The organism is Paraburkholderia sediminicola (genome assembly GCF_046026855.1).
GTDB lineage: Bacteria > Pseudomonadota > Gammaproteobacteria > Burkholderiales > Burkholderiaceae > Paraburkholderia > Paraburkholderia sediminicola_A.
In genome coordinates this window covers 57,182-106,771 of sequence record NZ_JAQQET010000033.1, presented here as the reverse complement: position 1 = coordinate 106,771, position 49,590 = coordinate 57,182, and the positions used below count along the sequence as shown (strand labels likewise).

Genomic DNA, 49,590 nt, shown 5'->3' with positions numbered 1-49,590 from the left:
TTGACAGCGGGTCCGAGATGGCGGCCCCGCCGTTTCATGCAGAACGATCAGGGATACAGCCCGCGCAGTTCGCGCGCTTCGAGAATCCGCTTACACGCGACGATAAACGCCGCGGTCCGCACGGACACCTTCTGTTCGCTCGACACTTGCCACACTGCGGCAAATGCTTCGCGCATTACGCGCTCGAGACGCTGGTTGATCTCGTCTTCGGTCCAGAAGAAGCTCGAGAAATCCTGCACCCACTCGAAGTACGAGACGGTCACGCCACCGGCGTTGGCCACCACGTCCGGAATCACGAGGATACCGCGGTCATGCAGAATATCGTCCGCCGCCGTGGTGGTCGGGCCGTTGGCGCCTTCCACGACGATCTTCGTCTTGATCTTGCCTGCATTCTTTTCGGTGATCTGGTTTTCCAGCGCGGCCGGAATCAGGATGTCCGATTCGACCGTCCAGAATTCTTCGTTCGTGACTGCATCGGCTTCAGGGAAACCGCCCACACCGCCGGTCTTCGCGACATGCTCGAGCAGCGCGTTGGCGTCGATACCGGTCGACTTGTACAGCGAACCGGTGTGATCCTGCACCGCGACCACTTTCGCGCCCGCTTCCTGGAACAGACGTGCAGCGATACCGCCCACGTTACCGAAGCCTTGAACAGCAATACGCGCGCCTTCGATGTCAAAGCCGATGCGGCGTGCCGCTTCGCTGCCGACCACGAACACGCCACGGCCCGTCGCTTCACGACGGCCCAGCGAACCGCCGAGCGTGATCGGCTTGCCGGTCACGACGCCCGTAGCCGTTTGGCCCTGGTTCATCGAGTACGTGTCCATCATCCACGCCATGATCTGCTCGTTCGTGTTCACGTCCGGCGCGGGGATGTCGGTATTCGGTCCAATAATGATGCCGATTTCGCTGGTGTAGCGGCGTGTCATGCGCTCCAGCTCACCACGCGACAGCGTACGCGGGTCGACACGAATACCGCCCTTCGCGCCGCCGTACGGCACGTTCACAGCAGCGTTCTTCACCGACATCCACGCGGACAGCGCCATCACTTCCGACAACGTCACGTCCTGGTGATAACGCACGCCGCCCTTACCCGGACCACGCGACACGTTGTGCTGCACGCGATAGCCTTCGAAGTGCGCGACCGTGCCGTTATCGAGTTCGATAGGCACATCGACGATCAGAATGCGCTTCGGGCGCTTGAGGGTTTCGAGCCAGCGGGACAGGGAGCCGAGGTACGGCGCGACGCGGTCGACCTGACGCAGGTAGTTGCCCCAGGGCCCGAGGTCTTCGCTATTGAGGTAGGAGGGAACCGAATGCAACGATGATGCGGATTGTGCGACTTGCTGCTGGGAAGACATGAACGCTCCGGCGTTGATCGAATAGCAGCATTGTCGAAAAACGCCGTTTTGAAATCCAATGCCGTTTCCTTATCCGATTATGTTTTTTTTGCATAACCATCAAGAAGCTGCAAATTCGCGTCGTAGGTAAGCAGGTTTCAGGCAGCGTCCGCGCCCTGCGCCAGTTCCTCCGACACCACGTCCCACAACTGCCGCACGAGTATCTGCCGCGCATCGTCGCTCTTTGCCGCAAGCTTGTCGCGATAGAGACGGATCTCCATGGTCAGCGTAAGCTGCCCTTCGGGCGTGCCGCGGGTTGCACGATCGAGACGGATCAGCTTGCCGTCGGCGACCGCGTCTTCCACCGCGCTGTACGGCAGGAAGGCGATCCCATGGCCGGCCAGCGCCATCGCCTTGAGCCCTTCGGCCATGTCGGTCTCGTAGAGGCGGTCGAGATACAGGCGTTCCGGGGCATTGGCGAGAATCACTTCGGTCATGCGCCCCAGGTACGCGTTCGGCGTGTAGGTCAGATAGGGCGTGGGTGCCTCGGCCGTGCCCGGCAGCGTATGCCGGGGCCGCCCGGCGCGGCCCGGCGCCGAGAACGGACTGATCGGCTCGTTGCCGAGCGTGAGCATGTCGTAGCGCGCCGGATCGAGCGCGATGGGATGGCTCGGATGGTGATACCCCATCATCAGATCGCAACCGCCTTCCACCAGCGCCAAAGCCGCATCGTGCACGTTCAAAGCCCGCAGCCGGGTGTGGATCGGGCCCATCTGCGCTTCGATGCGCTGCAGCCAGCGCGGGAAGTACGTGAGCGACAGTGTATGTGGCACCGCGAACTCGATGGTCGCCTGCGGTGTCGCCGTGTGCCCGCGCAGCAGAGCACGCGCCTCGTGGAACTGCGACAGCATCGCGAGCGCCTGCTCGTAGAACACCTGGCCTGCCGCCGTCAGCCGCGTCGGATAAACCGAACGGTCGATCAGTTCGGTGCCGAGCCAAGCCTCCAGCGCCTGAATTCGCCGCGAAAACGCCGGCTGCGTGACGTGACGCAATTCGGCCGAGCGGCTGAAACTACGCGTTTCCGCGAGCGAAACGAAGTCTTCGAGCCATTTCAGTTCCATGCGGAGCCTGTCGCCAGCGGGAGGGTAGAAGTCAGCATTCTAGCGGCGCGGCTGCCGTACGGGATTGCCGCGCGGATTACCACCCGCGTGGCCACCTGCTTTGCGGTGCCGGTCGAACGCGCCCGATGGGCGGACTTCATATGCCGGCCCGGTTCCTGACCAGATCGCGGCCCACTTCGGGTCAAAAGGCGCACAGTGGTAAAATTCGCGGTTCCCTCCGTTCCCGAACTGGTCACTGCGCGCTGATTGAGCGCTCAATGCCCCAATTCACCCCAACTCGCGCCCCCATCATGTCCGACACCCGCCCCGACACCCTGTTCGCGCTGAACGCGCTCTCCCCGCTCGACGGCCGCTACGCCTCGAAAACCGAAGCTCTGCGCGACTGGCTCTCGGAAGCCGCTTTCATGCGCAATCGCGTGACGGTTGAAATCCATTGGCTGATCGCACTGTCGCAAGCCGGTTTCGCGGAAGTGCCGCGCTTTTCCGAAGCCGCCGAACAATTCCTGCTGCAACTGGCCGAGCGCTTCACCGCGCACGACGCCGCGCGCATCAAGGAAATCGAGCGTGTGACGAATCACGACGTGAAAGCGGTCGAGTACTGGCTGAAGGAGTCGGTCAAGGGTCAGGAGGAACTGGAACGCGCGAGCGAGTTCATTCACTTCGCCTGCACGTCGGAAGACATCAACAACACGTCGCACGGCCTGATGCTCGCCGGCGCACGTGAACACGTGATCTTGCCGGCACTGCGCTCGGTGCATCAGCGCCTCGTTGCGCTGGCTCACGCGCAAGCCGAACAGCCGATGCTGTCGCGCACGCACGGCCAGCCGGCCAGCCCCACCACGCTCGGCAAGGAAATCGCCAACGTCGCCGCGCGTCTGGAACGCGCAATCGATCGTGTCGCGAAGGTCGAGCTGCTGGGCAAGATGAACGGCGCGGTCGGCAACTTCAATGCGCACCTGTCTGCGTATCCGGAATTCGACTGGGAAGCATTTTCGCGTGAAGTGGTCGAGCAACGTCTGAAGCTCACGTTCAATCCGTACACGATCCAGATCGAACCGCACGACTACATGGCTGAACTGTTCGACGCCGTGTCGCGCGCGAACATCATCCTGCTGGATCTGGACCGCGACGTGTGGGGCTACATCTCGGTCGGTTACTTCAAGCAGCGCACCAAGGCCGGTGAGATCGGTTCGTCGACGATGCCGCACAAGGTTAATCCGATCGACTTCGAAAATTCGGAAGGCAATCTCGGTCTGGCAAACGCAACCCTGCGCCACCTGGCCGACAAGCTGCCGATTTCGCGCTGGCAGCGCGACCTGACCGACTCGACCGTGCTGCGCAATATCGGCGTCGCGTTCGGCTACTCGCTGCTCGCATACGACTCGCTGATCCGCGGCCTCGACAAGCTCGAAGTGAACGCGCAGCGTCTGAACGAAGACCTCGACAACTGCTGGGAAGTGCTGGCCGAGCCGGTGCAAACAGTGATGCGCCGTTACGGCATCGAGAACCCGTATGAGCAGTTGAAGGAACTGACACGCGGCAAGGGCATTACGCGCGAAGCACTGCAAACGTTCGTGAGCGGCCTGGCGATTCCGCAAGATGCGAAGGATCGTTTGCTTGCCATGACACCGGGTTCGTATATCGGTAAGGCTGTCGAACTGGCGAAGCGGATCGCTTAAGCTTCAATCATTGCCTCGTTTCTTGAGGCACAAAAAAGCCGCTTCGAACGTTCCGAAGCGGCTTTTTTTATCCTGCGACCTGCGTGGCTAAGCGAGCCTGAAACCTCAGCGCACCGCCATCTGCTTCAACACTTCGTCGACGATTTCTTCCGGCGACAATTCGATGCTTACCGTGATCGCTTCGTCCAGACCCGGCTCTTCGAGCGTATCGAGCTGGCTTTGCAGCAGCGACGGGTCGAAGAAGTGACCGGTACGCGTGGTCAGCCGCTCGCGCAGCACCTCAAACGAACCCTTCAGATAGACGAAGCACACGCCCTTATCACCGTTGCTACCGCCGCGCAGAACATCGCGGTACGAACGCTTCAGCGACGAGCACGTGAACACCGCCTTCTCGCCCGCCCTCTGCTTCTCTTCGATCGCCACACGGATGGTTTGCAACCACGGCCAACGATCTTCGTCGGTGAGCGGAATGCCTTTGTGCATTTTCTCTTTGTTGGCGGCGCTGTGAAACGCGTCGCCGTCGGTAAATGCGCAGTGCAGGCGTTCCGCCAGCATTTCGCCAATCCTCGTTTTGCCGGCGCCCGACACGCCCATTGCGATCAAAATCATCAAAAACTCCTTACACGACCGTCGCGAGCGCGAAAGTCAAACCCAAGCCCATCAGCGAAATGATGGTTTCGAGGAGTGACCATGTCTTGAAGGTCTGCCCCACCGTCATACCGAAGTATTCCTTGACCAGCCAGAAACCGCCGTCGTTCACATGCGAGAAAATCAGGGAACCCGAGCCGGTGGCGAGCACCAGCAATTCCGGCGTGACCTGCACCCCGCTAGCCGAGGCAATCGGCGCGACGATACCGCAGGCGGTGGTCATTGCGACCGTCGCCGAACCCGTGGCCAGACGAATCAGCGCGGCCACGAGCCAGCCGAACAACAGCGGCGACAGGTGCATGGCCGTTGCCACACCGACGATTTCCTTCGAGATACCGCTGTCCATCAGCACGCGCCCGAAACCGCCGCCCGCACCCACGATCAGCGTGATGCCCGCGATCGGCGCCAGACAGTCGCCGCAGAACTTCTGGATCTGTTCACGATTAAAGCCGCGGCTCGCGCCGAAGGTCCAGAAACTGACCAGCACGGCGATCAACAGTGCGACGTCAGAGTTGCCGACGAAACGGAGTAGATCGTTCGGCAGGGTCTTCGGCGTAAATACGAGGTCGGCCCAACTGCCGATCAGCATCAGAATCACCGGCAGCAGAATCGTGAACAGCGTGATACCGAAGCTCGGCAGTTCGCGTTTTTCCTTTTTCTCGTCAGCGGCGCCGAGGAACTGCGCTGCGAGCGGATTGTTCTGCGGCAGCTTGATGTAACGGCTGATCAACAGCGCGAACAGCGGACCGGCAACGATCGCCGTCGGCACACCCACGATCAGCCCGTAAGCAATCGTCTTGCCGATGTCGGCGTGATACGCCTGCACCGCGAGCATCGCGGCCGGGTGCGGCGGAATCAAACCGTGCACGACAGACAGACCCGCGATCATCGGCAAGCCGATCAGCAACAGCGACTTGTTAGTGCGTTTGGCGACGTTGAATGCGATCGGAATCAGCAGCACGAAACCGACTTCAAAAAACACCGGCAAGCCGACGATGATCGCCACAACCATCATGGCCCAGTGAATGTGCTTCTCGCCGAACTTGTCGATCAGCGTGGTGGCGATGCGCTCCGCGCCGCCCGATTCGGCCATCATCTTGCCGAGCATGGTGCCAAGGCCGACCACGATCGCAATGTGGCCGAGCGTATTGCCGTTGCCGGTTTCGAACGATTTGACGATCGTGCCGATCGGCATGCCGGATACGAGACCCAGCAGCAGCGAAACGATGATCAGGACGAGGAACGGATAAACCTTGTAGCGAGTGATCAGCAGGATCAGAAGTGCGATGGCGATCACCGCGAAGACCAGCAGCGTGCTGCCGTGGACAGCTTCCATGAAGCTCCTCCTTTGCGTTATTGATGTCGGTGCGAAACACGGCTGGCACCTTGTCTCATGGCGACCTGAAGCGGTGCCAAAAAACCCGGCAAGCCGCGCGGACGCTGAATTTTACTGTTTGTTGTCTTTAAAAGCGCGCGAATCCGGCGCGCATATCGCCAAAGAGCCTCGCCGCGACAACCTGACAGGCTGTATCGACGAGGCTCCTTGGCGTAGGACCTTGCTAACGGACTAAAATGCGGGCCGCTTCAACTCAATGAGCAGGCGCGGCCAACTGGCTGGCAGCACGCGCCAGACGCGTGACTTCGTCCCAGTTTTGCGCGGCGAGCGCGGCTTTCGGCGTCAACCACGAGCCGCCCACGCACACCACGTTCGGTAGCGACAGGAAATGCGTTGCCGTTTCAGCCGTGATGCCGCCTGTCGGGCAGAACTTCAGCGTCGGGAACGGGCCATGGAAAGCTTGCAGCATCGGCACGCCGCCGGCCTGTTGCGCCGGGAAAAACTTTACGATCTCGTAGCCGAGTTCCAGTGCGGTGATGATGTCGGTCGGCGTCATGACGCCCGGCAGCAGCGGCAAGCCCGCATCTTGCGCGGCCTTGTGCATGTCCCGCGTCAGGCCCGGTGACACGCCGAACTGAGCGCCCGCCTTCTTCGCCTGAGCGCAATGCTCTGGTTTCGTGATCGTGCCGACGCCCACCACGATGTCTTCGGCCAACTGACTCGCGCGTTCGATCGCTTCCAGACCGGCGGCCGTGCGCAGCGTGATTTCCAGCACCTTCACGCCACCCGCGTGCAGTGCGCGCGACACGTGTTCCCCCTGCTCGACCGAGTCGAACGCGAGCACCGGAATCACCGGGCCGAGGCGCACGATATCGCTTACTGTTTTCGCTGTCATAGTCAGACTCCTTGTTTCTGCAGCGTTTAGCTGGCTTGAGTGGTGCTTGTGTGTTCTTCTGCGTGCGCTTTGACCCGCTTACCGTGTTGCGCCGCGTGCTCGCCCACCATCGGACCGAACACCGAGGCGCCTTGCTCCGCCGGCGCTGCTGCCGCACGGAACACGCCGAACAGTTCACGGCCGAAGCCGACTTCGTTTTCCGCCTGATGCTGCGGCAAAGCTTCCGGCCGCGCCGCCCATTCGGCCGCATCGATTTCGATGTCGAGCACGCCTGCGTCCGCATCGATCACCAGCATGTCACCGGAGCGAACCTTGCCGATCGGGCCTTGCAGCAAGGCTTCCGGCGACAGGTGAATCACCGCCGGCACCTTGCCCGACGCGCCCGACATGCGACCGTCGGTGACCAGTGCAACGTGGAAACCTTGATCCTGCAACACACCGAGCAACGGCGTCAAACGATGCAGCTCGGGCATGCCGTTTGCGCGCGCGCCCTGGAAGCGCACGACGGCAATGAAATCGCGCTTCAGTTCGCCGTTGTCGAACGCGGCCTGCACCGCTTCCTGCGAATCGAACACGATGGCCGGTGCCTTCACCTTGCGATGCTGCGCCGCCACCGCGGAAATCTTGATCACGCCGCGGCCGAGCTTGCCTTGCATCAGACGCAAGCCGCCATCCGGCTGGAACGGTTCCTTGATGCCGCGCAACACCGCCGTGTCTTCGCTCTTTTCCGCGCCCGGCACCCATTGCAGCTTGCCGTCGATCAGCTTGGGCTCTTCCGTGTAGTGCTTGAGGCCCTTGCCGGCGACCGTGTTCACGTCTTCATGCAGCAAGCCGCCTTCCAGCAGATTGCGGACCAGGAATGCGACGCCGCCTGCAGCGTGGAAGTGGTTTACGTCGGCCTTACCGTTCGGGTAAATCTTGGCGAGCAGCGGCACGGCTTGCGACAGCGTGTCGAAGTCGTCCCAGTCAATCACGATGCCCGCCGCGCGCGCAATTGCGACCAGGTGCAGCGTGTGATTGGTCGAGCCGCCCGTCGCCAGCAACGCGACGATGCCGTTGACAATCGCCTTCTCGTCGACCACATGACCGATCGGCGTGTAATTGCCGCGGTCCACCGTCAGATCGAGCACGCGGTGCGCGGCCTGGGCAGTCAGCGCGTCGCGCAGCGGCGTATGCGGATGCACGAACGCGGAACTCGGCAGATGCAGCCCCATGACTTCCATGAGCATCTGGTTGCTGTTCGCGGTGCCATAGAACGTGCAGGTGCCTTGACTGTGGTACGCGGCGGCTTCCGCTTCGAGCAGCGCGTCGCGGCCGCACTGGCCGGTGGCGAACAGCTGGCGCGTCTTGGCTTTGTCGTCGTTCGACAGACCGCTGCCCATCGGGCCGGCCGGTACGAAAATCGTCGGCAGATGGCCGAATTGCAGCGCGCCGATCAACAGGCCCGGCACGATCTTGTCGCAAATACCAAGGCACAGCGCGGCGTCGAACATGTTGTGCGTCAGCGCGACCGCCGTGCTCATCGCGATCACTTCGCGCGAGAACAACGACAGTTCCATGCCCGCGTTGCCTTGCGTGACGCCGTCGCACATGGCAGGCACGCCGCCCGCGAATTGCGCGACACCGCCGTTTTCACGCGCGGCCTCTTTGATGATATCGGGGTAGTTTTTGTACGGCGCGTGCGCGGACAGCATTTCGTTGTACGAGGACACGATGCCGATGTTCGGCTGACGAATCTGCTTGATGGCGAACTTGTCGTTGCCTTCGAGCCCGGCAAAACCATGAGCCAGATTGGCACAGGAGAGCGCGCCGCGCGCCGGGAATTTACCTTGAGCCTGGTGGATGCGGGCCAGATACGCCTCGCGTGTGGGCTTGCTGCGCTCGACCACGCGTTGCGTGACCTTCAACAATTGCGAATGCGGGGAAACCATCGGAGCTCCTTCGTCGCTGGCGTGAGGCGTGCGCGCACTATGCCAGGTAGGTATCGCGGGGATGTCGGATCAGTCGACGTCGCAATTTTAGTAGAAAAACTACACGATCGCAATAACGACTCCTGCTGCATCGCGGCATCTCTTAACAGCCGCTTTGCCTTGCTGGCTATGCTTTGGCGACATTGATTCCAAAACCTAGGGATTACACCTAGCCACCGATATGTAGTTTTTGTAGCTTATTCAGCAATCAGATATAGTCCACACATTCTTCAGCATAGTGCGAGTTTTCCGATGATGCTGTCCCAGGTGGAAGAGATGCGCGAGCAGTTGCGGCCGTCCGAGCGCAAGCTGGCCGATTACGTAATCGAGGCGCCACGCGAGGTACTCGATCTGTCGATGACCGAAGTGGCCGCGCGCGCCGGCGTGAGCCAGCCGACCATTGCGCGGTTCTGTCATGCGCTTGGGTTTTCGGGCTTTCGTGAGTTCAAGATCCGGCTGGCGCAGGGCATTGCGGCGGAGGTGCCGGCCGTCTATCGCGACGTGCGCCCGGACGAGCCCACACCGGGCGTAGCCGCAAAGGTACTTGACCGGACCATCGGCGCGCTGATCCAGGTGCGCAATAATCTTTCTTCCGACAGCGTCGCGGCGGCCATTGCGCTGCTCGCGCAGGCTCGCCGGATTGAGTTTTACGGAGCGGGCGGTTCGGGCATTGCCGCGCTTGATGTCCAGCACAAGTTCTTTCGCCTCGGCATGCCGAGCGTCGCGTATTCGGACCCGCATACGTTTTTGATGTCGGCGGCCTTGCTGGGTGTTGGCGACGTGGTGGTGGCGATCTCCAATACCGGCCGTACGCGCGATATCGTCGATGCGGTGAAGTCGGCGCTCAAGGCAGGTGCAAAGGTGATCGCGATCACGCACGGCAATTCACCATTGGCGCGGCTCGCGACCGTGGGCCTGTTCGCCAACGTCGATGAAGACACGGATATCTTTTCGCCCATGACCTCTCGCGTCTCGCATCTCGCGATTGGCGACATTCTGGCGGTGGGCGTGGCGTTGAGCCGCGGGCCGGAACTTGTCGAAAAGATGGCGCAGGCGAAGGAAGTCATTACTCGCCGAAGGATCGACCCGGGAGCGTGACGTGCCACACGTCATGGTCGGCTGGAGCTGGGCTCTCAAGGTTTGCGCCGGCGCTACATGAAAAATCAGACGCCGATCAACCTCACTCCCCCTCTCGCAAAAAGAGATGAGCTCCCATACGGGAGCCCATCTCTTTTGCCTTGCTACAGCACGAAGCAGCTAGTCGGAATATTCCTATTTTTAAAACGGCTTGATAACCACCAACGCCACCGCCGCCAGCATCCCCAACACGGGCAGTTCGTTAAACATCCGATACCACTTGTCCGTGCGGCGGTTCTCACCGCGCTCGAAAGTCCGCAGCAGCACGCCGCAATACGCGTGATAGATGATCAGCAAGACCACCACGCCGACCTTCGCGTGAATCCAGCCCTGTCCGCGCCCGATTCCAACTCCGAGCCACAGCCACAGTCCGCATGCGAGCGCCGGCACCGCGATGAAGGTCATGAAGCGAAACAGCTTGCGCGCCATGATGAGCAGCCGCGCCGTGGCGGCTGGTTCAGTCTCCATCGCCAGATTGACGAAGATGCGCGGCAGATAGAACAGGCCGGCAAACCAGGAAGCAATCAGGACGATGTGAAACGTTTTTACCCAAAGCATCGGCGATCCTTGTGCGGCTTGTTAGCGTGGAGATCGACGCTCTTTCCGGCGCCTTGGGCGGAAAAAGCGTGTCCGCTCCCCGGTGCAGCGATTGCGGTGCGAAGCGACGGGCTTTATTGCCGCCCTTCGCCATGCCCAAGCACGACGTATTTCAACGACGTCAGACCTTCCAGGCCGACAGGCCCGCGCGCATGCAACTTGTCGTTCGAGATGCCGATTTCCGCGCCCAAACCGAACTCGAAACCATCCGCGAAACGCGTCGATGCGTTGACCATCACGCTGGCCGAATCGACTTCGCGCAGGAAGCGCATTGCGCGGTCGTGGTCTTCGGTGACGATCGCGTCGGTGTGCTGCGAGCTATAAGTGTTGATGTGTTCGATCGCCGCGTCGAGATCGTCGACCACCTTGATCGCCAGCACCGGCGCGAGATATTCGGTGCGCCAGTCTTCTTCGGTCGCATCGACGAGCGGGCCGACGCCCGCGTCGGCGAGCACGGTGCGCACCGCAGCGTCCACGCGCAATTCGACTTCCTTGTCGCGATACAGCTTGCCCAAAGGCGGCAGCACTTCAGCGGCGATACCGCGCGCGACCAGCAGCGTTTCCATCGTGTTGCAGGTGCCGTAGCGGTGCGTCTTCGCGTTGTCGCAGACGGTCAGCGCCTTCGCAATGTCGGCGCGATCGTCGACATACACGTGGCAGATGCCGTCGAGGTGCTTGATCATCGGCACGCGCGCTTCGTTCATCAACCGTTCGATCAGGCTCTTGCCGCCGCGCGGCACGATCACGTCGACGTATTCGGTCATCGTGATCAGCTTGCCGACCGCGGCGCGATCCGAAGTGGCCACCACTTGCACCGCGTCCTGCGGCAAACCGGCCGCTTCCAGCCCTTCGCCGATCAGCTTAGCCAGCGCCGTGTTGCATTCGAGCGCTTCCGAGCCGCCACGCAGAATCGTCGCGTTGCCCGACTTCAGGCACAACGCGGCGGCGTCGATCGTCACGTTCGGACGCGATTCATAGATGATGCCGATCACGCCGAGTGGCACGCGCATCTGGCCGACCTGAATGCCGCTCGGCCGGTACTTGAGATTGCTGATCTCGCCGATCGGATCGGCCAGCGCGGCAACTTGCCGCAAACCTTCGACCATCGTCTTCAGCGCCTTGTCCGACAGCGTCAGGCGGTCGATAAACGCGGCGTCGAGCCCCTTGTCGTGCGCCCGGGCCACATCACGCGCATTGGCTTCCTTCAGCAGCGCGGCATCGCGTTCGATCGCCTCGGCAACGGCGGCGAGCGCGGCATTCTTCGCCGCCGTCGACGCCCGCGCCATCGCACGCGATGCGTGACGGGCGCGGCGGCCGAGGTCGGTCATGTACTGGTCGATATCCATGGTGATTCTCGTGGTGCCGCGCACGTTCACGTGCAGCGGACAGGCAGAATTAGCGAAAGATGAAACGATTGTAAGTCGGGGAGCGGAGCTTTGCTGTCAGCCTCACCAGCGACGTCAGCCACTTTAGCTGCGTCGGCCGTTCAGATCAGGCTGGCCTGCGTGCCGGCGCAACCGTCCCGCCCCGAGGTCTTGGCGGCGGCACGGGCGCAGCTTTCGGTGAAGCCACCGACATCGCCAGTTCGAATAGCCCATCCCACGGATCGGGCGGCGGATCGTTGCGATGGTTGCCCGGCGTGCCGCCCGATAGCCCCTTCACCTGCCGATCCAGCCGCGCGGCCAAAGCAAGCGCCTTTTCCAGCGCGCTCTCAGTGACGCGCGATAGCGCGGGCCCGATCAGCCGTTCACGCGGACCCCACACGCGGTTCTCGCGCACCAGCATCGCGAGCGGCTTGCCGGCCGAGACACCACGCTTGATCCGCAGGAGCGTGCGCACTTCTTCGACAACGGCCCACAGCACCAGCACCGCCGCCTCGCCTTCGCCACGCAGCCCATCGAGCATGCGCGCCAGGCGGCCGACATCGCCCGCCAGCATCGCCTCGTTCAGCTTGAAAACGTCATAACGGGCGACGTTCAGCACAGCGTCCTGGATCTGTTCGAAGCTCAACGAACCAGCGGGATACAGCAGCCCGAGCTTCTGGATCTCCTGATGCGCGGCGAGCAGATTGCCTTCAACACGTTCTGCGATGAACGCCAGCGCGCGCCGCCCTTCTTCACCGGCAACGACCCGCTGCCCTTGAGCCGCGAGCCGTTGACCGACCCAATTCGGCAACTGCGCGCGCTCCACTGGATCGATCTTCAGCGCCACGCCGGCATCGGACAGCGCGGTGAACCACGCGGATTTTTGCGTGGCTGCATCGAGCCGCGGCAGCGTGATCATCGTCAGCACATCGTCATTTACGGCGGCGGCGAGCGCCTTCAGCGCATCCGCGCCTTCCTTGCCCGGCTTGCCCGACGGAATACGCAACTCGACTAGTTGACGGTCGCCGAACAGCGACATCGATTGACTCGCGCCAAGCAGCGAACTCCAGTCGAAGCCACGCTCGACAGTGAACACCGAGCGATCGGTAAAACCGGCCGCACGCGCCGTCGCACGAATCCGGTCGCTCGCTTCCTGCGCGAGCAGGTGCTCGTCGCCGTACACGACGTACAGTCCGGCGAGTCCCTTGGCGAGATGCGCTTCGAGCGCGTCAAGTCGCAGTTGCATGGCTACCGATCGGCGAAGTTGAATGAAACCATGAGCGCATGCATGAGCACGCGCAGCAAGCTAAGCAAAGGCACAGCGTGACGCTCACAGCGGCGGCGGCGGCAACGGCGCGCGCGGCGCAACCGATGGCACCTGCTGACCCGGCGCCGGATGCATCGTGCGCACCAGCGACAGACGGCGCGTAAGCTGGTCGATCGCGTCGTTCTCCATGTCCGCGAACAGGATGTCGGCTTCAGCAGCCTTGGCCTGCGAGTACTGGTCGCTATAGGTCATTGCGCGGTTCAGCGCGATCACGCTTGGCGGAATCAGCACCGTGCCGTCCTTGGCGACCAGCGAGTAGGTCATGGACAGCGCCATTGCATATTCTTCGACGACCCCAAGCGAGTTCAGCGTGAGCGTATTGACGCTGCGGCCTTCGCTGATCTGCAGCGTCGCGTCGGCATTCGCGACGGAACTGACCACCACCGTGTCGCTGCCGCCCTGCACGAGGCGAGTCAGCCGCGCGTCGGCCGCGGCCGATCCACCGGAGATAAAGAGTCGTTTGAATGCGTAGTCCTGCTGGCCGCGCAGCTGGAAGCCGCAGGCGGACAACATCAGTACGCTGCACGCCAGCGTCAATAACGATCTGCGAGTCACATTGGCTCCTGGTTCGCAGTAGATTCCGCAGCAAGGGACAAGCACCGCCGCGCGCAGCGCCGCTTGTCTGCTGTCATGTTCTGGTGGGCTGTCAAAACTGTCAAACGACCACGTTCACGAGACGGCCCGGCACCACGACGATCTTCTTCGGTGCCCTGCCTTCGCTGAACTTCTCGACCGCCTCATGAGCGGCAGCGAGCTTTTCAATCGCGTCACGGGAGGCATCTTTCGCCACCGTGAGCGCGCCGCGTACCTTGCCGTTCACTTGCAGCACGAGTTCGATCTCGGCTTGCTCCAGCGCCTGCTCGTCGACCTTCGGCCATGCCGCGTCAAGCAGCGAGCCGAATTCGTCGGCGTAACCGAGTTCCTGCCACAACTGGAACGTCTGATGCGGCACGACCGGATACAGCACGCGCAGCATCACGCTGTAAGTCTCGCGCAGCACGGCCGGTTGTGCGCCCTTCGCGCTGTCGAGCGCGTTGAGCATCTTCATCGCCGCCGACACCACCGTGTTGTACTGCAAGCGCTGGTAGTCGAAGTCGGCCTGCTTCAGCACGCTGTAGATCTCGCGGCGCAGCACCTTGTCGACTTCGCCGAGTTGCGCGGCGTCGAACTTGCCGCCTGCGCGCAGCGCCGCTTCATTCGCGTGACCGAAGCTCCAGACGCGGCGCAGGAAGCGGCTCGCGCCTTCCACGCCCGAACCCGACCATTCGAGCTGCTGCTCAGGGGGGGCCGCGAACATGACGAACAAACGCGCGGTGTCCGCGCCGTGTTGATCGATCAGCAATTGCGGATCGACGCCGTTGTTCTTCGACTTCGACATCTTCTCGACGCCGCCGAGTACCACCGGCTGGCCGTCCGCGTTCAACACGGCACCGGCCGGGCGGCCTTTGTCGTCGAACGAGACGGTGACATCGGCCGGGTTGTACCAGGTCTTCTTACCCGCTTCGCTTTCACGGTAATAGGTTTCGTTGAGCACCATGCCCTGCGTGAGCAAATTCTTGGCCGGCTCGCCGAACTTGATCAGGTCCATATCGCGCATCACCTTCGCCCAGAAGCGCGAGTACAAGAGGTGCAGAATCGCGTGCTCGATGCCGCCGATGTACTGGTCCATCGGCGCCCAGTAATCGGTGCGCTCGTCGACCATGGTCTTCGCGTCCGGTGCCGCGTAGCGGTAGAAGTACCAGGACGAATCGACGAAGGTATCCATCGTGTCGGTTTCGCGTTTGGCCGCGCCGCCGCAAGTCGGGCAGGCGCAGTTCACGAACGCTTCAGACTTCGCAAGCGGGTTGCCGGTGCCGTCCGGCACGAGGTCTTCCGGCAGCACGACCGGCAGATCTTTTTCCGGCACCGGCACGTCGCCGCACGTCGGGCAATGGATGATCGGAATCGGCGTGCCCCAGTAACGCTGGCGCGACACACCCCAGTCACGCAGACGCCACGTGATCTGCTTGTCGCCGAGGCCGAGCTCTTTCAGGTCAGCGGCGATCTGGTCAACCGCGTCCGTGTAATTGAGGCCGTCGTACTTGCCGCTATTGATCAGCGTGCCAGTCTTGTCGCCGTACCATTCCTGCCAGGCATCGGTCGAGTATTCCTTGCCTTCAATGGCGACCACCTGCTTGATCGGCAGGCCGTATTTCTTCACGAACGCGAAATCGCGCTCGTCGTGCGCGGGCACGCCCATCACGGCGCCTTCGCCGTAGCTCATCAGCACGTAGTTGCCGATCCACACTTCGACCTGTTCCTGCGTCAGCGGATGCGTGACGGTGAAGCCCGTGGCCATGCCCTTCTTTTCCATCGTCGCGACGTCGGCTTCAGCGACACCACCGCGCTTGCATTCTTCAATGAAAGCCTGCAGTTCCGGCTTGTCTTTAGCGAGACGCGTGGCGAGCGGATGCTCCGCGGCGACCGCGCAGAAAGTCACACCCATGATCGTGTCGGCACGCGTGGTGAACACGCGCAACAGCTTCTGCTCGCCGTCGATTTCATACGGGAAACCGAAGTTCACGCCGAAGCTTTTGCCGATCCAGTTCTGCTGCATGATCTTGACGCGCTCGGGCCAGCCGAGGCCTTCGAGGTCGTTCAGCAACTCGTCCGCGTACTGCGTGATGCGCATGTAGTACATCGGGATTTCGCGCTTTTCGATCAGCGCGCCCGAACGCCAGCCGCGGCCGTCGATCACCTGCTCGTTGGCGAGCACGGTCTGATCGACCGGATCCCAGTTGACGGTGCCGGTTTTCTTGTACGCGATGCCCTTTTCGAGCATCTTCAGGAACAACCACTGGTTCCATTTGTAGTAATCGGGACTGCAGGTCGCGACTTCGCGCGACCAGTCGATCGCGAGGCCCATCGACTGCATCTGCTTCTTCATGTAAGCGATGTTGTCGTAGGTCCACTTCGCGGGCGGCACGTTGTTGGCCATTGCCGCGTTTTCCGCCGGCATGCCGAACGCGTCCCAACCCATCGGCATCAGCACGTTGTAGCCGTTCATCCGCAGATAGCGGTACATCACGTCGTTGATCGTGTAGTTACGCACGTGCCCCATGTGCAGCTTGCCCGACGGGTACGGCAGCATCGAGACGCAATAGAACTTGGGTTTGTCGGTGGTTTCCGACGTCTTGTACGCGTCGATGGCGCGCCATTGCCCTTGCGCTGCGGCTTCGACGTCGGAGGGAACGTATTTTTCGTGCATGGTGTGATGGAATCGCTGGGTTCGGTGCTTTCGCACCGGCCGCTTTGGTGCTCTGCTGGATGAAATGGCGTCGTTTCCCCTTCTGCCGGGGAAAGGGCTGATTATACCGTTCGCTGACGGGTGCGCCGCGCGGCGTGCTGCGCGGGGGGCGACGGGTTGCGCCCGAGCGGGCGCGGTATCGCCGGCGACGCTATGGCTTCGCGCCCGGCGGCGGCGGGTCGGTGACGAAGCCGATCCGCTCGAGCCCGGCCTGCTGCGCCGCGCCCATCACCTGCGCGATCACCTCGTAGCGCGTGGAGCGCTCGGCGCGCAACTGGATCTCAGGCTGGTCGGCCTGTTTGCCCGCCTCCGCGAATTGCGCGCGCATTTGCTGCAGCGTGATGACGTTGCCGTTCCAGTACAACTTGCCAGCGGCATCGATTGAAAGAGAAATGGTTTGCGGCGTTTGCCGTGCGGGCGCTGCCGCGACTTTGGGCAGATCGAGCCGGATCGCGTGGGTGAATAAAGGCGCGGTAATGATAAAAATCACCAGCAACACGAGCATCACGTCGATCAACGGCGTCATGTTGATCTCGGCCATCGGCGCGGCCGTCTGCTTTTTCTCGAGTCCGCCGAATGCCATGTCGCCTCCTTCTCTCTTCCAAGCGCTGCGCTTAGTAGGTCCGTGCCTGGGCCTGCTGAGGCTGGGGCCGTGGCTGATCCGCTGGCGCGCACACATAGGCGTGCAGATCGTGCGCGAAGCCATCGAGTTCTTCAGTCAACTGCCGCACCAGCCGTCCGAGCACGTTATAGGCGAGCACCGCCGGAATCGCAACCACGAGGCCGAAGGCCGTCATGATCAGCGCCTCGCCGACTGGACCCGCCACGTTTTCGATTTGCGCCTGACCGCTCGCCGCGATGCTGCCGAGCGCGTGATAGATGCCCCAAACGGTGCCGAGCAGGCCGACGAACGGCGCCGTGCTGCCGACAGAGGCCAGCAGCACCTGGCCGAACTCGAGCCGCCGCTGCGACGCGTTGAGCGCGTGACGCAGCGCTCTCAGCACCCGTTCGCCGCGCTCGACACGCGCGAGCAGCGCGCCGGGGATGTCCACTTCGGCTGCATGCAGCGCGGCCTCGGCGAGCGGCGTGAAGACGCGCTCGCGGTCCACGCGCTTCAATGCCGCGACGCCGTCCGATAACGTCGACGCCTGCCAGAATTGCGCAATCGCCGGCGTGGCCTGGCGTTTGGCGCGCGTGAGGATCCAGCTTTTGACGATCAGAAAGCACCAGCTCGCAATCGACATAGCCAGTAACACGTACGCGACGCCATGCGTGATCGCGTCGCTGGTTTCCAGGTAATGGATGATGCCGCTGCTGCCTGCCATCTGACCTCGCCATTGGAAAGTGATTACAGGGGGCTACAAAAGAGCAAAGCGGGGCCGCAACCGGCCCCGTGACACGCTCAACGCAGGCCGAGCACGTCCTGCATATCGAAGAAACCGTTCTTGTGGCCTTCGAGGAAACGGACAGCACGAAGCGCGCCTTGCGCATACGACAGGCGGCTCGCCGATTTATGCGTGATTTCGATGCGCTCGCCGATGCCCGCGAACAGCACCGTATGGTCGCCAACGATGTCGCCGCCGCGAATCGCCGAAAAGCCGATCGTGGACGGATCGCGTTCGCCGGTCACACCTTCGCGGCTGTAGACGGCGCAGTCGTCGAGATTGCGGCCGAGCGCGTTGGCGATCACTTCGCCCATAGTCAGCGCGGTGCCGGAGGGCGCGTCGATCTTGTGACGGTGATGCGCCTCGATGATCTCAATGTCGTACCCGGTCGCGAAATGCTTCGCGGCGTATTCGAGCAGCTTCAGCGTGACATTGACGCCCACACTCATGTTCGACGAAAACATGATGGCGATCTTGTCCGCCGCGGCGCGCAGTTGCGCTTTCTGTTCGTTGTCGAAACCGGTCGTACCGATCACCACTTTGACGTTGTGGCGCTGCGCGGCTTCCAGATGCATCAGCGTGCCTTCGGGGCGCGTGAAGTCGATCAGGTACTCGGATTCGGCGAACACGCGTTCGATGTCGTCCGTCAGCAGCACGCCCGTCTGTTTGCCGAGAAACGCGCCGGCGTCCTGACCCAGTTGCGGGGAGTCCGCACGATCGAGCGCGCCGGACAGCGTGGCGCCGGAGTCGTTGAGAACGGTTTCGATGAGCATTCGGCCCATACGGCCCGATGCGCCAGCAATGGCAATTTTCATGGCTACGAGGGTTCGAAAAGTCAAAACCCGGCAAATGCGGGCAAAAGCGGCGGCGGGCAGCACACCCGGGCGCCACGCATACAGAAACAGCAACAACCTGCACAGGTACAGCAGAAAGGCTGACGGGCGCTGTACACGGCGCGTTGCCCGTGTGCAGCGCCCGTCTTAAGACAGGGACAGCGCGATTAGTCGCCCGTTCCCGAAGCCGGCGAAGCGGTCAGCGGTGCGTTCAACGTCGGGCCGCCGCTGCTTTGCGGGCCAGTCGGGCCCACCGGATTGTCCTGCGTGCCCGGAACTTGCGGCGGAGGAGGACGATGGAACTGGAACTGCGGTTGCCCAGCGGAGGTTGGACCCTGCGACGGAATACCGCCGCCATTCGCGGTCGGCGCCGAAGAACGTACCGACGACTGCGCCCTCCCCGACGGTGATTGCACCGCGTTGGTCAGCCGGTTGGCGGCCTGCGCGGCTTCGGCGTTGGCGTCCGTTGACGGCGCGGCCGCTGCAGCGGCGCCATCGACGGACGGCGAGCGCGTGGTGTCGACGGCAGCCGGCGCCGCGGCCACCGGCGCGCTGGCGCCAGTGGCTGCGCTTGCCACGTTCGGCACGGCGGCTTTCTTCTTGCCGAGCTTGTCACCGTCGATTTCCGCCAGCAACTCCAGGTTGGACGGCAGATCTTCGCCACCCGACCAGCTGGCGACACGATCACCCGTGAACAGAACCACGAAGTCGCGCTGCTGCACGACGTTAGTCGAACCGCGTTTGAAATAGAACACGTAGTCCCAGCGGTCCGCATGGAACATGTCGGTCAACAAGGGCGTGCCGAGCAACTGCTTCACCTGCGCACGCGACATGCCGACCTGCATCTGCGCCGCCGCTTCTTTCGAGACGAAATTCCCTTGCACCACCGTAATACGGTACGGCGTAATACTTTGGGCAACGCGCTGCGTCAGGCTGTCGTAAGTGGAACACCCGGCAAGAACCGCGACAGTCGCAACAGCGATCAAGGTACCCCGCATGCGGCTCCCCCGGTAGATCAATTGAGATTTTGAAATCATTTCACTCACCGTGCGGGCCCGTTGACGAGCCGCGCGAGTTTCATTCCATCGAAGATGACCAGAACGGCAAAAACACATTACTATGAGAGCCCAGCATTGTACTCTAGGGATCCCTTGTCATGACCAATCCAACCGATCTCAAGAATATCGGGCTCAAGGCGACCCTTCCGCGCCTCAAAATCCTTGAGATTTTCCAGCATAGCCCAGTGCGTCACCTGACTGCAGAAGACGTCTACCGCAACCTGTTGCACGAAGAACTCGATATCGGCCTGGCAACCGTGTATCGCGTGCTGACGCAGTTCGAGCAGGCCGGTCTGCTCTCGCGCAGCAATTTCGAATCGGGCAAAGCGGTGTTCGAATTGAACGAAGGGTCGCATCACGACCACCTCGTTTGCCTCGACTGCGGGCTCGTCGAAGAGTTTTTCGACTCCGAAATCGAGAGTCGTCAGCAATCCATCGCGAAGGACCGCGGCTTCAAGCTTCAGGAACACGCGTTAGCGCTGTACGGCGCGTGTACCAAGGAGAATTGCCCGCATCGCAAGCACTGAGGTTGAATCAGTGCGATGCCGGCCGCGTCGGGGTGCGCGGCTCAGTGAGCAACGGGAAAACCCGGCTGATGAAAATCGGCCGGGTTTTTTTATGGGTGCGGTGCGGTGTGGCGCTGCAGCCGCGACAGGACGCCAGCGCCTCGTCGCATGTGCGGCGCTGCCGCCGCATGGCGACGCAGGCCTACTCCGCCAACTCGACGCTCGCCTCAAACAGCAACCGCCAGGGCCCGGCCAACGACAACTCGTCGCAGTTGGACCGCTCGCCGCCACGATCCACCACCACAAAATCGCTCACCCGATCGAGCGCGAGCAGCGGATGGTGCCAAACACCTTTCGCGTAGTTCACACCCTGCCAGCCGTCGCTCCAGAACGCCCGCATGCGTGCCGGAGCGAATTCGCCCGCCGGCGCCACTACCACCAGATAGCGGCACGCCGTTAAGGGAATGAAAGCCTGGCTGCCCAACGGATGCCGCTCCATCATCGTGATTTCGATCGGCAGCGCGCGCGGTTGCGCCCGAAACAGATTGATCAGCGGCCGACCGCCGGTTTCCGTCACGTCGACGTTTGCGAGGTCGTGATAGCGCTCGGTCGTGCCGCCATTGATCGGAAAATGACGCGCGCCGTCCAGTTCGATGACGTCGCCGAACGACGCGAAGGCCGCACGCGTCAAACGTTCCAAGTGCAAGGTTTTCATCGACGCGGCTCCGTTTATGCGATCTCGCCCCACAAGCGCAGGCGCGACACACCACCATCCGGGAAAATATTGAAACGCACGTGTGTCACTGGCCCGAGGGACGCGATATCGTCCGCGAACGTGTGCACGTGGTCCATCTGCAACTTCTGCTCACCGAGCAGCACCGGCCAGAACATCGCCTGCGTGACGAGGGAATCGTCCGTGCCGCCTGTCACCGAGGCCGCCTGCAGCGAACAGCGGTCGGGGTAATTGCCCTTGAAATGCGCCGTATCCACTTCGATCTTGCGAATCACGCCCGGCCGCGCGAGCGCGACGATCGCCCAGTCGTTGCCCGGCTCGCGACGGCGTCGCGTTTCCCAGCCGTCGCCCATATTGACGCCGCGGCCCGGCATCAGCATCTGCGAGGCCGGCCCGAAATGCTGGTTGTTCGCGGCGACGAGGTACGCGCCGTTTTCGATCGCAGCGAGATCCAGCAGCGTACCGCGCTCGACGCGCTCCCAGTCGCGCTTCGGCTGGCCGTACACGCGCAGACGCGCGAGACCGCCGTCCGGATACAGATTCACGCGCAGATGGGTGAAAGCGCGGGCGTCGGTCACTTCGACGTAATGATGGTGGTTGCCCTGCAGCGTGGTGGCCGGAACCAGCGTTTGCCAGTCGGCGTTGTCCGGCGGAACGTCGCCGTCCACGTAGCACGCGTCGATTGAAGCAGCCGGCGGGAAGTTGCCGGTGAAGTGGCTCGTGTCCAGATCAACGCCGTGAACGACGCCTGGCCGCGCGAGCCGGATCACGCAGTAGTCGTGGCCGGTGGTCCGCTTGCGGCGCGTTTCCCAGCCGTCCATCCATTTCCCGTGGTCGTCGTACTTGCCCGGGATGAACACGGCCGGCTGCGGCTCGAGCATGCGTTCTTTCGGCGCGAAGAATTCGTCGCTCGCGTGGAGCGCCTGCGCGCCCAGACGCGGGTCGGCGAGGTTCATGTAGCGACGGGTGAAAGCGGGGGCGTTGGGGTCAAGGATCGGATTAGCCATAGTCTCAGTCAGACGACGAAAAGTGAGGAAGAGCCGGCGGAGTCAACGCATCCGCCGGGGCAGAACGCGCGCTGCGTGGGCGCGCTGATGAATGGTGATGGGTCTGACCACAGGGCAACGTGGTCGCGCCTGGTCAGACGGCCGGTGCGTGTTCGCCGGCGGCGGGCTCGGCGCCTGCGTCTTCGCCGGCGGGCACATAGCGCATCGCCTCGTCACGGTTCAGCACGCGATGGGCGCGCGCCCGGTCGATATCGTTTTCCCACACGGCGACCACCACCGTCGCAACGCAATTGCCGATCAGGTTGGTCAGCGCGCGGGCAATGCCGACGAACCAGTCGACCGGCAGAATCAGCACGAGGCCGAGCACGGGGATCGCCGGAATCGCGGACAGCGTCGCCGCCAGAATCACGATCGCCGAGCCGGGAATGCCGTGCGCACCCTTCGACGTCACCAGCGATACCAGCACCACTACGATCAGATCGTGGATCGACAGCGGCGTATTGGTGGCCTGCGCGATGAAGATCACCGCCAGCGTCAGATAGATGGAGAAGCCATCGAGATTGAAGGAGTAGCCGGTCGGAATCACCAGACCGACGGTCGAATCCTTGACGCCCATCCATTCGAGTTTGCGCATGATCTGCGGCAGCACGGCATCGGACGAAGCAGTGCCAAGCACGATCGACAGTTCTTCGCGCAGATAGCGGATCAACTTGAAGATGCTGAAGCCGGCCAGCCGCATCACCACGCCCAGCACGACCGCCACGAACACAAAGCAGCTCGCATAGAACACCAGCACGAGCATGCCGAGTTGCTTGAGCGACTCGACGCCATAGGTGCCAGTCGTGAATGCGATCGCACCGAGCACGCCGAGCGGCGCGAGCTTGATGATGAAACCCATGACACGGAAAAACACCTGCGAAAGCTCGTCGATCAGGCTGCTCACGCGCTGCGCCTTATTGCCCAGCAGCGATAGCGCCGAGCCGAATAGCACCGAAAACACGAGGATCTGCAAAATGTCGCCGGTTGCGAACGCGTTGATCGCCGTGTCGGGGATGATCTTCAGCAGAAAACCGGCCGTGTCCTTGAGGCTCTTCGCGTTCTCGGTGTAGGTCGACAATGAAGCGGGATCGAGTGAGTGCAGGTTGATGTTCATGCCAACGCCAGGCCGCGTTGCGTAGGCCAGCACCGCGCCGATCACGAGCGCAATCGTTGTCATGGCCTCGAAGTAGATCACCGCCTTCAATCCAACGCGGCCGACTTTGCGCAGATCGCCGGCATGCGCCATGCCGCTCACCACCACGCAGAAGACGATCGGGCCGATCACCATCTTGATCAGCTTGAGAAAACCGTCGCCGAGCGGGCGCAACGATTGCGCGAAATGCGGAAACGCGGCGCCGATCACGATGCCCGCGACCAGCGCTATGACGACCCGGCCAAACAGCGAATTGAAAAATTTCAACACGGCTTCCTCCTGGTTACGATTCGCATCTGTTCAGACTGGTCCGACCAGTACTGTTATGGCAAATAGTAGGAAGCCGATATACTGACGTCAAGGACTCAAAACACAGTGTTTACCCGTCTTTTTCTTCGCGTTTCGGGGCCGGATTGTGCATGCGTAACGACGCCCGTACGAGCGTTCAGAACGCGTACTACAATGCTGGTCAGACCGCGCACCCGAGTGAGCCACGATGAGAAACGTTCCGCATACCGTCACTGATGCCGCCATCGCGACCATCCGCGAACGGATCGAAGCGGGCGTCTATCCGGTGGGTAGTTTGTTGCCGGCGCAGCGTCAGCTCTCCGAAGAACTGGCGATCAGCCGCGCATCGCTGCGCGAGGCGCTCTCAACGCTTGAAGCGCTCGGTCTGCTGATCATCCGCCCCGGTAAGGGCGTGTATGTGGAAAGTGCGCAGGCCACGGCCGCGCAATCGTGGCGCTTCGCGGAGCAGTCGTCGCTGCCGGACACGTACCAGATGCGCTTCGCGCTGGAAGGTTTTATCGCGCGCATGGCGGCACTGGCTGTCAGCGATTCCGACCTCGCCTGGTTCGAAGACAACATCACCGCCATGCAGACGGCGCTCGCCTGCGACGAACTCGACGAAGCCGCCCGCCTCGACTACGACTTCCACATGCGCATTGTGAGCATCGCGGGCAACGCGGCGATCGAGTCGATCCTGAGCAGTAGCGCGGACATCATGAAGGAAAGCCAGCGAATGCCGTTCTACCGGCGCGAGCTGGTGCTGTCTACCTACACCGAACACCGGGCAATTCTCGACGCGCTTAAGGCGCGTGATTCCGCCGCCGCCGGCAAAGCAATCGAAACCCATATCTCGAACGCCGCGCAGCGCGCCGGCGTCTACTTTCCGATACCGCAGGCGTAAAAAAAACCGCTCCGAAGAGCGGTTTTTCCTGGCCGTTGCCCTGCCAACGGCCAAGGCCGGCAGCAGCGGCACACTGAGCTAAAACACCAGCTTACTTCGCGTTGGCCAGCGCCACAGCCGTGTCCAGCATGCGGTTCGAGAAGCCCCATTCGTTGTCGTACCAGCTCGACACCTTCACCAGACGGCCCGACACCTTGGTCAGCGTGGAGTCGAACGTCGACGAAGCCGGGTTGTGGTTGAAGTCGATCGACACCAGCGGCGCCGTGTTGTAGCCGAGGATGCCCTTGAGCGAGCCTTCCGATGCTTCCTTCATGATCGCGTTGACTTCCTCAACCGTCGTGTCGCGCGCTGCGATGAACGACAGGTCGACGATCGACACGTTGATCGTCGGGACGCGAATCGCGTAGCCGTCCAGCTTGCCGTTCAGTTCCGGCATCACCAGGCCCACTGCCGATGCGGCGCCGGTCTTGGCAGGGATCTGGCTGTGCGTGGCCGAACGCGCGCGGCGCAGGTCTTCGTGATACACGTCCGTCAGAACCTGGTCGTTCGTGTACGCGTGGATCGTGGTCATCAGACCATTCACGAGACCGATCTTGTCGTTCAGCGGCTTGACGAGCGGTGCCAGGCAGTTGGTCGTGCACGATGCGTTCGAAATCACCGTGTCCGATGCCTTCAGCACATGGTGGTTCACGCCGTAGACGATCGTTGCGTCGACGTCTTTACCGCCCGGCGCCGAGATGATCACCTTCTTTGCGCCGCCTTTGATGTGCGCGCTCGCTTTTTCTTTGGTCGTGAAAAAGCCCGTGCATTCCAGCACGATGTCGACGTTCAGCTCGCCCCACGGCAGTTCGGCCGGGTTACGGTTCGCCAGCACGCGGATCTTGTCACCGTTGACGACCAGGTAGTCGCCGTCCACCGACACTTCGCCCGGGAACTTGCCATGGGCCGTGTCGTATTGCGTCAGGTGGGCATTGGTCTTGGCATCGCCAAGATCGTTGATGGCGACGATTTCGATATCGTGCTTCTTGCCGTTTTCATAGAAGGCGCGCAGCGTGTTGCGGCCGATCCGGCCGTAGCCGTTGATTGCGACGCGAATCGTCATGGTCTATCTCCTGATGGCTGAAAAAAATCTTCCATGTTCGTCTGTCCTTCCGGCGCAACCGCGCGTGGGGTACACGCGGCCGCGCTTACCGAAGGTCAGCCGAGTGCGGCTTTTGCCGTCTCTACCACGTGCTCGACGGTGAAGCCGAAATGCTTGAACAGCACGCCAGCCGGGGCCGATTCGCCGAACGTGTCGATGCCGACCACACCGCCTTCCAGACCCACGTACTTGCGCCAGAAATCCGTGACACCGGCTTCGATCGCGACGCGGCGCACGCCGTGCGGCAGCACGCGCTCGCGGTATTCGACGTCCTGCTTGTCGAACACGGTGGTCGACGGCATCGACACGACACGTGCCGCGATGCCTTCGCGAGCCAGCGGCTCGACCGCGTTCAACGCCAGTTCGATTTCCGAACCGGTGGCGATCAGGATGATCTTGCGCGCGACAATCTCGTCATTCCAGTCGCGCAGCACGTAACCGCCCTTCTCGATGTTGGCGATCTGCGCGTCCGTGCGCGCCGAGAACGGCAGGTTCTGACGGCTGAAGATCAGGCACGACGGGCCATGATGCTCGACCGCGTGGGTCCAGGCCACCGCCGTTTCGACCGTATCGGCCGGGCGCCACACTTGCAGATTCGGAATCAGACGCAGGCTCGCGACGTGTTCGATCGACTGGTGGGTCGGACCGTCTTCGCCCAGACCGATCGAGTCGTGCGTGAACACGAAGATCGACGGGGCCTTCATCAGCGCGGCGACGCGCAACGCGTTGCGGCTGTAGTCCGAAAACGTCAGGAACGTGCCACCGAAGGCCTTGAAGCCACCATGCAGCGCAATGCCGTTGATCGCGGCGCTCATGCCGAATTCGCGCACGCCGTAGTTGACGTAGTTGCCGGCAGCCTTGCCTTCAGCGTTAACACGCACCGGCTTGGCGGCCTTCCAGTTGGTCAGGTTCGAACCGGTCAGATCGGCGGAACCGCCGAGCAGTTCCGGCAGCACGGCCGACAAACCTTCGATAGCCTGCTGCGATGCCTTGCGCGTCGCGATGGTTTCCGCGCGCTCGTTCGCGCCGGCGATGATGGCCTTCGCCTTTTCCTTCCAGTCTGCGGGCAATTGCTTCGCGTCACGGCGCGTGAATTCAGCCGCTTCCCACGGATACTTCGCTGCATAAGCAGCGAATGCCTTGTCCCACTCGGATTCGATGCGCGCGCCCGCTTCCTTCGCATCCCACGCTGCATAGACTTCTTGCGGGATCATGAACGGCTCCCACTTCCAGCCAATCTTTTCACGCGTCGCCGCGATTTCCTTGTCGCCGAGCGGCGAGCCGTGCGAATCGTGGCTGCCGGCCTTGGTCGGCGCGCCTTCGCCGATTACGGTCTTGCAGCAGATCAGCGTCGGCTTGTCCGACAGCTTGGCTTGCTTGATTGCCGCGTCGACCGCGTCGACGTCGTGGCCGACCACGTTCGGAATCACGTTCCAACCGTATGCTTCGAAGCGCTTCGGCGTGTCGTCGTGGAACCAGTTAACCACTTCGCCGTCGATCGAGATGCCGTTGTCGTCGTAGAACGCGATCAGCTTGTTCAGCTTCAGCACGCCTGCGAGCGAGCAGGCCTCGTGCGAGATGCCTTCCATCAGGCAGCCGTCGCCCACGAACACGTACGTGTGGTGGTCGACGATCTTCGCGTCAGGCTTGTTGAATTCGGTTGCAAGCAACGATTCGGCGAGCGCCATGCCGACCGCATTCGCGAGACCCTGGCCGAGCGGGCCGGTGGTCGTTTCGACGCCCGGCGTGATGCCGTATTCCGGGTGGCCCGGCGTCTTCGAATGCATCTGGCGGAAGTTCTTCAGCTCTTCGATCGGCAGATCGTAGCCGGTCAGGTGCAGCAGCGAGTACAGCAGCATCGAGCCGTGGCCGTTCGACAGAACGAAACGGTCGCGATCGGCCCACTGCGGGTTCTTCGGATTGTGACGCAGATGACGCGACCACAAGGCCACGCCGATTTCGGCCATGCCCATCGGCATGCCGGGGTGGCCGGAATTCGCTTTTTGAACAGCATCCATGGACAACGCGCGGATTGCGTTAGCCATCAGGGAGGTGGGTGCGGGAGACGGGGTCGTCATGTCGAGTCCGGAGACAGAGTCAGAAAGCGGTGCGCGCTTGAAGCCCGGATGCTCGAATGCCAGTCCACTTCGGCGCACGGTGCGGCGCCAGGAGACGCGAAACGGGCAGAGCAAACGGACAAGGCTGAAAGCGTGACATTCTAACAGAACGTTGACCCACGCCCCGCGCGGAAAGCCGCCTGCTTGTGTGGCGAGGCATGCTCGGCGGGGCCGCGCGGCGCTTCTGCCCTTTACAATTGGGCAACCTGAACCCACCGTGCTCCTGCCGGAGCCTGCCATCCGTGAGCGCTCCTCTGCTGTTCCAGCCCACCGCCGACGCAGTCTACGGATTTCCGAATGCGCGGCGGCTTGCGCGCGTCGATTCGCCCTACCAGCGTATCGAGGTATGGGACACGCCGCAGCTCGGCCGGCTGTTTACGCTCGACGGACGCCCGATGACCTCCACCGGCGACGAGTTCATCTACCACGAATGCATGGTGCATCCGGCCGCTCTGGCGCATCCTTCGCCGAAAGCTGCGTTGGTGCTGGGCGGCGGCGACGGCGGCGCCGCGCGGCAATTGCTGAAGCACCCGGGCATCGAGCGGATCGTGGTGGCGGAGCTCGATGCCGAAGTCGTGCGTTTGACCCGCGAGTATCTGCCCGAGGTGCACGGCGGTGCTTTCGACGATCCGCGCGTCGAACTGGTGATCGGCGACGCTGCGGATTACGTCGCGAGGGCTGTCCGGGCGGAGATCGAGGCCGCAGCCATAGCACAGTTCGATCTCGTCGTCTTCGACCTGACGCCGCCAGACTCCCCCGCCGCGGGCCTATACACGCCGGACTTCTACATGCAGCTCAAGCGCGTCATGAGTCCGACCGCCGCACTCTCGCTTCACCTCGGCTCTCCCTATTTTCACCCGGAGCGCATTGCCGGCCTGCTCGACGAGCTGCGCGATGCGTTCAGCATCGTGCGCACGATGAGCACGTTCATCCCGCTCTACGGCTCGCTGTGGATGATGGCGACCGCCAGCGACACGCTCGACCCCGCCGCCGTCACCGTCGACGCACTCACAGGGCGATTTGCCGCGCGTCGAATCGACTCACTGAAGCACTACGACCCAGCCCTGCATGTCGGACTGTTCTCGGCATCCCGGTCAGTGCGCGATAAACTAAGTCAATTCTTAAAGCCATCAAGCTAACGCGTGGGCAAAATGCACGGTTCGGTCGGCGCGCGCTATCGGTGTATCGATATGCAACCGCCCACCTGGCCTCGCAGCATGCATCCCGCAAACCCATAGATCCGGAGAACCCCATGACCGCCTCCCGCCCAGCCGGTGTGCCCTGGTTGACCCCTTATCTGACAGTGCGCGACGCGCGTGCCGCGACTGCGTTTTTCGAAGCGGCATTCGGCTTCGAAGAACGCGATAGCGTCCAGGACGACGGTGTCGTCATGCATGTTGAGATGACCTATCAAGGCCAGCTGATCGTGATGTTCGCGCCGGAAGGCGCGTTCGGCTCGGCGGCGAAAACACCCAAAAGCGCGGGCGCGATTGCGCCGCAATCGTTTTATGTCTATGTCGACGATGTCGACGCGGTTTACACGCGGGCGCTAGCCGCCGGCGCAAAATCGCTGAGCGAGCCACAGGATCAGTTCTGGGGCGACCGGTTTGCCCAGGTCGAAGATCTGGACGGCTACCGTTGGGCGCTCGCTCGCCACCTTTCCTGAACCAATGAGTATTTTTTTGATGCCTCGCTTCTTCGTCGGTACGCCTCTCAAGCCCGACGACATCATGCAGTTACCCGATGACGTCACGCGCCACATCCTCGTGCTGCGTTTGCAGCCCGGTGATTCGATCGTGCTTTTCAACGGCGAAGGCGGCGAATACAGCGCCGAACTCGTCGAGGTCGAACGCCGCTCTGCCAAAGTGAGAATTCACGAGTTCCGCAATATTGAAGTGGAAGCGCCGTATCACCTTACCCTCGCGCAAGGCATTGCCGGCGGCGACAAGATGGACTGGCTCATCGAGAAGGCAGTCGAACTGGGGGCCTCGTGTTTTGTGCCGCTGACCACCACGCGCAGTGTCGTGCGTCTTTCCGGCGAACGCGCGCAGCGGCGGCATGTGCACTGGCAGGGCATCGTGCGCGCGTCGTGTGAACAGTGCGGGCGCAATCGCTTGCCGGAAGTGATGCCGGTACGCGAAATCGCCACGTGGCTCGGCGCGCTGCCTCGCACACCCGAAGAAGGCGAAATGCGCATTCTGCTGTCGCCGCGCGCCAGCATCAGCTTTTCGGCACTCCCCTCAAATCCGCCGTTCGGGCGCGTGACTGTGCTGGTCGGCCCGGAAGGCGGTTTTTCGGCTGCGGAAGAAGCCGCTGCGACCGACCATGGATTTACCGCAGTCGGTCTCGGCCCGCGCGTGTTACGCACGGAAACCGCGGGCATCGCGGTGCTTTCGGCGTTGGCAGCTCGCTGGGGCGCCTGGTAAACCGGGGTACGCTCGCCAGCTGGCTTGAGCCGGATAAGCGGAACGGCAGGCGAGCGCCACGCTAGTAAAGCTGTTCAGCCTTAGAGCCAAGCCAAACCAAGCCAAACCAAGCTAAATAAAACGGTGGCTTTGAAGCCAAGCCTCTGATTCAAGCGCCCAAAGCAAAGGCCCGCCAATTGGCGGGCCTTTCTCTTTCCTTTGCAAGCGGTAAGCGGCGCTCAGGCTACCCGCCCGCACAAACCACCCGGCAAATTTCAGGCAAACGAGTAAAACACCCGGAACGCGACCTTGCGCTCAGCCCAGAACTCGGCCGCTTCGCGGAACACGTCGAGGAGCGTCTCGCGCCCTTCCTTGTCGAATTTTTGTGCGACCGGCAGTTGCTCGAGCACGATCACGAAGCCGGGCTGCGCGCCTGCTTTATGGACCAGATCGGTCAGGCAATCGTAGAGCGCGTCGTAGTTCTTGCCGAAATGCTTCGGAAACAGGAACGACGTAGCAATGGTCTCCAGCACTTCCTGTTTGGACTGAGCGTTCGCGCAGTACGCGTACAGAAAATGCTGGCCGAGTTGATTGGCTTCATCAGCTAGATCCTGCACGCGAAACGCGCGGATCGACTGTACGATGTTCGGTCGTACGGTCTTGAAAAGACTCATGGGCTCCTCGTTCGATGAAAGCACAGTGCTGGCTTCGCTCTGGTTATCCCGGCCCTGGTCGCCGGCGCGCATCCGCATGACGCGCTGGAACAAATTGCCGTCGCCGGCCGCGAAAAGATCCGTCGCGACTCCGGAGTCGTGCGCGTAGACGTTGTCGCTCATGCCGTTCATCCCGATGTCATTCAACAATACGATTAAAACTGGTGTAGTGGTCGTCCGAGTAGTAGCAGTTGTCGATCCGCTGTACCGGACCTCCGCAGACGATGCGACGCGCCCCGCGGTTTCGTGCGCGAGGCGTGGGAACGGTGTATTCGTGGTAATAGCCGCGCCGATGCGGCGCTAGCAACCGTTCGCGATTGCCGAATACGATGCCGTCCTTCTCATACGGGTAAGGCCCGCCCGCGGCAATCAAGTTCAATGTATTGACCGCTTCGCGTGGTAACTGCGCCGCCGCGATAGTGCCCTGTGCTTGCGTATCGGCGGGTGCCGTGTAGTCGCGCGCAAACGCGCCAGACACGGAGCCTGATAAAGCGCAGAGCGTCAAAGCACCGATCAGCACGCCTTTAATGCGCCGCCACTTGCGTGCCATGAATCAAGGTTCCCCGCTGTTAGATCACGAGTTTGACGACCATGAAAGTCGTAAGGGTATCGCTAAAACCCCACAGAATCAACGTGCGCCGGACAGGCAGAAGCTTCCAATCGCGCGGGAAAGAGCCCCGGAACGGGCTTTGACGACTTTTGACAGAATATTTAGCTTGTACAAGCTAGAATTAACTTATTGAGGCAAATGAAGCAAGCCCAAACCCCTAGGCAGCTCATTGCGCAGTCCATTCCCTGAAGTGAAAGCCTTGCGGTCCTGCAGTCTCTCGGAGGCGGAATGGTCTCATTCAGCCTCTTTTTAGGGTGGCTATCCCCTGTTCACCCGCAGGCGTGCCCGTTGCAGGCACGCCTTTTTTTTGCATGGCGCCCAGTCAGGCGGCGCCGTACTTCAGTTTCGAATCAAGAATCAGCGGGCCGCGATCACGTCGGCAACCAGCAGCGCCGTCATGTTGACGATACGGCGAACCGTGGCCGAAGCCGTCAGCACGTGCACCGGCTTGGCCGCGCCGAGCAGCATCGGGCCAATCGCGATGTTGTTGCCCGCAGCGGTCTTCAGCAGGTTGTACGAGATGTTGGCCGCGTCGATGTTCGGCAGCACCAGCAGGTTCGCGTCACCTTCGAGCGTCGAGTCGGGCAGCACTTCGCGGCGCAGATTCGCGTCGAGCGCGAGGTCGCCGTGCATTTCGCCGTCCACTTGCAGTTCCGGCGCGCGCTCGCGCAGGATCGCCAGCGTGTCGCGCATTTTCTGCGCGGTCGGCGCATTGCTCGAGCCGAAGTTCGAATGCGACACCAGGGCGACCTTCGGTTCGATACCGAAACGGCGCACTTCTTCGGCTGCCATGATCGTGATCTCGGCCAGTTGCTCCGGCGTCGGATCGACGTTCACGTGCGTATCGACCAGGAAAATCTGACGGTTCGGCAACACCAGCGCATTCATCGCCGCATAGACCTTCGCGCCGGCCTTCTTGCCGATCACCTGATCGATGAAGTGCAGGTGGCGATGCGTGGTGGACACCGTGCCGCAGATCATGCCGTCCGCCTCGCCCTTCTCCACCATCATCGCGCCGATCAGCGTGGTGCGGCGGCGCATTTCGAGCTTCGCCATCTGCTCGGTGATGCCCTTGCGGGACATCATCTTGTGATATTCCTGCCAGAAGTCGCGGTAACGCTCGTCATGGTCGGTATTCACGACCGTGTAGTCCTGCCCCGGGACCAGACGCAGACCGTAACGCGCGATGCGCTGCTCGATCACCGCCGGACGGCCGATCAGGATCGGCTTCGCGAGCTTTTCGTCGACGATGATCTGCATGGCGCGCAGCACGCGCTCTTCTTCGCCTTCCGCGAACACGATGCGCTTCTTCTCCGGTTCGACGCCACGCGCCAACTGGAAAATGGGCTTCATAGTCGTGCCGCTGTGATACACGAACTGCTGCAGATGCTGTTCGTACGCTTCCATGTCCTCGATCGGACGCTCGGCGACACCCGAATCCATCGCCGCCTTCGCCACCGCCGGCGCGACCTTGACGATCAGACGCGGATCAAACGGCTTCGGAATCAGATATTCCGGACCAAACGACAGGTCCTGGATACCGTACGCAGTCGCGACGATATCGCTCTGCTCCTGGCGTGCCAGTTCGGCGATCGCATTGACCGCCGCGATTTCCATTTCACGTGTCACTGTCGTCGCGCCCGTATCCAGCGCGCCGCGGAACAGGAACGGGAACACCAGCACGTTGTTCACCTGGTTCGGGTAGTCGGTGCGGCCCGTGCAAAGCACGGCGTCCGGACGCACTTCGAGCGCCAGTTCCGGCAGAATTTCCGGGGTGGGGTTGGCCAAAGCCAGAATCAGCGGCTTGTCAGCCATCTGCTTGACCATGTCCTGCTTCAGCACGCCGCCGGCCGAGAGACCGAGGAAAATATCCGCCCCGCCGATCGCCTCGGCGAGCGTGCGAGCGTCGGTTTCGCGTGCGAAGCGTTCCTTGTCCGGGTCCATCAGTTCGACGCGGCCCTTGTAGACCACGCCGGCCAGGTCGGTGACGGTGATGTTTTCGAGCGGCAGGCCGATGTCGACCAGCAGATCCAGACAGGCCAGCGCTGCCGCGCCCGCACCGGACGACACCAGCTTGACCTTCTTGATGTCCTTGCCGACCACCTTCAACCCATTGGTGATGGCCGCCGCGACGACAATCGCCGTGCCGTGCTGGTCGTCGTGGAAAACCGGAATCTTCATGCGCTTGCGGCATTCGCGTTCGACGATGAAGCAGTCCGGCGCCTTGATGTCTTCAAGATTGATACCGCCGAAGGTCGGTTCCAGCGCGCAGATCACCTCGACCAGCTTGTGCGGATCGGACTCGTTCAGCTCGATATCGAACACGTCGATACCGGCGAACTTCTTGAACAGGACGGCCTTGCCTTCCATGACCGGCTTCGAGGCGAGCGGCCCGATGTTGCCGAGACCCAGTACCGCGGTGCCGTTCGTGACGACACCGACCAGGTTGCTGCGCGCGGTGAAACGGGCGGCGTTCAGCGGGTTTTCGACGATTTCCTCGCACGCGAACGCGACGCCCGGCGAGTACGCCAACGCGAGGTCGCGCTGGTTGATCATCTGCTTGGTCGGGGCGATTGCGATCTTCCCGGGGGTCGGGAACTCGTGATAATCGAGGGCGGCTTCGCGGAGTTTGCTATTGGCGGGAGTCGTCATAAGGCGGGCTTCGAAGTGCGGATTAGAATAGATGTTCGACGGCATTGTAGCCCCAATTGCCGGCTCAATTCCTTCAATACGGGTACAACTGCCGGGACTGAAACATAGCGAAAGGACGACGACGTCTGCTTCGGGTTGCCCACGAATTAAATCGGAGTTGAGTGCCAATCGAGTGTTTACCCGTGTGCACGTCCATACAATGCACACCGTTAGCGGCTTTTCATTGCACTTAACCGTTCACTCACCGCCACCATGCTCTCCGAGTTTTCGCTGATCGATCGCTTCTTCGCCCGCCGCGCAACTGCTGCGGCGTCCCGTGCCGCCGAAGGCACGCTCGGTATCGGCGACGACTGCGCCCTGCTTGCGCCGCGTCCGGGCGAAATGCTGGCGATATCGACGGACATGCTGGTAGAAGGCCGCCACTTCTTTCCCGATGTCGATCCCGAGGCACTCGGTCATAAAGCACTCGCGGTCAACCTGTCGGATCTCGCCGCAATGGGCGCAGAGCCGCAGGCGTTCACGCTGGCGTTTTCCTTGCCAAAGGCCGATGAAGCATGGCTCGCCGCCTTCAGCGAGGGCCTTTTCGCGCTGGCTGAGCGCTACGGCTGCGATCTGATCGGCGGCGATACGACAGGCGGCCCATTGAACTTGTGTATCACTGTGTTCGGCAGCGTGCGGCCACACGTTGCGCTCCGCCGTGACGCCGCGCAGCCGGGCGACGACATCTGGATCTCCGGCACGCTCGGCGACGCGCGCGCCGGTCTCGGCGTCCAACGCGGCGAGTGGTCTGCCGATGCCAGCGACGTTGCGACATTTCGTCGCGCCCTAGAACGCCCGGAGCCACGTGTCTTCCTCGGTCTCGCGTTGCGGGGCATCGCGCATGCAGCGCTCGATCTGTCGGACGGTCTCGCCGGCGACCTGATGCACATCCTGGAACGCTCGAACGTGCACGCCACGGTCGACGTCGACGCCGTGCCACGTTCGGCCGCACTGCGCCGCCTGCCGCCGGAGATCCAGCAGCGCTGCACGCTAGCCGGCGGGGACGACTACGAACTGTGCTTCACCGCGCCGGTTGCAGCACGCACCAAGGTCGAAGCAGCCGGCCGCGAGACAGCGATATCGGTCACCCGCATCGGTACAATAAGCGCTCTTCAAACGGCGGCCGACCGCCCGGCGATTGGCTGGCGCGATGCCGCCGGCACGCCTCTCACTCTGACGTTGCAAGGTTTCGACCATTTCCATGCAGACTGATCCCCCGCTGGTTCCCGCCGACGATCTCATCGGCAACCCTCAGCCCAACGCGTCCGGCCCTCGCCCGCCGCGTCCTCAGCCGCGCCGCGCGACTGCGCGTTTCATGCTGTCGCATCCGCTGCACGTTCTGTCGCTGGGTTTTGGCAGCGGTCTGTCGCCGATTGCGCCGGGCACGATCGGCACGCTGTTCGCATGGGCATCGTTCGCCGTCCTGAGTCGTTATCTCACCGTGATCGAGTGGGGCGTGCTGATCGTCGCCGGTTTTTTTGGCGGCATTGCGATTTGCGGCTTTACCGCGAAGAAGCTGGGCACCGACGATCCGTCGCCGGTCGTCTGGGACGAAATCATCGCGTTCTGGCTGGTGCTGCTGATGGTCACGCCGGTCACGCTGACCGGGCAACTGTGGGCGTTCATCGTGTTCCGCTTCTTCGACATGGTGAAGCCGCCGCCGATCGGCTATTTCGACCGCCGGCTGAAAGGTGGCTTTGGCATCATGTTCGATGACCTGGTCGCCGCCTTTTTCACGCTGCTCGTGATTGCGCTCTGGCGCATGTCGGTTTAACCGTTGGCCGGTGCCGGTCGGCCGCAGCCCGCCGGTACCTCCGCAGCAGTTCCCCGTTTTCCGGATTGACGCCATGCCTACCGATTCCGTGGTTCACCAGCTCGCGATTCGCGTGAGCAACCGCCTGCGCGACGAGCGCCTGATGCTCGTCACCGCCGAATCCTGCACAGGCGGCATGGTGGCGACCGCGATCACCGATATTTCCGGCAGCAGCGGCTGGTTCGAGCGCGGCTTCGTCACGTATTCGAATCAGGCAAAGTCCGAAATGATCGGCGTGCCGGCCGACCTGATCGAAAAGCACGGCGCGGTCAGCGAACCAGTAGCGCGCGCGATGGCCGAGGGCGCGCTGCGCAACAGTCGTGCGCAGGTGTCGCTGTCGATTACCGGCGTCGCCGGCCCGGGCGGCGGCACTGACACCAAGCCTGTCGGCATGGTGTCGTTCGGCTGGAGCAATCGGCTGCATACGTCGGTGGAAACCAAGGTTTTCAAGGGCGACCGCGAGAAGATCCGCGTGCAGGCCGCCGCGCACGCGCTGCGCGGCATGCTGGCCCTGCTCGACGAGCGCGAACATTAACTTCCCTGAGGCGCCGCCCACGATGCCTGCTTCGCACCTGGCCAAAGACGAATTGATCCGCCGCTTCGATCTGAAGCCGCATCCGGAAGGTGGATTTTTCAGCGAGACATATCGGTCCGCGGAATCCGTACGTCGCGATGACGGTTCGCCGCAGACGCGCTCCGCCTCCACCGCGATTTACTACCTGCTCTGTGACGCCGCACATTCGGCGTGGCATCGGATCAAGTCCGACGAGGTCTGGCATTTTTATGCCGGCGAGCCGTTGAACGTTCACGTACTCGACGAAGCGGGGTCGCTAATTACGCACAAGCTGGGCAATGCGCTGTCACATTCGGACGCCGTGTTCCAGGCGGTAGTGCCTGCGGGTCTCTGGTTTGCAGCGGAATGCGCAGACCCGGCGACGTTTGCACTGGTGGGCTGCACGGTGGCGCCGGGTTTCGAATTCAGCGAGTTTGAGCTGGCGGATGTCGAGGCGCTGAAGGCATGGCATCCGCAGCATGCGGCTTTGATTGCGCGGCTGGGGCCGACACCTTAACGGTAGCCGTCTTCACCACGACCCGCCATCACCGAAACGCATTGATCCGGTCACGCGTTTCCATCGCCGCTTTCGCCGCAGCCTCAGCGAAATCGTCGTCCTTGCCGGCGTAGATAATCGCCCGCGACGAGTTGATCAGCATGCCCGTGCCGTTCGCCGTGCGACCGGCGTTGACCGTTGCCTGAACGTCACCGCCCTGAGCGCCGATGCCCGGAATCAGCAGCGGCATATCGCCGACGATTCCACGCACCACTTCGATTTCCTTCGGGAAGGTCGCACCGACCACGAGGCCCAGTTGGCCGCTCGCGTTCCACTTGTCCGCCGCCAGTTGCGCGACGACCTGATACAGCGGACGCCCGCCCGTCTCCAGAAACTGCAGATCCGAGCCGCCCGCGTTTGAGGTCCGGCACAACACGATCACGCCCTTGCCCTCGTGCTCCAGATACGGCTCGATCGAATCGAAACCCATATACGGATTCACCGTCACCGCATCCGCCTGATAGCGCTCGAACGCCTCGCGTGCGTACTGCTCGGCGGTGCTGCCGATATCGCCGCGCTTCGCATCCAGAATCACGGGCAGGCCGGGGTGATTCGCATGAATGTGCGCGATCAGCTGCTCGAGTTGGTCTTCCGCGCGATGGGCGGCGAAGTAAGCAATCTGCGGCTTGAACGACGACGCATACGGTGCGACCGCGTCGACGATGGTGCGGCAGAAGTCGAAAATCGCCTCGGGACGCCCCGCGAGCGCGCCCGGAAATTTGCTGGGCTCGGGATCGAGGCCGACGCACAGCAGCGAGTTCGTGCGCTGCCAGGCGTCGTTGAGTGTCTGGATGAAATTGGACATGGTGTGTCTCGCGGCGAGCCGATAACGGAAGAGGCGCGTATTTTACCCGTCCTGTGCGGCAAGCCGCGGCGACGTGTCATGCCGGCGCGGGCCGGGACGTGCGCCCCGGCCCCCGGCCTCTGCTACTGCCGCCGCCGCGACCCACGCGCACCCGGCATCGCGCGCAAACCCGTGCGCTCGATCGTGAAGCGGAACGTACGCGTCAGGCGCTCACCGCGTCCCAGCATCGTCATACCGTTCTCGCACGCGCCGCCGGCCAGATTCATCGCGTTGATCGGATGATCGACCGGCTCGAAGCAGAAGAAATCTTCACCCGGTGGCGTGTACAACACGTAATAGTCGGTGTCGGCGGCGATGTTCAGCGACAGGCGCCGTTTCGGCCACACCACCGCCGCCTGACCGCTCCAGCCCGTGAATGCGTGATTGACGATGGCTTCCGGCAGCGGATACGCCACGCCGAATTGCCATGCGGGTGGCGCCGGCACGTGACGCACCGGCAGCCAGTTATCGCCGGAGAGCCACAGGCCGCCGGCGGCTGCCGACAGTTCGGTATCCGCGTCACGCACGAAAAACGGGTGGACGCCCAGCCCGAAAGGCAGCGCCTCGCGGCCGGCGTTCTCGATTTCCAGCGTAATGGTGAGCGTGGGGCCGTCCAGCGTATAGGTTTGCGACGCGCGGAATGCGTAGGGTTTGCCGTCGTGGCGATCGAGCGTCAGACGGACATTTTCGCGGGCCGATTCGGCGACCTGCCAGGCGGAGAGCCACCCGTCACCATGAATCGGAAAGGGTTCGTCGGTGCGATTTTGCGGTACATCGACCCGCCGTCCCGCTACATTGAAATGACCTCCGCCGATCCGGTTCGAATACGGCAGCAGCGGATAGCAGGCGAGCTGGTTCGGCTCGGTATCTGTTGAAACATGACGGCAACGCCGGAAGATCGGCGTGAGCGCGCCGTCGTTGCGCCAGTCGAAACGGGTGACGCCGCCGCCGAGCGTCGGCGCGACGTCGAGGCGCAAATGCGCGTTGGCAAGCGTGATGCACGCAAGCTCGCCGCCGCTCGTCTCACCGACCGCAACCGCCGACGTACTGGGGCCCGGAAGCACCGGATTGGCCGCTGCGTTGAGACGCGCGCGTCGGGACTGAGAAGAAGCAGAAACAAGATTCGCAACAGTCATATCTGGCTCCATCGAGAGGCGTGGGACGTTGCCGTCATTGCTGACGGATGCTATTGGGCGATTTTTTTGCACCGGTCGCCTCTGGGTCCGAACTGCATGCTGCCGATTTGCTGCCAGTTTTGCTGGCATTGGGTTTGCGATATCAACTGCTGATTCACTTTCAAAGTCACTGCTCGACTACACTCCGCTGCTGCCTCGAAACTGAGGCCAAGTCATTCTGCGCTATACGGGCGAGCCTTGGAACACCGGCTCCGGCAAACCTCGTCGCCCGGGCGTTGCAATGAACACGCCGCCCGCACGGGAATCGCCCGCGAGCGCAGCGGCATCGAGATCGATGCGTGCGCTCGTGATGTACAACGTACCGAGTTGCGCACGCCCCGGAGGAAGTCCCCTTGGGGAGCGCCGCGAAAGAGACACCCGTGTAGGGCCGCCGAACGCAACACAACTCGGCTGCGCGGTCGGCACGTCGACGCGCTCGGTTTCCACGCCGTCGGGGCCATACCGCACCACTCGCCTGCCTCCCCATTGCGCGTTCCACACACCACCGTCGCGGTCGACGGTCGAGCCGTCGGGCACGCCGGTGGCGTCTGTCAATTTCGTGAAGACGCGGTCGTTGGCAATGCTGCCGTTCGCGCGATAGTCGCAGACGCGGATTTCACGCGTCGGCGAATCGCAGTAGTACATCGTCGCGCCATCAGGGCTGAACGCAATGCCGTTCGAAATCGCCGGTGCGGGTAGCGGCAAACGTTCCAGCGACAAATCATGGTTCAGCCGATAAAACCCGCCGACCGCTTGCAACGGCGAGCCTTCGTCTTTGGTACCAAACACAAAACGCCCCTGACGATCGCAGCGTCCGTCGTTCACGCGCGTGTTCAAGCCGGGTTCGACGTCGACGATATGTTGCGTTTCGCCGGTTGCCAGATCGAAGAACGCCAGATGCGTCGCCAACCCGAGCAGCAGGTAGTGCGGATCGGCGCACAGCGCGAACGTGGCAAGACGCTCCGGCATGCGCCAGAACGTGCTGCGGCCGTCGCTCGGGTCATAGCGCCACAATCGCGCGCCTTCGATATCGGTCCAGTAGAAGCGGCCGGTTTTCGCGCACCACGTCGCGCCTTCGCCGAGCGTGCATTTCGTGTCGAGCAGCAGCGCCGCACGAGGCGCAGGTGATCCTGCACGCACACCCTGCGCGCCCGCACTCACGCCCAGCCTCCGTCCACGACAATGTCCTGCGCGGTGATCATCCGGCTGTCGTCGGCGGCGAGGAACAGCGCCATGCGGGCGAGATCGGCGGGTTGCAATTCAGCGTCGATGCACTGCCCTTCCTTGATCGAGCGACGGCCCGCGTCGTCAAGCCACAAACGCTTCTGCTTTTCCGTCATCACCCAGCCCGGCACCAGCGTATTGACGCGGATGTTGAAATGACCGAGGTCGCGCGCGAGGCCGCGCGTCAAGCCTTGCACCGCCGATTTCGACATCACGTACACCGGATAGCCACCGTTCTTCAACATCCAGCTGATCGAGCCGAGGTTGATGATCGAACCCGCATTAGCGGCTTTCATGTCCTCCATCACCGCCTGAGCCGCGAAAAACTGGTGACGGATGTTCACCGCGATGCCCGCGTCGAAAAACTCACGCGTCACGTCACCAATCGCATGGCGTTTGTCGTTCGCCGCGTTGTTCACCAGCACCTGAATCGGACCGAGCGCAGCCTTCACGTCGGCGATGGCTTTTTGCAGCGCGTCGACGTCGGTCAGATCACACGGCAGGAACAGCGGCTTGTGTTTCGAATCGCCGAGTTCATCGGCGAGCGCGTCACCCGCGGTCGCATCGATATCGAAGAACGCGACGCGCGCGCCCTGCGCCGCGAAATGCTCGACGAACGATGCGCCGATTCCAGTCGCGCCACCCGTAATCAACACGGTTCGATCGACGAGACTCGGATAGCGGGCAAACGCGTTATCCGCGAGACGGTCGTTTGCATTGGCCGGAGACGACATCGTTCGATTCCTTTTAGAGCAATATGAGTAGGTCGCGAATTGAGTCGCGGGTTTAGTCCCGCGAGCCGCGGTTCTTCAACTGGTCGAGCAGCACAGCGGCGAGCAGAATCGCGCCGCGCACCAGGTACTGATAGAACGCGTCGATGTTCATCAGGTTCATCACGTTCTCGACCGTACCCATGATCAGCACACCGATCACAACACCGGAGATCGTTGCGCGACCGCCGAGCAGCGACACGCCGCCCAACACGCAAGCCGAAATCACGTTCAGCTCGAAACCTTCCGCCGCATTCGGCTGGCCCGACGTAATCCGCGAAGCCAGAATCACACCGGCCAGCGCGGTGACTGCGCCCTGGATCAGGAAGATATAAACGCGCGTGCGTTCGACATTGATACCCGCAAGACGCGAGGCTTCCGGATTGCCGCCGATTGCCAGCGTATTACGGCCATACACGGTCTGATTGAGCATCACGCCGAATACGATGAAGCACAGCAGCGTGACCCAGATCGGCAGCGACACGCCGAAGAAGCTCAAACCGCCCAATGCGATAAACGTATCCGACGACACGCCCACGGCCTGCCCGTGCGAGACGATAAAGCCGAGACCGCGGACGATTTCCATCGTCGCGAGCGTCGTGATCAGTGCGTTGATGCGCAGGTAGGCAATCACCGCCCCGTTGACGAAGCCGATCACGGCCCCCGCCGCCACCGCAGCAATGATCGCGATGAACGTATTACCGGTCGCGTTCAGCACCATCGCGCACAGCACACCGGCGAACGCAACCGTCGAACCCACCGACAGGTCGAAATCGCGCGAGGCCAGACAGAACATCATCGTGCACGCGACCATGCCGATCTGCGAGATTGACAGCGCGAGACCGAGCATGTTCTCGATCGAGAAGAAGTGGTCGACCGTCAGCGACATTGTGATGAACATCACGATGAAGATCAGGATCAGGCTGTACTCGGTGATCTGCTGCCACCATTTCGCCTTGTCGTTGCCTTGCGGAATCAGCGCTTCGGCCGCACTTTTTGCGGCTTGTTGCGCGAGGTTTTCTCTGGCTTGCATTTTGAATACTCCTCCCGTTCCCCACGGGTTGCCGGACTTTCGTCCAGATAATGTTCAGGCCGCTTGCTCGGTGGCTGCGGTTTCGGTTCCGGGCAGTGCGGTCGAGCTTTGCGGCAACGCGAGGTTCAACACTGCTTGTTCCGTTGCTTCCTTGCGTGACAGTTCGCCGGAAATCCGGCCCTGACGCATCACGACAATCCGGTCGGACACGCCGAGCACTTCCGGCAATTCCGACGAAATCATGACGATCGCGCAGCCACGTTCGGCCAGCTGATAAATCACGTTATAGATCTCATGCTTCGCACCGACGTCGATTCCGCGCGTCGGTTCGTCGAGAATCACCACTTTCAGATCGGGCTCGGCCAGCCAGCGCGACAGAATCGCCTTCTGCTGGTTACCGCCCGACAGGAAGCGGATCTTCTGGCGGCGGCTCGGCGTCTTGATCTTCAGCAGCTTGATAAAACGGTCGGCGGTTTCCGCTTCTTTCTTGCGGTCGAGGAAGATCCCCGCGCGCAGATAGTGACGCCGGCAACTGATATTGATGTTCTCTGACACGGTCGCCATCGCGACGATGCCCTCTTCCTTGCGGTCTTCCGGGCACAGCACGATGCCGTGCCTGATCGCTTCGCCGGCGCTACGCACCTTGATCGGCTTGCCGTCGAGCACGATTTCGCCGCCCTTCTTGTGATCGGCGCCGTACACCAGATGCATCAGTTCGCTGCGGCCCGCGCCCACCAGACCGAAGAAGCCGACGATCTCGCCACGCCGCACTTCGAAACTGGCGGGCTGCGAAAGCGAATGGCCTTCGATCGCTCTCGCCGCGAAGCGCACTTCGCCCAGCGGACGCGCTGAATAGTTATAGATGTCGGCGATTTCACGTCCGACCATTTCGCTGACGATGGTGTCGCGCGACACGCCCTCGAGCGTCGGATGCGAGGCGATCTTGCGGCCGTCGCGAAAAATCGTGCAGGCGTCGCACAATTCATAGATCTCGTCCATACGGTGCGAGATGTAGATCATTGCGCGATTGTCGGCACGCAGATCGCGCACCAACTTGAACAGCACTTCGGTCTCGCGATGCGACAACGAGCTGGTCGGTTCATCAAGTGCGATCACGCGCGCGTTACGCAGCAGCGCCTTGCAGATTTCGACCATCTGCCGTTGCGCGATCGAGAGCTTTCTCAGCTTCGCGTTCGGATCGAGCGCCACACCCATCGCTTCAAGGCGTTCACGCACGAAACGCTTGGCTTCGCGCTTGTTGACCCAGCCGAGCGAGTTCGGCAACTGGCCGAGCAGCAGGTTTTCCGCGACCGTCAGATCGGGCACGTATTGCAGTTCCTGGTGAATCACCGCGATCCCCGCCGCGATCGACGATGCCGCGCTCGTAAAGCGCACCTCATTGCCGTCGATCATCACGCGACCGGAGTCGGGCTGATATTCACCGCCGAGAATCTTCAGCAGGGTCGATTTCCCTGCACCGTTTTCGCCCATCAGGCCGTGCACCTGCCCGACGTTGACGTCGAAGGACACACCGTCGAGCGCGCGCACGCCTGGAAAGACTTTGCCGATATTGTCAAAACGTAGCGTCGCTGACACTTCGCCTCCCTCTCATTGCTTCGTGTGAACCGTGCTTCTTTGCGTGCCACATGGGCACCAAGCGTGGTCTGTCTCAACTGCTCAACTTTTATTACTGCCGGTGATAGCTGCCGGTGCGCCCAATCCTTGGAGAAACGACGCACCAGCAGTTCACTTCATGTCACCGCGTACTCAATCAAGCCGCTTAATTTGCCGCGAGGCCCATCTTCTGACGCACATCGGCGACGTTGTCACGCGTGGCCAGCATGCCGGTTGTCAGCGTGAGCATCGGCGGTTCCTTGCCTTGCGTGATCCAGTCGTACATCAGCGTCGAAGTTTCTTCGCCGTGACGCTTCGGGCTGATGATGACCGTGCCGTAGAAGCCGGTCGGCGTCGGCTTCTTGAACTCGTTCAATGCCGAGTCCGAACCGCCGATGCCGATGCCGATCATGTTGTCCGCCTTGAAGCCGCGGCCTTCCGCTGCGCGCACCGCGCCGAGCACGCCTTCGTCGTTCAGCGCGTAAGCCACCCAGTGCTTGAACTGCGGGTTCTTGGTGAACGCGATGTTGGCTGCGTTGAAGGCGTTTTCCGTGTCGGTCTTCGCTTGCGGCGCTTCAATCACGTTGGCCTTCGGAAAACCGGCGGCGACGAGCGCGGCGGTTGCACCGGTGGTACGGTCAACGGCGGTAGGCAACTGGTTGTAGGTCACGTCGATTGCGCCCACATCTTTCATGTCCCAGCCACGCTTCTTGATTTCCGCAGCCAGGCCGTCGCCCACCTGCTTGCCGATGTTGTACGCCGAGATGCCCATATGCGGCACCGATGCGATCGGCTTGCCCGCGCCGTCGACGAGGCGGTCGTCGACCGTCATCATCTTCAGGCCGTCGGCCTTCGCCTTGGCGACAATGCCCGGTCCGAGCTTGACGTCAGGCGTGCAGATCACAAAGCCTTGCGCTTTCTGAGCCGACAGGTTGTCGATTGCGCTCATGACCTTCTCGCCCGACGGCGCGCCGATCTTCACCAGCGTAAAGCCCTTCTCCTTGGCGGCCATTTCCGCGAACTTCCATTCGTCCTGGAACCACGGTTCTTCCGGCTGCTTCACGAGGAAGCCGATCTTGACCGGATCCGCAGCTTGCGCGACCGGTGCATTGAAGAGCACACCCGTCGCCGCTGCTGCCAGCGTGAGGAAAATTCTTCGTTTCATAATGCGTGTCTCCTGACTAATTGATAACGAGAAGGTATCGGCCGCGTCTTCTTGTACCGGTTGTGACACACGCGGCCAGCGCGTCGTCCGGTGAAACTTTGGTGCTTTGTTTTTTGCCTGTTTTTACTGCCTGTTTGCTTCTTTTCCTGCTGCCTGTACTTTTACTGAAACTGCTGGTCCTGCTTCCTGTTGCTTGCCAGGCCGCTACGTTCAGTCGTGATACAGCACGGAGCGACCGCCATCCACAGTGATACAGGTGGCGTTGATGAACGGCGCTTCATCCGAGGCGAGAAACACTGCCGTCATCGCCACTTCTTCCGGGCGGCCGATGCGCTTCATCGGTTGCAGATCGAGCGTCGCCTGTTTCGCGGCCGCCGGATCGGCTTGTTCGTTCCACCAGTCGTGCGTCAATTGCGTTTCGATATACCCTGGCGCGATCGCGTTGACCCGCACGTTGCGCGGCGCGTATTCGATGCCAAGCGCGCGCGTCAGACCAATCACGCCATGTTTCGCGACCGGATACGGAAAGCACCCCGGAATGATCTTGAACGCATGCGTCGACGCGATATTCACGATGCTTCCCGCACCGCGTTCGACCATGCCCGGCAACACCGCGCGACACCCGTTCCATACACCGTCGAGATCGACCGCGAAGCAACGGCGCCAGTCGTCGTCGCTCATCGTCAGCGGATCGCAGAACACGTTGATACCCGCGTTGTTGACCAGCACGTCGAGCGCGCCGAACGCGTGTTCGGCCTCGCTCACCGCGCGCTGAACCGAAGCCGATTGCGTCACGTCCGTATGCACCGCCAGCGCGCGTCCACCGGTTTGCGCCCTGATCTGCTCCGCCGTCTGCTGCGCCGTTTCGATATCGAGTTCAGCCAGCACGACCGCCGCGCCTGCGCGCGCAAACGCGAGCGCGATCGCCGCACCGATGCCACGCCCGGCGCCGGTGATCAACGTGACTTTGCCGGCGAGCCGCTTCATTTCTTCGCGCCTGCGCGGGCGATACGCAACCCGTTGATGAACGCCTTCGCATGCGAGGCCGTCACAGCGACGCTCTGACCCGGTTTGTACAGCGCCGAGCCGAGGCCGAATCCATTGGCGCCGGCGCTGAGGAACGGGCCCATGTTGTCCGGCGTGATCCCGCCGACCGGCACCAGCGGCACTTCTGCCGCGATTACCGCGCGCCATGCCTTCACGACCTGGCAGCCGAGCTGTTCCGCGGGAAACATCTTCAGCACGTCAGCACCGTTTTTCAGCGCGATGAAGGCTTCGTTCGGCGTCGCCACGCCCGGCGCGCAGGCCATGCCTTGCGCTTTCGCGGCACCGACGACCTCCGGGTCGCTATGCGGCATCACGATCAGTTCGCCGCCCGCCGACTTCACGTCGTTAACGAAACTGGAATGCAATACTGTGCCCGCGCCGACGATCGCATCGGCCGGCAACGCTTTGCGGATCGCCGCGATGCTGTCGAACGGCCGCGGCGAATTCAACGGCACTTCGACGATGCGAAAACCGGCTTCGTAAAGCGCCTGGCCGTGCTCGGCGGCATCCGCGGGCGTCACACCGCGCATGATCGCGATCAGCGGACAGACCTCGAACGCCGCGATCAGACCCGCGTGCGGCATGTACGGGGCGGGTAGATTGATGTGAGGTTGCATCTTGGTTCCTTGTTTCGTAGGCGGCAGCGCTGCCGCTTAGCCGGCGTGCGCCGCTTGAGGCGTGGGATTGACGAGCCCTGCCTGGGTAGCGACGCGCCACAGACCACGCTCGGTGGCGTGCTTCACCAACTCAGCATGAGTGCAGCCGAATTGCGCAAGCGCCACGCGATAGCGTTCGCACAACGCTTCATTGCCGATCAGGCGCAAGTGCTGCCGCGCGAGCGAGTTTTGCTGTTGCGCGAGCACGGCTTCGAGACCGGCCAGTTCGTGCCCGATCAGCAAGCCCGACAGATAGTCCGGCTGCTGTTCGCGCGAGAGTTGTCCGGTAAGGCCGAGCGTACGGGCGCTGAATACGGTGGCCAGCATGCCCGCCTGACCTTTGTCGCGGGCGATGTTCACGCCGCGCAGAAATGCCTCGTTATCCGGACGATCCGGCGTGATCATCGTGCGGCCGAGGATGGTGTGTTCGCGCAATGCCGCGAACACTTCACCGGTCATGAAGGTATGAAAACGTTCGATGCGCCCCGCCTGCACAACGGCCCATTTCGCGTGGGTGCCAGGCAAGCCGATCAGCGTGCGCCTGCTGCTATCCACGGCACCCGTCTCCTGACCGAGTGCGCCGAAGATCTGGGTTTCCTCGCCGCGCATCACGTTCGGCAATTCGCCACGTTGCAGGACGCCCGGCACGATGTGCAGCGTCGCGCCGCACGCGGCTTTTACCCGGACGATGCCGGCCACCAGCGCATCTGCACTCGCCGGCGCGTCGACATACGGCGCTTCGACCCAGCCTTGCGCGCTGCCAACCATACCGGCAGCGATCACCGGCACGGTGGGCGCCTGCTCAAGCCAGGCGCCGCACGCGTCCTCGAAGGCGGCATCAAAGCCGCCGTGCTCGGCGCCAAGCGGCAAATTCATGATGCCGGCCGTCGAAGCCCGCGTCGCCAGCACCTCGCCGGCCGCGTCGTACAGATAAGCGCGCAGCGACGTCGTGCCCCAGTCAAGCGCAATGAGCGCTGCGCGCTGGAGGTTGGCGTCGGCGGTCGCGGCGGCATCATTCATCGGATTGCCCGCGTGCGTGTGAGAACCCGCTCGCTTCATCGTTTGATCCTGCGGGTTGCCGGTTGCGGGGCACGCCAGCCGAGTTCTTCCGAGATTGCGCGCGCTTCGCGCTGCACGACCGGAATCAGTTCATCCATGCGTTCGAGCGACATATACGGAATCGTGCTCGCCACCGACAGCGCAGCCACCACTGCACCTGATGCATCGCGCACCGGTGCCGCGACGCATCGGATCGACGCTTCGTTTTCTTCGAGGTCGAAGGTGTAGCCACCGGCGGCGTAGTTAGTCATACGCTGCATGAACGTCACCGCGTCCGGGCGGTTATCCGGCTTGAAACTGACACCGGCGAGCGCGCGCCGCGATGCTTCGAAGAGCGACTGCCATACGTCCGGCGCGAGGTCGAGCATCATGGCTTTGCCGATACCCGTCGACGCCAGTGGCATCCGATGACCGACGCGCGAACGCATTTCGAGGCCGCGGGTGCCGGGAATCTTGTCGATGTACAGCACGTCGTCGCCGTCGCGCACGCCGAGGTGGATCGTATCGAGTGTCTGTTCCGCGAGCGATTCGAGATGCTGACGAGCCACTGCGGTGAGCGGCATCTGTTCGAGCGCGATGGTGCCGAGTTCGATCAGCTTCGGGCCGAGCAGATAGCCGCCTTGCACCTGCCGCAGATAGCGCGCCTGCACGAGGCTGCTCACGAGCCGATGCGTCGTGCTGCGGGTCGTGCCAAGCGCGGCGCCGAAGGTGCGCAGATCGCGCACGCCGGCAGCGGCGGCTTCCAGAATCGCGAGGCCGCGCAGCAGCGTTTGCGTGCCGGCTTGTTGCGGCGTGATGTCGAGCAGCGTGCTCGGCAATGCGATTTCGTCAATCACGGCCGGTTGCGCGTTGGCGCGGTGTGCTTTAGCGGCGTTGGCGGCCGGCTGCGGCGCAGCGCTGGTCGCGTGATCGGCTTGGGGTGCCAGATCGACTTCGGACGCGCGGACGGCGTGAGTGGGCATCGCTTTGTTCATGGCGAGTTGCTTTTCGGTGGTTTTTTGCGCTTACAGCGCGGGGCCGGAGAGGAAGTCTGTTTTGCTCGCGGCACAGTGTGTGTTGCCGGTGGCACGAGCAGGCGGACGCTGCCTTTGGGTATTAGGCATGGTTTGACTTGTCTCCGGTTTTTTTCTGGCTGTCGCTGGTCGCGGCCAGTTTTTCTGGCTAGCGGTAGCGCGTTGGCTGGATTGTAGGTCGGTTTTTGAGAAAGCTCCAATATGTGAATGTTGAATTCATATAATGGGATTTCCCCTTGCCGAGGTGGTTTTGATTGCCCTACGGGCGGGTTTTGGCTGTGTTTTTTGGCGGAGATGTCTTTTGGTGAGTTGGTTGTCGTCGCGGCGCTTGTTTGTCTGTGTTTTTATGGCGTTGGCCTTTCCTTGAATTCTTATTGGTCTATTAGCGTCGCCCCTGTGCGGGGCGGGCACTTACGTCTCTTTGCCGCCGCAAAGAGACGTAAGCAAGAGAAAGCGGCTCAAACCGCTAATTCTTAAGCGGGTCCCCCGCACAGCCATGGTAGTGGTGCATCTGGAATCCGTGCCCTCGCACATTCAGCCGGAGTGACACAGCACTCATCAACTCCCACTCCGCACTGCGTGCGTCGCGGATGGGGCTGCCTGGGAAAGCAGGGGCTTTGGTTACGCGTGGTGGGGACCATCGGCTTTGCCTCGCCGAAGACAAGTCTGGAGAGAAACCCAAGGGCTTCGTTTGAAGGCCGTGAGAGCCATCGACGTCGCCTTAGCGAAGACGGGTGCGTGGGAAACCAGGGGCTTCGCTTTGAGGCATTGGAGATATCGGCTTCGCC

Annotated in this window: 46 protein-coding genes; 12 read left to right on the top strand and 34 right to left on the bottom strand. The window is 62.3% G+C overall.

The genetic code is table 11. The annotated features are described in order from the left end of the window. Positions 1-47 precede the first annotated feature (47 nt). Complete coding sequence (locus PQR40_RS30040) at positions 48-1,361, bottom strand: Glu/Leu/Phe/Val family dehydrogenase (RefSeq protein WP_408231411.1); 1,314 nt, start codon at positions 1,359-1,361, stop codon at positions 48-50. A gap of 137 nt (positions 1,362-1,498) precedes the next feature. After that, entirely contained in the window at positions 1,499-2,461 is a 963-nt protein-coding gene (locus tag PQR40_RS30035) for a LysR family transcriptional regulator (RefSeq protein WP_408231408.1), read from the bottom strand. Positions 2,462-2,751: 290 nt separating this feature from the next. Between PQR40_RS30035 and purB the strand changes: the two genes are divergently transcribed. Continuing rightward, positions 2,752-4,140 carry an adenylosuccinate lyase gene (gene purB / locus PQR40_RS30030; protein WP_408231405.1) on the top strand — a complete coding sequence of 463 codons (1,389 nt, stop codon included), beginning with the start codon at positions 2,752-2,754 and terminating at the stop codon, positions 4,138-4,140. 105 nt (positions 4,141-4,245) lie between these two features. On the opposite strand, the gene PQR40_RS30025 is transcribed toward purB, so the two are convergent. Then, on the bottom strand, positions 4,246-4,749 hold the full coding sequence (locus PQR40_RS30025; protein ID WP_408231403.1) for a gluconokinase: 504 nt from the start codon (positions 4,747-4,749) through the stop codon (positions 4,246-4,248). A gap of 10 nt (positions 4,750-4,759) precedes the next feature. Continuing rightward, positions 4,760-6,124, bottom strand: coding sequence for a GntP family permease (locus PQR40_RS30020; RefSeq protein ID WP_408231400.1), 1,365 nt, complete (start codon positions 6,122-6,124; stop codon positions 4,760-4,762). Between PQR40_RS30020 and PQR40_RS30015 the strand changes: the two genes are divergently transcribed. Next, positions 6,123-6,359, top strand: a complete 237-nt coding sequence (locus PQR40_RS30015) for a hypothetical protein (RefSeq protein ID WP_408231397.1) — start codon at positions 6,123-6,125, stop codon at positions 6,357-6,359. The genes PQR40_RS30020 and PQR40_RS30015 overlap by 2 nt on opposite strands. 18 nt (positions 6,360-6,377) lie before the next feature. Here the strand turns inward: PQR40_RS30015 and PQR40_RS30010 are convergent, their stop codons facing one another. After that, positions 6,378-7,019, bottom strand: a complete 642-nt coding sequence (locus PQR40_RS30010; protein WP_408231394.1) for a bifunctional 4-hydroxy-2-oxoglutarate aldolase/2-dehydro-3-deoxy-phosphogluconate aldolase — start codon at positions 7,017-7,019, stop codon at positions 6,378-6,380. Between the two features lie 26 nt (positions 7,020-7,045). Next, the gene (gene edd, locus PQR40_RS30005) at positions 7,046-8,950 is read right to left on the bottom strand and encodes a phosphogluconate dehydratase (protein WP_408510483.1); all 1,905 of its coding nucleotides are present in this window, start codon (positions 8,948-8,950) and stop codon (positions 7,046-7,048) included. Positions 8,951-9,241: 291 nt separating this feature from the next. Between edd and PQR40_RS30000 the strand changes: the two genes are divergently transcribed. After that, entirely contained in the window at positions 9,242-10,087 is an 846-nt protein-coding gene (locus tag PQR40_RS30000; protein WP_408231389.1) for a MurR/RpiR family transcriptional regulator, read from the top strand. Positions 10,088-10,267: 180 nt separating this feature from the next. Here PQR40_RS30000 and PQR40_RS29995 read toward each other — a convergent pair whose 3' ends face one another. The 9 genes from PQR40_RS29995 to PQR40_RS29955 form a co-directional block, all read right to left on the bottom strand. Further along, complete coding sequence (locus PQR40_RS29995) at positions 10,268-10,684, bottom strand: CopD family protein (RefSeq protein WP_408231551.1); 417 nt, start codon at positions 10,682-10,684, stop codon at positions 10,268-10,270. Positions 10,685-10,797: 113 nt separating this feature from the next. Continuing rightward, positions 10,798-12,069: a glutamate-5-semialdehyde dehydrogenase gene (locus PQR40_RS29990; protein WP_408231386.1), complete on the bottom strand. Its 1,272-nt coding sequence runs from the start codon at positions 12,067-12,069 to the stop codon at positions 10,798-10,800. A 145-nt stretch (positions 12,070-12,214) separates the two neighbouring features. Continuing rightward, positions 12,215-13,333 (bottom strand): DNA polymerase III subunit delta, encoded by a 1,119-nt coding sequence (gene holA, locus PQR40_RS29985; RefSeq protein WP_408484903.1) that lies wholly within the window; start codon positions 13,331-13,333, stop codon positions 12,215-12,217. Positions 13,334-13,417: 84 nt separating this feature from the next. Beyond that, positions 13,418-13,969 (bottom strand): LPS-assembly lipoprotein LptE, encoded by a 552-nt coding sequence (locus PQR40_RS29980; protein ID WP_408218641.1) that lies wholly within the window; start codon positions 13,967-13,969, stop codon positions 13,418-13,420. Between the two features lie 100 nt (positions 13,970-14,069). Beyond that, positions 14,070-16,661: a leucine--tRNA ligase gene (gene leuS, locus PQR40_RS29975; protein ID WP_408510482.1), complete on the bottom strand. Its 2,592-nt coding sequence runs from the start codon at positions 16,659-16,661 to the stop codon at positions 14,070-14,072. A 190-nt stretch (positions 16,662-16,851) separates the two neighbouring features. Continuing rightward, the gene (locus tag PQR40_RS29970) at positions 16,852-17,283 is read right to left on the bottom strand and encodes an ExbD/TolR family protein (RefSeq protein ID WP_408231376.1); all 432 of its coding nucleotides are present in this window, start codon (positions 17,281-17,283) and stop codon (positions 16,852-16,854) included. Positions 17,284-17,314: 31 nt separating this feature from the next. Beyond that, complete coding sequence (locus PQR40_RS29965; protein ID WP_408510481.1) at positions 17,315-18,025, bottom strand: MotA/TolQ/ExbB proton channel family protein; 711 nt, start codon at positions 18,023-18,025, stop codon at positions 17,315-17,317. A 77-nt stretch (positions 18,026-18,102) separates the two neighbouring features. Beyond that, entirely contained in the window at positions 18,103-18,900 is a 798-nt protein-coding gene (dapB, locus tag PQR40_RS29960) for a 4-hydroxy-tetrahydrodipicolinate reductase (protein WP_408510480.1), read from the bottom strand. Between the two features lie 185 nt (positions 18,901-19,085). Continuing rightward, positions 19,086-19,916 carry an outer membrane protein assembly factor BamE gene (locus tag PQR40_RS29955; protein WP_408510485.1) on the bottom strand — a complete coding sequence of 277 codons (831 nt, stop codon included), beginning with the start codon at positions 19,914-19,916 and terminating at the stop codon, positions 19,086-19,088. Between the two features lie 158 nt (positions 19,917-20,074). Between PQR40_RS29955 and fur the strand changes: the two genes are divergently transcribed. Beyond that, positions 20,075-20,503, top strand: a complete 429-nt coding sequence (gene fur / locus PQR40_RS29950; RefSeq protein WP_325043456.1) for a ferric iron uptake transcriptional regulator — start codon at positions 20,075-20,077, stop codon at positions 20,501-20,503. 181 nt (positions 20,504-20,684) lie between these two features. Here fur and PQR40_RS29945 read toward each other — a convergent pair whose 3' ends face one another. The 3 genes from PQR40_RS29945 to PQR40_RS29935 all read right to left on the bottom strand — a co-directional run bounded on the left by PQR40_RS29945 (position 20,685) and on the right by PQR40_RS29935 (position 23,684). After that, positions 20,685-21,197: an ureidoglycolate lyase gene (locus PQR40_RS29945; protein WP_408510479.1), complete on the bottom strand. Its 513-nt coding sequence runs from the start codon at positions 21,195-21,197 to the stop codon at positions 20,685-20,687. 14 nt (positions 21,198-21,211) lie between these two features. Continuing rightward, positions 21,212-22,222, bottom strand: coding sequence for an allantoicase (gene alc, locus PQR40_RS29940; RefSeq protein WP_408231364.1), 1,011 nt, complete (start codon positions 22,220-22,222; stop codon positions 21,212-21,214). Between the two features lie 133 nt (positions 22,223-22,355). Next, positions 22,356-23,684, bottom strand: coding sequence for a C4-dicarboxylate transporter DctA (locus PQR40_RS29935; RefSeq protein WP_408231361.1), 1,329 nt, complete (start codon positions 23,682-23,684; stop codon positions 22,356-22,358). Between the two features lie 226 nt (positions 23,685-23,910). On the opposite strand from PQR40_RS29935, the gene PQR40_RS29930 reads away from it, so the two are divergent. Next, the gene (locus PQR40_RS29930; protein WP_408231358.1) at positions 23,911-24,603 is read left to right on the top strand and encodes a FadR/GntR family transcriptional regulator; all 693 of its coding nucleotides are present in this window, start codon (positions 23,911-23,913) and stop codon (positions 24,601-24,603) included. 91 nt (positions 24,604-24,694) lie between these two features. On the opposite strand, the gene gap is transcribed toward PQR40_RS29930, so the two are convergent. Further along, positions 24,695-25,705 carry a type I glyceraldehyde-3-phosphate dehydrogenase gene (gene gap / locus PQR40_RS29925; RefSeq protein WP_074282197.1) on the bottom strand — a complete coding sequence of 337 codons (1,011 nt, stop codon included), beginning with the start codon at positions 25,703-25,705 and terminating at the stop codon, positions 24,695-24,697. A 95-nt stretch (positions 25,706-25,800) separates the two neighbouring features. Further along, positions 25,801-27,822 (bottom strand): transketolase, encoded by a 2,022-nt coding sequence (gene tkt, locus PQR40_RS29920; protein WP_408510478.1) that lies wholly within the window; start codon positions 27,820-27,822, stop codon positions 25,801-25,803. Positions 27,823-28,103: 281 nt separating this feature from the next. On the opposite strand from tkt, the gene speE reads away from it, so the two are divergent. The 3 genes from speE (at position 28,104) to PQR40_RS29905 (ending at position 30,287) form a co-directional block, all read left to right on the top strand. Then, the gene (speE, locus tag PQR40_RS29915; RefSeq protein WP_408510477.1) at positions 28,104-29,000 is read left to right on the top strand and encodes a polyamine aminopropyltransferase; all 897 of its coding nucleotides are present in this window, start codon (positions 28,104-28,106) and stop codon (positions 28,998-29,000) included. Positions 29,001-29,113: 113 nt separating this feature from the next. Beyond that, on the top strand, positions 29,114-29,527 hold the full coding sequence (locus tag PQR40_RS29910) for a VOC family protein (protein WP_172160109.1): 414 nt from the start codon (positions 29,114-29,116) through the stop codon (positions 29,525-29,527). Positions 29,528-29,546: 19 nt separating this feature from the next. After that, entirely contained in the window at positions 29,547-30,287 is a 741-nt protein-coding gene (locus PQR40_RS29905; RefSeq protein WP_408231348.1) for a 16S rRNA (uracil(1498)-N(3))-methyltransferase, read from the top strand. Positions 30,288-30,541: 254 nt separating this feature from the next. Here the strand turns inward: PQR40_RS29905 and PQR40_RS29900 are convergent, their stop codons facing one another. The 3 genes from PQR40_RS29900 to PQR40_RS29890 all read right to left on the bottom strand — a co-directional run bounded on the left by PQR40_RS29900 (position 30,542) and on the right by PQR40_RS29890 (position 34,286). After that, complete coding sequence (locus PQR40_RS29900; RefSeq protein WP_115783446.1) at positions 30,542-31,102, bottom strand: barstar family protein; 561 nt, start codon at positions 31,100-31,102, stop codon at positions 30,542-30,544. A gap of 16 nt (positions 31,103-31,118) precedes the next feature. After that, positions 31,119-31,529, bottom strand: a complete 411-nt coding sequence (locus PQR40_RS29895; RefSeq protein WP_408231342.1) for a ribonuclease — start codon at positions 31,527-31,529, stop codon at positions 31,119-31,121. Positions 31,530-31,946: 417 nt separating this feature from the next. Continuing rightward, entirely contained in the window at positions 31,947-34,286 is a 2,340-nt protein-coding gene (locus PQR40_RS29890) for an NADP-dependent malic enzyme (RefSeq protein ID WP_408231339.1), read from the bottom strand. A gap of 207 nt (positions 34,287-34,493) precedes the next feature. Between PQR40_RS29890 and thiL the strand changes: the two genes are divergently transcribed. The 4 genes from thiL to PQR40_RS29870 all read left to right on the top strand — a co-directional run bounded on the left by thiL (position 34,494) and on the right by PQR40_RS29870 (position 37,163). After that, positions 34,494-35,492, top strand: coding sequence for a thiamine-phosphate kinase (gene thiL / locus PQR40_RS29885; RefSeq protein WP_408231336.1), 999 nt, complete (start codon positions 34,494-34,496; stop codon positions 35,490-35,492). Continuing rightward, on the top strand, positions 35,482-36,054 hold the full coding sequence (locus tag PQR40_RS29880; protein ID WP_408231334.1) for a phosphatidylglycerophosphatase A family protein: 573 nt from the start codon (positions 35,482-35,484) through the stop codon (positions 36,052-36,054). The genes thiL and PQR40_RS29880 overlap by 11 nt, the downstream gene beginning before the upstream one ends. A 73-nt stretch (positions 36,055-36,127) precedes the next feature. Next, positions 36,128-36,628: a CinA family protein gene (locus PQR40_RS29875; protein ID WP_408231331.1), complete on the top strand. Its 501-nt coding sequence runs from the start codon at positions 36,128-36,130 to the stop codon at positions 36,626-36,628. A 22-nt stretch (positions 36,629-36,650) separates the two neighbouring features. Beyond that, positions 36,651-37,163 (top strand): cupin domain-containing protein, encoded by a 513-nt coding sequence (locus PQR40_RS29870; protein WP_408510476.1) that lies wholly within the window; start codon positions 36,651-36,653, stop codon positions 37,161-37,163. A gap of 28 nt (positions 37,164-37,191) precedes the next feature. Here the strand turns inward: PQR40_RS29870 and pyrF are convergent, their stop codons facing one another. From pyrF to PQR40_RS29815, 11 genes are all read right to left on the bottom strand, one after another. After that, complete coding sequence (pyrF, locus tag PQR40_RS29865) at positions 37,192-38,007, bottom strand: orotidine-5'-phosphate decarboxylase (RefSeq protein ID WP_408339440.1); 816 nt, start codon at positions 38,005-38,007, stop codon at positions 37,192-37,194. Between the two features lie 122 nt (positions 38,008-38,129). Beyond that, positions 38,130-39,182: an aldose 1-epimerase gene (locus PQR40_RS29860; RefSeq protein WP_408231322.1), complete on the bottom strand. Its 1,053-nt coding sequence runs from the start codon at positions 39,180-39,182 to the stop codon at positions 38,130-38,132. A 222-nt stretch (positions 39,183-39,404) separates the two neighbouring features. Then, positions 39,405-40,382 carry an SMP-30/gluconolactonase/LRE family protein gene (locus PQR40_RS29855; protein ID WP_408510475.1) on the bottom strand — a complete coding sequence of 326 codons (978 nt, stop codon included), beginning with the start codon at positions 40,380-40,382 and terminating at the stop codon, positions 39,405-39,407. Beyond that, complete coding sequence (locus PQR40_RS29850; RefSeq protein WP_408510474.1) at positions 40,379-41,179, bottom strand: SDR family NAD(P)-dependent oxidoreductase; 801 nt, start codon at positions 41,177-41,179, stop codon at positions 40,379-40,381. The genes PQR40_RS29855 and PQR40_RS29850 overlap by 4 nt, the downstream gene beginning before the upstream one ends. Before the next feature lie 52 nt (positions 41,180-41,231). Beyond that, a complete protein-coding gene (araH, locus tag PQR40_RS29845; protein WP_054034524.1) occupies positions 41,232-42,248 on the bottom strand; it encodes an L-arabinose ABC transporter permease AraH in 1,017 nt (338 codons plus the stop codon). A 54-nt stretch (positions 42,249-42,302) separates the two neighbouring features. Then, positions 42,303-43,844: an L-arabinose ABC transporter ATP-binding protein AraG gene (gene araG, locus PQR40_RS29840; protein WP_408510473.1), complete on the bottom strand. Its 1,542-nt coding sequence runs from the start codon at positions 43,842-43,844 to the stop codon at positions 42,303-42,305. A 184-nt stretch (positions 43,845-44,028) separates the two neighbouring features. Further along, a complete protein-coding gene (locus tag PQR40_RS29835; protein WP_120289501.1) occupies positions 44,029-45,027 on the bottom strand; it encodes an arabinose ABC transporter substrate-binding protein in 999 nt (332 codons plus the stop codon). Positions 45,028-45,237: 210 nt separating this feature from the next. Continuing rightward, positions 45,238-46,014 (bottom strand): SDR family oxidoreductase, encoded by a 777-nt coding sequence (locus tag PQR40_RS29830; RefSeq protein ID WP_408510472.1) that lies wholly within the window; start codon positions 46,012-46,014, stop codon positions 45,238-45,240. After that, a complete protein-coding gene (locus PQR40_RS29825; RefSeq protein ID WP_408218573.1) occupies positions 46,011-46,691 on the bottom strand; it encodes a 2-dehydro-3-deoxy-6-phosphogalactonate aldolase in 681 nt (226 codons plus the stop codon). The genes PQR40_RS29830 and PQR40_RS29825 overlap by 4 nt, the downstream gene beginning before the upstream one ends. Positions 46,692-46,727: 36 nt before the next feature. Next, a complete protein-coding gene (locus PQR40_RS29820) occupies positions 46,728-47,789 on the bottom strand; it encodes a 2-dehydro-3-deoxygalactonokinase (RefSeq protein ID WP_408510471.1) in 1,062 nt (353 codons plus the stop codon). Further along, entirely contained in the window at positions 47,786-48,763 is a 978-nt protein-coding gene (locus PQR40_RS29815) for an IclR family transcriptional regulator (protein WP_408510469.1), read from the bottom strand. The genes PQR40_RS29820 and PQR40_RS29815 overlap by 4 nt, the downstream gene beginning before the upstream one ends. Between the last annotated feature and the right edge of the window lie 827 nt (positions 48,764-49,590).

What these genes read in the sequence shown, in the direction of transcription:
- PQR40_RS30040 (WP_408231411.1), bottom strand. Translation starts at nt 1,361, where the DNA reads ATGTCTTCCCAGCAGCAAGTCGCACAATCCGCATCATCGTTGCATTCG.
- PQR40_RS30035 (WP_408231408.1), bottom strand. Translation starts at nt 2,461, where the DNA reads ATGGAACTGAAATGGCTCGAAGACTTCGTTTCGCTCGCGGAAACGCGT.
- purB (WP_408231405.1), top strand. Translation starts at nt 2,752, where the DNA reads ATGTCCGACACCCGCCCCGACACCCTGTTCGCGCTGAACGCGCTCTCC.
- PQR40_RS30025 (WP_408231403.1), bottom strand. Translation starts at nt 4,749, where the DNA reads ATGATTTTGATCGCAATGGGCGTGTCGGGCGCCGGCAAAACGAGGATT.
- PQR40_RS30015 (WP_408231397.1), top strand. Translation starts at nt 6,123, where the DNA reads ATGAAGCTCCTCCTTTGCGTTATTGATGTCGGTGCGAAACACGGCTGG.
- PQR40_RS30020 (WP_408231400.1), bottom strand. Translation starts at nt 6,124, where the DNA reads ATGGAAGCTGTCCACGGCAGCACGCTGCTGGTCTTCGCGGTGATCGCC.
- PQR40_RS30010 (WP_408231394.1), bottom strand. Translation starts at nt 7,019, where the DNA reads ATGACAGCGAAAACAGTAAGCGATATCGTGCGCCTCGGCCCGGTGATT.
- edd (WP_408510483.1), bottom strand. Translation starts at nt 8,950, where the DNA reads ATGGTTTCCCCGCATTCGCAATTGTTGAAGGTCACGCAACGCGTGGTC.
- PQR40_RS30000 (WP_408231389.1), top strand. Translation starts at nt 9,242, where the DNA reads ATGATGCTGTCCCAGGTGGAAGAGATGCGCGAGCAGTTGCGGCCGTCC.
- PQR40_RS29995 (WP_408231551.1), bottom strand. Translation starts at nt 10,684, where the DNA reads ATGCTTTGGGTAAAAACGTTTCACATCGTCCTGATTGCTTCCTGGTTT.
- PQR40_RS29990 (WP_408231386.1), bottom strand. Translation starts at nt 12,069, where the DNA reads ATGGATATCGACCAGTACATGACCGACCTCGGCCGCCGCGCCCGTCAC.
- holA (WP_408484903.1), bottom strand. Translation starts at nt 13,333, where the DNA reads ATGCAACTGCGACTTGACGCGCTCGAAGCGCATCTCGCCAAGGGACTC.
- leuS (WP_408510482.1), bottom strand. Translation starts at nt 16,661, where the DNA reads ATGCACGAAAAATACGTTCCCTCCGACGTCGAAGCCGCAGCGCAAGGG.
- PQR40_RS29970 (WP_408231376.1), bottom strand. Translation starts at nt 17,283, where the DNA reads ATGGCATTCGGCGGACTCGAGAAAAAGCAGACGGCCGCGCCGATGGCC.
- PQR40_RS29965 (WP_408510481.1), bottom strand. Translation starts at nt 18,025, where the DNA reads ATGGCAGGCAGCAGCGGCATCATCCATTACCTGGAAACCAGCGACGCG.
- dapB (WP_408510480.1), bottom strand. Translation starts at nt 18,900, where the DNA reads ATGAAAATTGCCATTGCTGGCGCATCGGGCCGTATGGGCCGAATGCTC.
- PQR40_RS29955 (WP_408510485.1), bottom strand. Translation starts at nt 19,916, where the DNA reads ATGCGGGGTACCTTGATCGCTGTTGCGACTGTCGCGGTTCTTGCCGGG.
- fur (WP_325043456.1), top strand. Translation starts at nt 20,075, where the DNA reads ATGACCAATCCAACCGATCTCAAGAATATCGGGCTCAAGGCGACCCTT.
- PQR40_RS29945 (WP_408510479.1), bottom strand. Translation starts at nt 21,197, where the DNA reads ATGAAAACCTTGCACTTGGAACGTTTGACGCGTGCGGCCTTCGCGTCG.
- alc (WP_408231364.1), bottom strand. Translation starts at nt 22,222, where the DNA reads ATGGCTAATCCGATCCTTGACCCCAACGCCCCCGCTTTCACCCGTCGC.
- PQR40_RS29930 (WP_408231358.1), top strand. Translation starts at nt 23,911, where the DNA reads ATGAGAAACGTTCCGCATACCGTCACTGATGCCGCCATCGCGACCATC.
- gap (WP_074282197.1), bottom strand. Translation starts at nt 25,705, where the DNA reads ATGACGATTCGCGTCGCAATCAACGGCTACGGCCGGATCGGCCGCAAC.
- tkt (WP_408510478.1), bottom strand. Translation starts at nt 27,822, where the DNA reads ATGACGACCCCGTCTCCCGCACCCACCTCCCTGATGGCTAACGCAATC.
- PQR40_RS29910 (WP_172160109.1), top strand. Translation starts at nt 29,114, where the DNA reads ATGACCGCCTCCCGCCCAGCCGGTGTGCCCTGGTTGACCCCTTATCTG.
- PQR40_RS29905 (WP_408231348.1), top strand. Translation starts at nt 29,547, where the DNA reads ATGCCTCGCTTCTTCGTCGGTACGCCTCTCAAGCCCGACGACATCATG.
- PQR40_RS29900 (WP_115783446.1), bottom strand. Translation starts at nt 31,102, where the DNA reads ATGAGCGACAACGTCTACGCGCACGACTCCGGAGTCGCGACGGATCTT.
- PQR40_RS29895 (WP_408231342.1), bottom strand. Translation starts at nt 31,529, where the DNA reads ATGGCACGCAAGTGGCGGCGCATTAAAGGCGTGCTGATCGGTGCTTTG.
- PQR40_RS29890 (WP_408231339.1), bottom strand. Translation starts at nt 34,286, where the DNA reads ATGCCGTCGAACATCTATTCTAATCCGCACTTCGAAGCCCGCCTTATG.
- thiL (WP_408231336.1), top strand. Translation starts at nt 34,494, where the DNA reads ATGCTCTCCGAGTTTTCGCTGATCGATCGCTTCTTCGCCCGCCGCGCA.
- PQR40_RS29880 (WP_408231334.1), top strand. Translation starts at nt 35,482, where the DNA reads ATGCAGACTGATCCCCCGCTGGTTCCCGCCGACGATCTCATCGGCAAC.
- PQR40_RS29875 (WP_408231331.1), top strand. Translation starts at nt 36,128, where the DNA reads ATGCCTACCGATTCCGTGGTTCACCAGCTCGCGATTCGCGTGAGCAAC.
- PQR40_RS29870 (WP_408510476.1), top strand. Translation starts at nt 36,651, where the DNA reads ATGCCTGCTTCGCACCTGGCCAAAGACGAATTGATCCGCCGCTTCGAT.
- pyrF (WP_408339440.1), bottom strand. Translation starts at nt 38,007, where the DNA reads ATGTCCAATTTCATCCAGACACTCAACGACGCCTGGCAGCGCACGAAC.
- PQR40_RS29860 (WP_408231322.1), bottom strand. Translation starts at nt 39,182, where the DNA reads ATGACTGTTGCGAATCTTGTTTCTGCTTCTTCTCAGTCCCGACGCGCG.
- PQR40_RS29850 (WP_408510474.1), bottom strand. Translation starts at nt 41,179, where the DNA reads ATGTCGTCTCCGGCCAATGCAAACGACCGTCTCGCGGATAACGCGTTT.
- araH (WP_054034524.1), bottom strand. Translation starts at nt 42,248, where the DNA reads ATGCAAGCCAGAGAAAACCTCGCGCAACAAGCCGCAAAAAGTGCGGCC.
- PQR40_RS29835 (WP_120289501.1), bottom strand. Translation starts at nt 45,027, where the DNA reads ATGAAACGAAGAATTTTCCTCACGCTGGCAGCAGCGGCGACGGGTGTG.
- PQR40_RS29830 (WP_408510472.1), bottom strand. Translation starts at nt 46,014, where the DNA reads ATGAAGCGGCTCGCCGGCAAAGTCACGTTGATCACCGGCGCCGGGCGT.
- PQR40_RS29825 (WP_408218573.1), bottom strand. Translation starts at nt 46,691, where the DNA reads ATGCAACCTCACATCAATCTACCCGCCCCGTACATGCCGCACGCGGGT.
- PQR40_RS29820 (WP_408510471.1), bottom strand. Translation starts at nt 47,789, where the DNA reads ATGAAGCGAGCGGGTTCTCACACGCACGCGGGCAATCCGATGAATGAT.
- PQR40_RS29815 (WP_408510469.1), bottom strand. Translation starts at nt 48,763, where the DNA reads ATGAACAAAGCGATGCCCACTCACGCCGTCCGCGCGTCCGAAGTCGAT.